Origin of the sequence: uncultured Phascolarctobacterium sp., assembly GCF_902463975.1 — a bacterium.
In the GTDB taxonomy this organism is placed as follows: Bacteria; Bacillota; Negativicutes; order Acidaminococcales; family Acidaminococcaceae; genus Phascolarctobacterium_A.
Map to the genome: position 1 here is coordinate 1 of NZ_CABQHJ010000029.1, position 41,327 is coordinate 41,327.

Here is a 41,327-nt window from a genome sequence, read left to right on the forward strand (position 1 = left end):
CTCACGATGGACACCCTTGCCTTCGGCTAACGCTTCCTGCTACCGAGCGCGTAGTTGACTTTCACCACCTAGTTATCGCCCATGCTGGGCGCACCGCAAAAAGTCCCGAGATGTTAAAATCCCGGGACTTTTATTATGTCGCTGTATTCTATGCTCAGCTTTCGCGCTTCGTAAAGCCGACAAACTTGGTGAACTGCTTCTGGAAGAACAGATTAACGGTATCTACCGGACCGTTACGATGCTTAGCAATAATCAGCTCGGTATGCTTGTTTTCCGTTTCCGGATTGTAGTAATCCTCGCGGTACAGGAATGCTACGATATCCGCATCCTGCTCCAGAGAACCGGATTCACGCAGGTCACTGAGCATGGGGCGCTTAACCTGACGCGATTCAACGCTACGGCTCAGCTGTGACAGCGCCAGCACCGGCACATCCAGCTCACGCGCCAAAGCCTTCAGCGAGCGGGAGATTTCCGAAACCTCCTGCTGACGGTCGCCAGAATAATTGCGCTTGCCGCTGCCCTGCATCAGCTGCAGGTAATCGACTACAATCAAATCCAGCCCATGCTCTGCCTTCAGGCGGCGCGCACGGCTGCGCATATCCATTGCCGTAATGCCCGCCGTATCATCAATATAGATTTTCGCACGGCTCATCGTATCGCAGGCGTCCCACAGATGCGTCCAGTCCTCGTCATGCATCTCGCCTACGCGCAAGCGCTGGCTGTCGATGCCTGCTTCGGCGCACAGCATACGGTTAACCAGCTGCTCCTTGCTCATTTCCAGGCTGAAGAAGGCTACACTGCGCGGTTCACCGCCGATGACTTTATGCGCACGCAGCGCTACGTTCTGCACAATGTTCAGCGCCAGCGCAGTTTTACCCATAGAAGGACGCGCTGCCAGAATAATAAAATCGGAAGGATGCAGACCGCTTGTCAGCTTATCCAAATCCGCAAAGCCTGCCGGCAGACCTGTAAGACCGCCCTTGTTCTGCAGCAGACTTTCGATGCTCTGCACGCTGTCCATCAATACATCGTTAATCGCTGTAAAATCCGTCTTTTTCTTGCGGTTGGAAATTTCCAGAATGCGGCTTTCCGCTGTATCCAGCAGCGTACCGACATCATCGTTGGCCTCATAGCCCATGGCCGCAATTTCGGTAGAAACGCGCACAAGCTGACGCAGAACCGATTTTTCGGCAACAATATCCGCATGATATTTAACGTTGGCCGCCGTCAGCACCACATTCGCCAAACTGGTGATGTAGGCAATGCCGCCGATGTCCTCCAGCTTATTGTCACGCTTGAGGATTTCCGTAACAGTAACCATATCTACTGCTTCATTTTTATTATAAAGCTCCAACATCGCACTAAAGATAACGCGATGCGCTTCGCGGTAAAAATCATCCGCCGACAGCACTTCGGTCGCCTTGGCAATAGCTTCTTTATCAATCAGCATCGCGCCAAGCACAGCCTGCTCCGCTTCTATATTTTGCGGTGGCACTCTTTCTTCAATCACTCGCTTCTACCTCCTGTCAGTAATCTTTTCATTCATATTATTATACATTATTTGCTACAAAGCTGAAAGCTTTTTATTTGAACAGTATCAATGCTAAAACAAAAACAACCTCCCGCAAGCAATAGCCTAAGGGAGATTGTTCGTATAGTTTTTCCTATTAAAAGCTACAGCGCCACCTCAGCGAACTCTGTGCCCTCCTGCTCCAGCTCTATCTGCTGATTCAGGTTTTCCGTCAGCCAGGCCTCGGCTTCCGCCTTTTGTTCAGTGCGCATTTTAAGGATAACCTTGGCGCGCAGGTCATACTGCACATCGGCAATCTCAAACAGCTGCTGCTGATAAAGCACGTTCAGAATGCGTCCGACACTGTTCACATCATATAAAAAGCTGTAATAGCCCAGCAAAATTTTCTGCGCCAGGCCAGCTTCCTTCACTGCGCCTGCCACGCTGCCGCTGTAAGCGCGCACAAGTCCGCCTGCGCCTAGCTTAATGCCTCCGAAGTAACGTGTCACCACGGCTGCTGTTTCCGTCAGTCCGTTCTTACGCAGCACCTCCAGCATCGGAATGCCGGCAGTACCGCTCGGCTCGCCATCGTCACTGGAGCGCTGTGCCAGGTCATCCACGATATAGGCGGAGCAGTTATGCGTTGCATCCCAGAACTCTTTTTTCACGGCCTTAATGAACTCCTGGGCCTCTGCTTCGCTGTGCACCTTTTTCAGCGAGCAGATAAAACGTGATTTTTCAATCACAATTTCTTTGCGGTAATCTCTGCTTATAGTATACAAGTAGCGTACCTCCGTCCGTATTTTTCGCAATTTATATTAACATTATAACACAATTCCACCATTTTTAAAATTTTTTACAGTTTTTTACAGCGAACTCTTTATTTCCTCTTCTGTCTTTGTTATAATAATGGACATTACAGACAAAGGAGAGAGCATTGATGCTACTCTCTAAAATTATTATTTTTTTATTAAGGGAAAGAGGTAATTTCATAATGAAACAATTTTGTGCTTTAATCGGCAAATTCTTTGGCATCATCGCCATCGTTTTTCTGGTTCTCGGCCTCACAATGCCGCAGAACTTTTTGTGGGTATTAGGCAAGGTGCACGGCATCAGCGTCCTGAGCTGCATGCTCGGTATCGTAATGTTCGGTATGGGCACCACGCTAAACCTGAAGGACTTCGCGTTGGTTCTGAAACGCCCGCTTGATATTCTCATCGGCTGCTGCGCTCAGTATTTCGTAATGCCTTTTCTGGCATACCTGCTGTCCGTTGCCTTTAATCTGGACCCGGCACTGACCACCGGCGTTGTACTGGTAGGCACCTGCCCCGGCGGTACCTCCTCCAACGTAATCACCTTTATGTCCAAGGGCGACGTTGCACTTTCCGTAACCATGACCAGTGTTTCCACTGTACTTTCTCCGATTCTGACTCCGTTCATCACCTACATGATTATCGGTGAAAAGATTAACTTCGATCCGGTCGGTATGTTCTGGAGCATCGTTCAAATCGTTATTCTGCCTATCTGCTTAGGTCTGGCTGTTAAATCCTTCCTGCCCAAGCTTGCTGAAGCAGCAACCGACTATCTGCCGGCTGTATCCTCCATTGCAATTTCTCTGATTATCGCAGGTGTTATCGGCGCCAGCCGCGACCTGATTCTGAAGGCTCCCGGCCTGATTCTGCTGGTAGTTATTCTGCATAACTGCTGCGGTTACGCTCTTGGCTTCGCCATCGCCCGCTTCACCGGCCTCAGCTGGAAAAAGGCTGTTGCTCTGTCCATCGAGGTTGGTATGCAGAACTCCGGTCTGGCAACCGGCCTGGCAAAAGCACATTTCGCTGCTCTGCCTGCCGCAACCGTTCCCGGCGCAGTCTTCTCCGCATGGCACAATATTTCCGGTGCTCTGCTGGCATGGGCTTACCAAAACTACCTGAATCCGAAATTTGACCCGGATTACGCTAAGGAAGAAGCTGTTGAAGCAGAGGCTGCAAAAGCTTAAAAATTAAATTTGGTTGAAAATACTAATCCCCTTGAGATTGAAACTCAAGGGGATTTTTGTATGCCAAAAACTTACATATTCACATACTGCTGAATATATTCAAAAAGCATGTCTGCGCCCCATTCGCCCATAAATGGCAAATGGTTAGCAATCGTCCTATGACTGAAGCAGGGATGGCTGACACAGATTTTAAAGTTTGTCGCATCAGCTTTTGCGATAGTATCCTCATCAGCCAAAACAAGGCAATGATGAATATCCTTCAGCAACTGCAGATATTCCTTCTCTTCCTTGAAGTACTCTATGTCTTCCGCAGCAGTACCGCTTATTTTATGTGCGCATACGCTGTGAGCTACATTAAATCTCAGCTCCTTGAAGAATGCACCCAGGCCTTTAACTGTATCATAATCTCCCTTTAAAAATACAGTACCGGGAGTTCTGCTCATCAGCGGAGAATTTAAAAGCATTTTCAGTCTGCGGTTCTTTTCCTCTAAACGCTGCAGCACAGCTTCCTTAACAGGCTTATTGATAACTGCGGCAACGCTCTTTAAAAATTCCGTTGTCTGACTGTAGCCATAGGGAGGCAGGTAAACAAAAGGAGTGCCGGTAACGCTTTGAAGATATTCGGCACAGGGAACAGCTTCGTTCGTCAGAACAATATTCAGCTCGGCACTGCCAAGCTCGGCAAGTGCCTCCGTAGTCGTATTCATGGCAAAACAATGCAGTAACTCGTAGTCAAAGCCCTCGCGCAGCAGCCTTGCTATTTCACAGATATCGGATTCTGCTCTGTAATGCAGCGGTGAGGCACCTAAAATATTATAGCGCTTGCTTTGCTTGGCTGCGTCAGGCTGCACAAACAGCTCTGCCAACTGCAGGTAGATTTTTCGCAACCCGGCGCTATAATCTGCGCCCAAACCGGAGGTATTTACAGGAATCAGCCTGCTCTGAACCTTGCTCTGCAGACTGTCGCAGATTCCCGCAATATCCGTACCGATGATAGAGGTTACCGAAGAAGTCAGCACAAAAATCGCCTTAGGCGAATATAAAGCATCCAGCTCCAAAATGCCTCTTTCCAGATGTTCGGTGCTGCCCATAATAATATCACTGTCATCTACACCGGTAGTAAAAAGTCTGTCAGGATATTCCTGCCCCAGCTTATTGAAAAAATTCATGCTGAAATGCGTAGTTCCTTCCGGTCCGTACTCCAACACAACAGCATCCTCAATATTCAGCAGCGTGCTGATTATTGCCATCCTGTCAGACGGCACCGGAAAATTTCTTATCAAAGCCATGATCACTTCTCCTCCATCTGAGTCTGTGCGAAATCCAGCAGGCGCTTCAGCAAGCTACGGCAGCCGGCAAAGCCCAGTACATCCTGACCGGGCATACTGTCTATACCGAAAATCCCTTTTCTTTCCAGGCTGTCGGTAAAGCTTCTGCCTATATACAGCTGAGGCTTTAATTTATCATAGACAAATTCCATCGCTGCCAGATTGGCACTCTTGCAGATATAAGGGTCCGCATATTGCAGCAGCTCTTTTTTTGCTTCCTTGTTTTTCAGAGTGCTCATCTGTATCATCAGCGGCTTCAATCCCAAAGCTGCCAGATAAGTGTTCAGCTCCCAGCAATTAAACGGACTGTTGCCGTAGATATAACCTGCACCCTGCAGCTTCTCTCGCACCTGCTGCTGTAAAGCAAGGCATTTCTCCCAAGCCTCCGTAACAGCAGGAGGCAATTCCACAGCCAAGGCCGCAGCAAGCTCCTTATAGGCCTGCAATATATTTTGCGGATTACACATCGGCGGAAAGTAAACATAAGGCACAGCCAGCCTTGCTTGCATCTGCTTTGCCAGCTCCAATCCCAGCTCATCAACAACGATATTCAGCTTAGCTCTGCCGGCAAGTGCCAAATCCTGCAGACTGCATTTGCCGGGAAGCTGCAGCCCCACCTGTACGCCGGCCTGTTCCAGCAGCTGCTGCAAAGCTGAGTTTTGCGGTAGCGGAGCGCCATTGCCAAGAATATTGACAACATTTTCCGTCGGCATTTTCCGCATCAGCTTTACAGTAGCAGTCAATGTTCTTTCAATACCGGGTAGATGATCCCGACACTGAAAATGCTCCGTACGCACAAGCAGAATCGGCACATGGTACTTTTCCTCCAGCTCATCAACGAGTGCATCATAATCATCACCGATGATTTCCAGAACGCAGGTTGTTACCAATACTATGCATTTAGGCGCTTCTGCCTCAAAAATTTCGGCAACAGCCTTTTTCGTTTTCTTAATCGTACCGAAGGTCACATCATAATCATCTATTACTACGGAAACACAGCTTTCCTTAAGACTGCCGAATATTTTCATATTCGCCAACAGCTTGGAATAATAGGTGCATTCATCTGTACCGATGATAACCGTAACAACCTCCGGCATCTGTCTTACGGTCATCAGAACACCCATCAGCGGGCAATGAGTTCCCGGGAAGGAGGTTGCCATCAGCGGTTTAATATCCCTTTGCTCATTTACTTCGCTCAAGCGTCTGATATTATGTAAAATATCGGCGCCATAGTTTTTCGTTTGCAGCATATTTCTTCTCCTCAAAAACCAAGGGGCAGCAGATAAAACCGCCACCCCCATAAAATGTTATTTAATATCACACAAAGACCTTTGTGTCTATTTGTCGTAAACAGCCTCATGCAGCAGCTCGACACTATCAGCAGCATGCTGCGACAGGCAGTTTACATAGCCTTGCGGAATTACAATCGCCTGCTTTTTCTTTACAGCAGTTACTGTAGCCAGAGCAGGATCGGAATACAATTCTTCTAGCTGTGCATTACCCGATTTATAAGCACCGCCCTGAGACCAGGTGCCGATAATTATGTAGTCGGGATTTGCCTGTACTACTTCTTCTTTACTCAAAATACGGCTCGTTCCCGGCTTATCCGCAATTGTATGACGTGCTGCTTCATAGCAATCCTCTACACCGGCAGCGGTCATAATATCATTAAAAATAATTCCCTTGCCGCCGATAGCACCAAAGCGCAGAAAGAGCAATCCTTTTTTCCTGTCCTCAGGTTGCATTTTCTTAACCTTAGCTTCAACCGCACTGATTTTTTTCTGCATCTCGGTAATCAGCTTTTCAGCCTGCTCCGGCTCGCCTACAGCACCGCCGATAGCCTTAATCGTCTTGGGAATATTGCTCAGTCTGGATGCGGCGGGATAAACAAAAACCTTAATTCCCACATTCTCCAAGCTGGAAATCTGCTCCGGCTTACTGCTGTCCGGCAGCAGCACCAGATCAGGCTTCAAGGCTAGAATCGCCTCCGGATTGCTTTCCGCAATTTGCGGAACATCCTTAGCTTCCTTTGCACCCATGGCCAAATCCTCATCATGCACCCATTTGGACAGGCCTGCTATACGCTTATGGTCAACAAGGCCTAAAAGCACCTCATCACCATAAACATACAGGCTGATTATTTTTTGAGGCTTAGACTCAAAGGACAGCTTCTTGCCGCGTACATCCTGCACAACATAGCTTTGCTTTTTAGCAGCATCATTCTGCTTGTCAACAGTACCGGCACAGCCGGAGCAATAGACAACAGCCAGCACGGTAAGAACAAGGAAAAATAATCTACGCATAATCAGCCAAGCCTTTCATCAGAAGCTGTGCTCATAAGACAGCATCCAGTTGCGTTCCTCCAGCATAGCACCGGTGCCGCTGGAAGAACCGGTTCTGATATCATCACGGTCCAGCAGATTATACACAGCAAATCTTAAAGCATCATTTTTGGTAATCTGCTGTTTTACATTCAAAGTAAGGTCTAACATCGGTTTAACGCCGTTAATTCTTTCTGCCATATAGTTAGCATAAATGTTGGCATTGGTCTTGCCTAAGTTATAACCTACTCCTGCATGCAGACCTAATTTAAAGTCAACTCTCTGCCAATCTCCCTTAGCAAGCTTTTGCTCGGGATTACCATAGGAAACGCCTACATTGTAGCTGAACTTTTCCGAAGCAGCTTTTTCGTAGCTTACCTCAACGCCGGTATTTCTGTACTTGTTGGCATTCAGGAACATGCTCTTGCCGCTGCCGTTATAATTGCGTTGGCTGTAGATACGGTCATTAATATCCATATGGTACAGGTTTACCTTGAAGAGTTCATCGGCAGCCAGTTTCTTTTTCCAGCCGAATTCATAGTTCCAGCCATTTTCTGCCTTCAAATCAGGGTTCATCAGCTGAGTAGAAGTACCCCATTGCTCGTTGACATGCGGTGCGCGCATAGAGCGGTTCACATTCAGGTAAATATTATCATCGGTACCTAAGGAATGCATTACCTGAAATTGCGGGCAGAACTTGCTACCGGATTTCTCAACATAGGCTTCACGAGCACCAAGGAAAATTTTGGTTTTATCGGATACCTCGGTTTCCGTCATAAAGAATACTGCGGCACTGTCGCGTTTTGCAGCCTCTATATTGTTACTGTTTTTGGTATTTTCATTTTCATAGTTGGCACCAACAGTCAGCATCGTATTGCCTAATTTGAATTTATCCTGCAAATCGGCACCATAGTTATGACCTTTTTGATGTGTAGATGTATTGAATTTCCAATCTCTGTTTCTGAAGAATACAGTAGCCTGTAAATCATCATTAACATATCTGAGCTGACCGAAGTTGTATTTAATATCACTGTGGAAGCCGGGCTTATAGGCGCCATCGACTAATCGGGAACAATCGGAAACCTTTTTGCTGTACATATATTGTAAAGACAGGTTATCGCTGATAGCATATTGCAGATTCAGGCTGTCCTTTTCCAGCTTGTCGCCGGTATAATAGTTGCTTGCACCGGAGTTTTTATAGACAAAGCCTCTGTCCTTAGACTGCTGTCTGGAATAGCTTAATTGCAGCTTATCGGTAGCTACATTAACAGCACCTTTAAATTTGTTTTTATCGCCAAAGCCAATCAATACTTTATTCTTGGCTGCCTTTTTATTAGTAATAATATTGATAACACCGGCACTTGCATTAGAACCGTAAAGAACAGTAGCGCCGCCCTTAACAACTTCAATGCGGTCGATAATATCGGCAGAAATGGATTCCAAGTCATAGTTTCCGTCTTGGTTCAAGGGAATTCCGTTTACTAAGATAGCAACATTATCCTTAGCAATGCCTCTGAAGCCGATGTAAGTATTACCGGTCGGAGAAGCGGTTAAGGTAAAGCCTGGAATATTTTTTACTACCTCCATAACGTTATTGGCACCCAGCTTTTCGATTTTCTGCTGATCATAAATTTCTGTTGCAGCAGGAATATCTACATCTCTTTTCTCATAACGGGCGGCAGTAACCATCATGGGATCCAGTACATACTCATTTAATGCTTCATGTGCCATTACCGGCGCAGCAAACAGCATGCAGCCCAAAGCTACAGCGCCGTTTACCATTTTCTTACTCATCAAACTCATCAGTCATACACTCCTTGAAAATTTTAATAATATGGCGTAAAATAATAATATTGGCTTTTGATAACTTATACCACGTTATCAATATTATCTTACAATATACAACGCTTATACAGTCAAGAGGTTTTTTATGAAGGATTCACGTTATTTCACTCCAGGTGAACTGGCGAAGCTGCTAGGCATATCCAAGCAGCTTCTGTTATATTATGATAAAAACGATATTTTTTCACCGGAATTCGTCGATGAAAACGGCTATAGATTTTACGTTCTGTCGCAGTATTTCACTCTGCAGATTATCATTTCTCTCAGGAAACTTGATGTTTCCTTAAAAGAAATTAAAGCTTACTTAAAGAGCAAAGACATAAACCTGCTAAAAAATATATATCGCAACAAGCAACAGGAATATAAAAAGCAGATTGAGGAATTGCTGTATTTAGAAAAAACTATGCAGCAGAAAATCGCCTTTTTAAACGATATTCAGAATCTGCCTCTTAACCAGATTCTGCTGGAACTTCAAGAGGAAGAACATCTTTATTTTAGTGAGGATATAAGTTTCCAAACACCTATTAAACATCGAATGAATATTTTGGCTAAGCATATGCTGCCAGTATTTTCTCATCCGTCCTTTCAGGAATATCTGATGGGCTTTCATTATGACAGCAATGAATTCTTCTACGAAGATCTTATAACGCAATACAACGTATTTATTAGCGCAAATAGCAAATTACATTATAATAATCCAATAAAGAAAACGAAAGAAAAAGGCTTATATCTGTGCGTTTACTGCAATGCTCATTATGGAGTAATTGATTCAAAAATAAAAGAACGCATATTAAAATTTGTCGAACAAAATAATTTGCATATGCATGGAGGCATATATCTTTTCCCGCTGCGCAACTTCTGGTCTACTTCTAAGCCTGAGGAAGAACTTGTTAAGCTCTGCTTAAGAGTAGAATATACTGATTAAGGTGTACAACTATTATACACCTTGTTTCCTAACCTAAAACACTGAAAAGAAGCTTGTAACAACTAGAAGCTGACGCATTTGCGCCGGCTTCTTTTTCTTCTGCGAAGTATATACATCTGTAAGGTTATTTTTGTGCTATAATATTAGTTACAAAAATTCGAAGAAAAGAGTTATATTTATGGACGATAAAGAACAAAAATTCAAAACCTACCGTTCGCTCAGCGACATGCACCGCTTCCGTCTGCGCCTGTTTGCGGAGGGTATCCTCACCGGTATCTTCGCCGGTATAGTCATCAGCTTCTTCCGCTTCGCCCTTTCGGAGATGGAATACCTGCGCGGAGCGCTCTACAACCGCCTATGGGTGAGCGACTGGAGCATCAACGCCTGCTGGTTCGCCGTGCTCATCGCCATCGCCTTTATCCTGCACAAGCTCAACTGCATCGAGCCTATGGCAGCAGGCAGCGGCATTCCGCAGGTTAAGGGAGCAATTTTAGGCCTAATGAAAATGCGTTGGCTGCACATTCTCTGGGTTAAGCTCACCGCCGGCATTATAGGCATCGGCGCCGGTCTTTCCCTGGGACGCGAAGGCCCCTCCATCCAGCTAGGCGCAGTAACTGCACAGGGCGTCAGCCGCCTCATGGGACGCACCCGCATGGAAGAACGCTATCTGCTGACCAGCGGTGCCAGTGCCGGTTTGGCAGCAGCCTTCAACGCTCCGCTCGCCGGTGTAATCTTTGCTTTGGAAGAGCTGCACCGCAACTTTTCCATCATGGTTCTGCTGCCCTCCATGGCAGCAGCCTTCACTGCGACGATTATTTCCCGCGCTATTTTCGGTCGAGCGACAATTTTTGATATCCCCGACTTACAACTGCTTCCTATAAGCTATTACGGCATCGTCATTCTGGTTGCTCTTGCCAGCGGTCTGGCAGGTGTCATTTTTAACTGGGGACTGCTGAACATCGGCCGCTTTTACAGCCTGCCCTGCTTCAAGCGTCCGGTAGAGAAAATTGCCTTTGCCCTTATCTGCGCCGGCATTTTAGGCTACTTTCTGCCCGAGGTTTTGGGCGGCGGCAACGATCTTATCAACCATCTGGCCAAAGCACCTGTATCCTTGCAGCTTTTGCTGCTTTTTCTTGCAGGCAAGCTGATTTTTACGCTCATCAGCTACGGTTGCGGCGTTCCCGGCGGTTTCTTTCTGCCGATGCTCGTTATCGGCGCTCTCTGCGGCAGCATTTGTGCTCAGATTCTGATTATGCTTGGCTGGATTGAGCCTGCTTACGCCACCAACATAATGGTTGTTGCTATGGCGGCGCTTTTTGCTTCCTCCGTCCGCGCGCCTATCACAGGCACCGTGCTGATAATGGAAATGACCGCCAGTTACCAGCAGCTGCTTTCGCTGGCAATTGCTGCCATGGTAGCCTTCGTCATTGCGGAGCTGTGCCACAGCAAGCCCATCTACGAGGAGCTGATGCAGCGCATGCTGCACAAAAAAGCGCCAGAACCGGCTGTACTGGAGCAGCGCAATGTTATCGAGCTGGCAGTTTGCAGCAGCAGCAGTGTCAGCGGCAAGCTTATCAAGGATATTCCCTGGCCTCCCAATACCCTATTAGTAGATGTCAAGCGCGGTGAATCTCAGCTCATCCCGGCAGGTGATACACGCCTGCTCAGCGGCGATTTCATTTATGTTCTCACAGCTACAGAGCATGTAGAAGAGCTGACGAAAATGGTAGAAGAATAATTATATACTGTACATAAAAACAGAGAGCCTGCGCTCAGCGCAGACTCTCTTATTTTTTGGCTTATTACAGGCCAAGCATTACATCAATAATTTCTTTATCGGTTTCTACCATGCCCTGGCTGGCAATTTTGCCAACTGCAGCAATGGTTTCATCGGCAGTATTTTGGACAATACCGTCACCGCCGGCAAAGTTTCGCTCTGCCACGGACATATCAACGCCCATCAGACCGCCTTCAACAGCCATAGCAATTTTAGCTGCGCAGGAGGATTTAGCACCGTCACAGATAATACCGCTGTTGATAGCCAAAGCATTTTCTACAGCATGCTCAATCTGGTCATCAGTGCAATCATACAGGAAAGCGATTGCCGCACCGGCACCGCAGCCTGCGCTGATAGCACCGCAGTAAGCAGACAGCTTGCCGATGCCCTGTTTCAGGTAGATGGTAACCAGGTCACTCAGCAGTACTGCACGCAGCATTTTTTCTTCGCCTGCAGCCAATGCATGAGCATAAACAACAACAGGAACGGAAGCAGTAATACCCTGGTTGCCACTGCCGGAAGTAATTACTACCGGAAGCTCGCAGCCGTTCATACGCGCGTCACTGCCTGCAGCAGCGCTGGCACGTGCGCGGATACGCAGGCTGTCGGGATCACGGCGCAGCAAAATCTTGCCGATGCTGGCACCGTAATCATTAGTCAGGCCTTCTTTGGAAATGGCCATATTGAAATCAATCTGGCGTTGCAGCAGATGCTTAACATTATCTAACGGCATATTGCGGGCCGCATCCAGAACGTCTTCGATTCTCCACAGGCTCTTTGCCTCTTCTTCGGCAGGCACAATCGGTTTTTCCAAAATAGTAACGCCGTTTTTCTTGATGCAAGTAACATTAGTGTGGTCTGTGCGGATAGTTACCTCGGCATTATTGCCGCCTGCTGCCAGGAAAATGCGGATATAGAAAATATCCGGTTCCTCGGAAACGTGAATATTAATCTTGCCGGATTCAGCCAAAGCCTTAATTTCAGCCTTTTCCTCTTGGTTAATATAAGCCAGAACCTCCAGCTGACGCTCGGAATGAGCGGCAACAACACCGGCAGCGCAGGCAACCTCGATGCCCTTCATCTTGTTGGTGTTCGGTACAACAACGCTTTTAACGTTTTTGATAATATTACGGCTAACCCAGATTTCAATTTGCTCCGGGAAAGCTCCTAATTGCTCGCGGCATACAGCAGCACAGTAAGCAATGGCGATAGGCTCGGTACAGCCCATGGCGGGAATAAGCTCCTCCGCCAACGCCTCCTCATAAACAGCATATTTATTTTGCATAAGCACATCCTCCAAAATTCAGCTGCATTCCCTCACAGCCTGATAATTTTTTCGGAAGCATTATTGCCTAAAGCTTCCGACAATTCACTATATATTTTAAATCAAAAGCAGCTTTCAGGCAAGTGCTTATATCACACAATAACAAAGGACTGAAGCGCTCAGGCCTCAGTCCTCGTGAAACAACGTCACTAAGCGTTGTTTTTTACATTTTAATTTTTGCTTCTTCTGCCAGCTTCGGTCCGTACTCGCCGAAATCGAAGGTAGCAAAATAATCTGCCGGGGTTTCCGCACGACGAATCATTTTAACACTGCCGTCCTCCTGCAGCAGCAGCTCAGCACTGCGCAGCTTGCCGTTATAGTTATAGCCCATGGAGAAGCCATGTGCGCCGGCATCATGAATAAAGAGCAAGTCACCGATATTAATTTCCGGCAGCATTCTGTCTACGGCAAATTTATCGTTGTTCTCGCACAGGCCGCCGGTTACATCATACTTATGGTCGCAGGGAGCGTTTTCCTTGCCCATAACGGTAATATGATGATAGGAACCATAAATAGCGGGACGCATCAGGTTAGCAGCGCAGGCATCACAACCGATATATTCTTTGTAGATATGCTTTTGGTGGATAGCGGTAGTTACCAGAGCGCCATTCGGTGCCAGCATGTAACGGCCAAGCTCGGTGAACAGCTTAACATCGCCCATGCCTGCAGGTACAAGCACCTCTTCAAACACCTTGCGCACGCCTTCGCCGATTGCCAGTACATCGTTATCCTGCTGCTCAGGCTTATAGGCAATGCCGATACCACCGCTGAGGTTGATAAAGGAGATATGCGCGCCGGTTTTTTCCTTCAGCTCAACTGCCAGCTCAAACAGAATACGTGCCAGCTCCGGATAGTATTCGTTGGTAACGGTATTAGAAGCCAGGAAGGCATGAATACCGAAATTCTTTACGCCCTTGCTCTTGAGGATTTTATAAGCCTCAATAATCTGCTCATGAGTCATACCGTATTTTGCATCGCCGGGGTTATCCATAATGTTGTTGGCAATGGCAAAATGTCCGCCGGGATTGTAACGGCAGCAGACGGTTTCTGGAATATCGGCAACCTTCTCCAAAAAGTCAATATGAGTAATATCATCCAGATTGATGGTTACATTCAATTTACGAGCCAGCTTAAAATCCTCTGCCGGAGTTGCATTGGAGGAGAACATAATCTCGCTCTCCTTAAAGCCTACGGCATCGCTCATCTGCAGCTCGGTATAGGAGGAACAGTCGGCACCGCAGCCCTCTTCGCGCAAAATCTGCAGCAGATAGGGGTTAGGAGTAGCCTTTACTGCGAAATATTCTTTAAAACCCTTATTCCAGGAAAAGGCCTTGTTCACCAGACGCGCGGTGCGACGGATGCCGGCCTCATCATACAGATGGAACGGAGTAGGATATTGGGAAACGATTTTTTCTAATTGTTCTTTAGTAACAAACGGAATTTTCTTAGACATTTATATCACCTTTCTGTAATTTAATCAGCGCAATTTCATTCTGCAGCGCTTCCTTAAATAAATCAACTAAATTGCGTTTGCAGGAATACAAACAGGTTGAATCCTCATCATCCTGTAAATCTCCTGTCAAAACGGTGTGTGAATCGGCAATCAGACGAATCTGCTCGCTTTGCTTATTTGTTCCGTAGCAGATTGCTCCCGGCAAAGAAAAGCTTTTATCGCCGATAACTACTACCTTCAAGCCTCGCTGTAAAGCAACCTGCAGCTCCGGCAGCAGCAACTCCAGCATTCTGCTGTTAGCCGACAGATAAATTCTTGCCTGTGCCTGACGCACGGTATTGCGCAGTTTATTTATAATCTCTTGCGCACCCTTAATGGTGATATACCCCTCAGGATCATTATTCAGCACCGGCAGCTGCTGGAGTATATCTTTTTTTATCTCCTCCAGGCAACTGATTTTGTTGCTGCAAAACTCGGCAGCAGGCACCGGAGTATAGCGCGTTACCTTGCCCTCCTCCAGCACATACGCTGCTCCCTTATCCACCAGTCCTGCCAGCGCAGTGTAGGTGTTAGAGCGCGAAATGCCGGTCTGCTTAGCTGCTTCGTAGCCGGTCATCTGACCGGACTTCAGCAGCAGCACATACAGCGTTGCTTCCTGCTTTGTTAAGTTAAAATTAGTAAGACCTTCAATTAAATTCATAAAACCCTCATTTAGCTCTTCGGCTTTTGCGACGGAACTTTTTGCGTTTTGGACGCATATTTATATTATTGTTCCTGTTTAAGACCACTATACTACGATTCAGGCGAGTTGTCAATAGCTAACTGCCGTTTTTTTATGTTTTTTACACAAAAAAAGACGGAGATAACAGTAATTTAATCCGTTATCTCCGTCTTGTATTTTCAGCTTAGTTTCTGTCAAAAACCATTACTCTGTCAAAGTCCAGGTATACCTTGGAACCGTCAGGAATCGCATCAATGTCTGCGCCCTTAACGATAACGCGGATGTCATGGCCGTGAACATTTACACGATAGTCAACTGCATCGCCCAGGTAGAAGCGGTGAGTTACCTGACCTTCAACCAAGCCGCCGCTGAGGGACATGGTAATATTCTCAGGACGTACGGCAATTGTTGCATCGCCGCTAACCTTAGCGGTATTCGGGAAGGAAACGCTGCTGCCCTTAATGAATACTCTGTCACCCTTAACCTCGCCATCAATAAAGTTAACCAGACCGATGAAGTCCGCAACCATTTTGTTGGCAGGCTTGGTATAAATTTCGTGCGGTGCGCCGATTTGCTGTACAACGCCGGCACTCATAACAACTACGCGGTCGCTCATTGCCATTGCTTCGCCCTGATCATGAGTTACGTATACAACAGTAATGCCCAGTTCTTTTTGAATAGCAAGGATTTCAAAGCGCATGGATTCACGCAGCTTAGCATCCAGGTTAGACAAAGGCTCGTCCAAAAGCAGCAGGCCTGGCTGTGCTACTAGGGCACGCGCCAAGGCTACACGCTGTTGCTGACCGCCGGACAGCTGATGCGGATAACGCTTGCTGTATTCACCCAGATGAACCAGCTCCAGCATCTTCTGTACGCGTTCTTCGCGTTCCTTTTTATCTACCTTTTGAATTTTCAGCGGATAGCCTACGTTTTCGGCAACAGTCATATGCGGCCAAACTGCATAGGACTGGAATACCATGCCGATATCACGTTTTTCCGGCGGAGCGAAGCTGCCCTTAACAGAAGAGCTTACGCAGTGGTCGCCGATATAAATTTCACCTTCAGTAGCACGCTCAAAGCCTGCAATCATGCGCAGGGTAGTGGTTTTACCGCAACCGGAAGGACCGAGGATGGAAACAAATTCGCCATCCTTTACAACTAAATCGAAATCGTTTACGGCAGTTACAGCGCCGAAACGTTTAAATACATGCTCAATTCTTACCTCAGCCATTTATTACACTCCTTTAATTAAATACCTACGTTACCCTTGGAAACCTTATTCAGAATCAGGTTACCAATCAAAACAATCAGCAGAATGATTACAGAAAGCACAGAAGCGTTCTGCGTATCTGCATAGGTCTGCAGTTCATACAGCAATACGCCGATGGTCTTAGTATCACTGCCGTACAGGAGCAAGGACATAGTCAGCTCGTAGAAGGACGGCATGAAAATCAGGAACCAGCCGGCAACTATAGACGGTGCAATAAGCGGCATGATGATATCCTTGCAGCAGCGCAGCCAGCTGGCGCCGGAATTCAGTGCAGCCTCCTCCAGAGAGATGTGCACCTGGCTCAGCGAAGCGGCGATGGTACGCACAGACATCGTCATGTATTTTACCAGATAAGCAACTACCATAATCCACATCGTGGAATACAGGTTCAAGCCAAAATTACCGCTGAAGGTAATAATCAAAGCCAGCGCAATAACGATGGACGGGGTACTGCCACCGATAACTACCAGCAGATCCGGCAGGCTGCGGCCTTTGATTCTGGTTTTAACTGCAAGATATGCAATAAAGATGGAAATAAGTGTGCCGATGCAGGCAGCAATAACAGCGTAAACAACAGAATTCCAAACGCTTTCCATGTACTGGGAGCTGGTGATAACAGGAATCCAGGCATCAAAGCCCAGGTTGTCCAGACCAATCGGCTTAGACAGGGTGATAATCAAGCTGGTAAGCACGATAGATCCCAGCGGAATGATAATGGAAATCATGCTGTAAGCGCCAACCAGGCAGAAGCAGGGCCATTTCCATTTGCCCAGCTCAACAATGTTCGGACGGGTGCTCTTACCGCTGATAGTGGTGTAATCCTTTTTGCCAACCATCCAGGTCATACCGAACAGCAGGATGTTAGCAAGGAACATCAGGGAAGCAGCCAAAGCAGTAGCATCACGTACGCCCGCAGTATCGCCCATGTAAATATAGGTTACGATACGCGTGGTCATTACTTCAATGTTGCCCGGCATACCTACGATAGCAGGAATACCGAAGCAGCTGCCGGCAGCAATAAATACCAGCAGGCCGCCTGCCAGAATGGACGGAGCCATCAGCGGCAGGGTTACATCAAAAACGGTACGCATTGGAGAAGCGCCGCTGACACGCGCAGCCTCCTCCAGAGTCGGATCCATTTTCTCCATAGCACGGGAAATGGTGATGAAAGCAAAGGGAGAGTAGAACAGAGTCAGTACCCAGCCTAAGCCGGCCATAGTATAAATGTCAAAGGGTGCTGTTTCCAGACCAAAGACAAATTTAAGAATCTCGTTCAGATAACCTACACTGGGGTTCAGCAGCTGTACCCAGGCAATAGCGCCTACATACGGCGGAATCATGTAGCTGGATACCAGCAGAGTACGGTAGATTTTTTTGCCGGGCATATCAGTACGGCCAACCAGCCAAGCCAGCGGGAAGGTAATCAGCACACTGACAATCATAACGCCCAAAGACAGCTCGATTGTATTCGTCAACGCACGCCAGTTGACATCCTGACTATATACATTGCGATAGTTTTCCAAGTTAATTGCGCCATCCAGCATGATGCTGTCATACAGCAGAATTCCCATCGGGAAGATAACAAAGTATAAAAGCAACAGCACGGAGATAGCGATAACAATAAATTTACTGTTTATTCTTGACATAGAACGCTTCTTTCTCCTTTTTTGATACCTCAGAGTAATACCAAAAGCAGTCTTTCGGCCCCTCTTTATTGAGCAGAAAACAGGGATGGCCTGAAAGGTCTCCCTGTTTCCGCTATAATTTAACTTAGCAACGCATTATTTATCCATAACTCTCTTACGGAATTCTTCTTTGATTTGAGCATTGTTGTTAGCCAGCTTCTGCCAATCAACTTTAATTCTGCCTTCAACCAGTTTCTTAGTATCTTCAGCACCGGTAGGAGCTTTTACGTCGCCACGAACGGAGTGCATCCAGCCCTTAACAACTGCCTGCTGACCTTCTTTGGACAGCCACCAGTCAACCAAAGCCTTTGCACCATCAGGATTCTTGGTATCCTTGAAGATTGCAATCGGGGAAGGAATGTTGATAACGCCATCAGTCGGATAAATAACTTTCAGCGGCTCTTTCTTGGTGTTAGCCAGTTTCAGGATGTTTTCTTCCAGAATCATAGCTGCAGCATATTCGCCGGTCAGCAGCTTGTTCTGAATAGCGGAGTTGCCTTCTTCAACGCGCAGGCCGTTAGCTTTCAGCTTGTCGAAGTATTCCCAGCCATATTTGTCAGCCAGAGCGCCAACTGCTACATAAGCAGTACCGGACAGCATCGGGTTAGGCATAGCGATTTTGCCTTTCCATTTCGGATCTGTCAGATCAGTCCAGTTTTTCGGAGCTTCTTCCGGTTTCAGCTTGTTGCCATTGTAAGCAATAATCATGTTGCAAACACGAACTGCATACCAAGAGCCGTCAGCAGCTTTATCGCTGATAACATTAGCATCTTCTTTGGATTTATAAGGTAACAGCAAGCCTTGCTCATTGAGCTTCAGATAGTAGGACGGATCCGCAACCATCAGAACGTCTGCAGCAATTTTTTTAGCTTTGATTTCGCCGGTAATCTTGGTGATAACTTTTTCGGTACCGCCCTGGAACCAGTTAACCTTCATATCCGGAAAAGCCTTTGCAACGCTAGGTTTGCACATATTGTCGATAATATCAGGATAAATAGATGTATAAACCATCAGACTGCCTTTTACGCCTGCAGCCTTGTCGTCTGCTTTTTTGTCACCGCCGCAGCCTGCCAGAGCTACAGATAAAGCCAACATTGCTGCTGCACCAAGCATCCATTTAGATTTTTTCATTCACATACACTCCTTTTTTGCATCGTCGTTGAAAATTATATTTTAGCGTGTTCCATTCTACACCCATATTTGATAAATTCGCTGCAGGCCGTTTTTTACCTGCTTACACTTTACACTAATTTTATAAATATTTGACTTTTTGTGTCACTTTGACATTTATAAAGTGGACATTCCACCACCATATTACATTTGACGTTTTTTGTCCTATATGGACTTTTATTGTCCCGCTATTTCCCGATACAAATAAAATTCAATTCCCATGCAGGGACATAAGGATGCTTACGCAAATAAATCTTATACTCCGACACCAGCTCCCACAAAAGCAGCGGCAGACGGAATAAATCAACATCATAATGATAGGCCGCGACAAACAGCTTCGGCTTACATTCGCCGATGGTCTGCCTGCCGCCGGCAATAGCCTGCACCTCAGCCCCCTCGACATCCATTTTGATCATTGTCATCAGGCGTCCCGCCGCTACATCATCAATCGTCGTCACCGGCACTGTTTTCTTCTCCGCACCGATAAACGTTGACTGCCTGCCGCCGCTGTCGCTGAAGCCCAGCTCTCCCTGCTCGCTCCAGATGCCTGCCTCGTGTACCTCGACAGTAAGCCCCTTCTCCGCCAGCTCGTCAGCCAGCAGACGCAGCTTTCGGCAGTTACGGCGGTCCGGCTCTACCGCCAGCACCTCGCGCCATTGCCAGTCAGTCAGGCGTCCCAGCTCCTGGATGGTGTCACCGTTATAGGCACCAAGATCCATATATACTTCTTCGGCTGTCGGCGCAAGCAACGTTCTGATATCCTCCTCCCGCTGCGTTTCGCAGTCAAAAAGATAACTTATCTTACCGCTGAGCTTATAGTTAAGCGTATCTGCAAAAACTCTGCGCGACTGTTCATCCGCAAGTCTGTCGTAAACATACGCCAACTGCTCTTCGTAACGCTGTAGCCAGGCTGCGCTTACAGTTTCTTCCTCGTCAAAAAGCGGCAGATGCGGTGCCACAACCTCCTGCTCGGCAGCCAACTGCGCAAAGCGCTCCAGCACCTCCGGTCTTTCGCTGGCAAAGGCGATAACAACCAAAAGGTCATTGCCCAGACGTGCGCGCAGCGCATCATAGCGTTCCACCGTAAAGCCGCGGAACTGCTGTCTGCGAACGAACTCGTCACTGGCAAACACGCCCTGCACCTGCACTCCGTTTGCTTCGCACCAGTCAATAATTTTATCGGCTCCGTTGCCCATTCCGTAAAGCACTATCGGTTTTTTTGTCCGTCGCAGAAGCTCCCATACACTAAGTGTTTCCTGCATAAATTTTAACATATCACTACCTCTTTCCGTTTCTGATTATCTATTTAAGATAGCCACAGCTTACTCATCTGACTATTTTGTTTGTTTTTTATTATACACTATCTCTGCTAGTGACGTTAAGAATTAAATGTGTTAAAATAGTAGTAATCGAAATATTACATCTGATACTGATGGAGGTTATAAAAATGTCACTGCTGGAATCCGGAGAAAATTACTTGGAAACTATCTTAGTTCTGACCAAACGCAATGGCAGCGTACGTTCTATCGACATTGCGGAAGAAATGAATTTTACAAAAGCCAGCGTCAGCCGCGCTATGAGCATTCTTAAACGTGATAACTATATTATCATGGAGCCGGACGGACGCATCCTGCTTACCAAAGACGGTCAGAAAAAAGCTGCTGCCGTCTACGACCGTCACGTAACCCTCACCCGTTTCATCAACGAGATTTTAGGCGTGGACGAGGAAATTGCGGAAAAGGATGCCTGCCGCATCGAGCATATTATCAGCCCGGAAACCTTTGCAGGCATTAAGGGCATGCTGAAGGATTAATTGACTGTAAACTTTCGAGAGGTCTGCTATGAAAAAAACAGTTTTGTTTCTGCTTACATTCATTATGCTGCTCTGCGTCAGCGTTTCCTGCTTCGCAAATCAGCCATATAAGCATCCTGATTACAATCTGCGTACAGTCAAAGAAATTCATATTACCAGAATTGATAATCTTGAAGGCGAACCCTCACGCAGCTTCAAATCTGACGAAAACGTCGAAACCAAAGTACTTGCCGCTGTTTTACAGGCTGTAGGCAAACAAAAGCTGATTGCTACAGATGAAACGCAAAATCCGCTGCCTGAGTATCACAATGATAATAATACCGGCCGTAAAGCCTTTGCGCCCCGAGATTTAGAAATGCGCATTACTGTTAATCATTGCGGCTACAGTGTAGTTGCCGTTCCCGGTCATTTTGAAGATTACACTACTCAGGAAACACATTACTATTATGACAAAGACGGCAAGCGCCACTACTGGACGGAGGATGTTATCCGGCAGCGCTGGGTACCGGAAAGCTTTCATCCGTATGCGCAGCTAAGCCTGATTTATAACTTCTATGATATGGAAGACGGCACGCTTGTGGCCTCCTTCAGCGACAGCCGCAACCGCGAATACGAAAACGACCCGGCGAACGGTATGCTCAATCGTTCCCTAAAGGACTGCTTTAAAAAAATCTTCAGGAAATAATCCTGCAACAGACTGCTGATAACAGCAGTCTGTTTTTTTATTATAACTTCATAATAGCAATTCTTATTATTTTTGTTGACATCTCAACTATAAGTGATATAATACAGAGAAGTAAGGTTTATAAAATAACCTTCTACTATTTTTGATGATTATGAATTTCAAAGGAGTGCTTTCAAAATGAAAAGTCTGAAAAAATTTGCTGTTGCATCTATGACTTGCGCTGCCCTCTTAGGCTTTGCTGCTACCAGCCATGCCGCATACCAACTGAACGACGAAGTTAAAGACGCTACCCCGGCTCTGCTTATGGCATCCCAAATCGGCGTTAAAACCAATGTAAATCCTGCTCTGGCAAACCTGCCTGACAAAGACGCTATCGTTGTTATGAGCTTCGGTACCACCTTTAAAGACAGCCGTGCTAAAACTATTGAAGCAACTGTAGACGCTATTAAAGCTGCTCATCCCGGTGTAAAAGTAGTTACCGCTTTCACCTCTCATATTATTATTGACCGTATCAAAGCTCATGAAGGTCTCACCATCCCGACACCTGAACAAGCTCTGGCTCAACTGAAAGCTGAAGGTTACACCCGTGTTGCTCTGACCTCTCTGGATATTATTCCGGGCATGGAATATGCATACAAAGATGCAGTTTATAACCTGCACAAAAACGACTTCAAGAAAATGACCTTCGGTACTCCGCTGATGTACTGGCAAGGTCAGGAAGGCCAAGCTGACGATATTACCGAAACCATGAAAGCAGTTTCTACTCAATTCCCGAAACTCGGCAAAAAAGATGCTGTTCTGATCATGGCTCATGGTACTCCGCATCCGTCCAATGCTTACTATGCAGTAATGCAAGACCGTCTGAATGAGCTTGGCTACACCAACGCTTACATCTTCTCCGTAGAAGGCTGGCCGCATCTGGACACCGTTACTCCGCAACTGAAAGCTAAAGGCATTAAGAACGTAACTCTGATGCCGCTGATGATGGTTGCAGGCGACCATGCTAATAACGATATGGCCGGTGACGAGCCCGATTCCTTTAAATCTCAACTTGAAGCTGAAGGCTTCAAGGTTTCCACCTACATCCATGGTTTGGGCGAAAACGCAGCAGTACAAAAACTGTTCGTTGAAAGAGCAAACGATTCTTGGGATGCTCTGGAAGCTAAATAATTTACTGACCAAGTAATTCATTTCTTTCACACCTTTTTACTCTCCGTCCGCTTGTCTGGGCGGAGAGTATTTTTATAATATAAATTAATTCAGGAAGAAGAGGTGCTATAAATGGATAGCAAAAAAGCTCTGGTGGTTATCAGCTTCGGCTCCACCTTCGACGAAACCAGAACCCACGATATCGGCGGCATTGAGCAGGCACTCGCCGCAGCCTTCCCTGCCTATGACCAGTACCGTGCCTTTACCTCCGTAATTATCCGCAAACGTCTGGCTGAACGCGGTATTAAAATCGACGATACGGAAACAGTGCTGCAAAAGTTGGCAGACGCAGGCTACGAAGAGGTAGTATTGCAGCCGACACATCTGCTGCACGGCGAAGAATTCGAACAGAAGATTCTCAGCCTCAAGGATAAATTTACCGCTAAATTTCAAAAGATTATTATCAGCCAGCCTCTCATTGTTAACGAGGAGGACTATAAGCTGGCAGCGGCAGCTATTGCCGTTCAGGTTCCTCCCTTAGCGCCGGGCGAAGGCGTAGTCCTGATGGGCCACGGTACTCCGCGCAACAATAACAAAGCACATGGCTATACCTATGTTAAGCTGCAGGAAATCTTTGATTCTATGAAATTCCCTGTTATTGTAGGAACCGTAGAAGAAGAGGATACTCCTAATTTTGAAGCGGTTCTCGAAAAGCTGCAGGAGCGCAAATACAAGCATGTACATATGTATCCCCTGATGGTTGTTGCCGGTGATCACGCCAACAACGATATGTACAGCGATGAGGAAGACAGCTGGAAGACTCAGATTGAAGCTTTAGGCATCAAAACAACCGGTCATCTGTGCGGTCTTGGCCGTTCCAAAGCTATTCAGGCTATTTATATCCAACATGTTTTACGCGTTTTGTCTTTAGAAGATTGACATTTATTAATAATTAACTAAAAAAACCTGCATTCTGTCCCCTTCGCGGGGAATATTGCAGGTTTTTTTATTGCTTAATGCAACAAAGTTATGCTATAATGGAATTGCCTAAATTTTTGTAAAATAAATTTATAAGAGAAAGGGATGATGAAAATTGGGTATTGTTATTTCTGCAATTATAACGTTTTGGGTTGGCTATTTGATTTACAAAAAGTACAAACCACAGCCTGTGCTCTTCATGGGCGGTATTATCATGATGTATATCGCTGCTATGCTGGGTTACAGCCAGATTTTAGGAGCTAAGGCTACAACAGGCTCCGTAATTTTCGATGCCTTTGAATTTATCCGCGCAACCTTCAGCTCTAATGTCGGCAAGCTCGGTCTGAACATTATGTCTGTAGGCGCTTTTGCTAAATATATGGATAAAATCGGCGCTTCCCGCTCTTTAGTACGTTTAACCATCAAACCGTTGATAGCTTTAAAATCCCCCTATCTGGTTATGAGCGGCACCTGGATTATCGGTATGCTCATTGGACTGTGCATCAACAGTGCCTCCGGTCTGGCAATGCTGCTGATGGTAACTATGTTCCCCATTCTGTTAGGCTTGGGCGTAAGCCGTCTGTCCGCAACCGCTGCTGTAGCAACCACTCTCTGCTTCGACTGGAGCCCCAGTGATACCGGTACCATCCTCTCCGCCGAAACCGCAGGCGTTGACCCTGTAGTTTACTGGAGCCATTATCAGGTTCCTATCGTTGCTGTAGCCTTTGTAGTTGTAGGCGTTCTGCATTACCTGACTCAAAAATATATGGATAAACGCGACGGCCATATCGTGCAGCCGATGCAGGTTGAAAAAATTGAAGAAGAAGCAGATAATGCACCGATGTGGTACGCTATCCTGCCGGTAATTCCTCTGGCATTGATTCTTTCCTTCAGCTCTCTCTGGATTACCACTATTAAGATGAATATCGTTATGGCTATGTTTATCGGCCTGACTATCGGTGTTATTTGCGAATACGCCCGTTGGCGTGACGGCCATAAGGTTCTGGGCGATATTCAGACCTTCTTCGATGGCTTAGGCATGCAGATGGCTAACGTTATTACCCTGGTTGTTGCAGGTCAGACCTTTGCTAAGGGCCTCGTATCCATGGGTGCTATCACCACTCTTATCGACGGCAGTAAAAACTTAGGCTTCGGCCCGATGGCTATGATGCTGGTTATGGTAGCAATTATCGCTGTATCCGCAATTGTTATGGGCAGCGGCAATGCTCCCTTCTTCGCATTCGCCGCACTTACTCCGGCAGTTGCAGCGCACAGCGGCCTACACCCGGTACTGATGCTGCTGCCGATGCACTTTGCAGCTTCTATCATGCGTAACTGCTCCCCGATTACCGCAGTTATCGTAGTATCCTCCGGTATGGGTGGCGTTTCCTCCTTTGATCTGGTAAAACGTACTGCAATCCCCATGGCCGGCGCTATGATCGTTACCATCGGTATGACCTTCTTCTACTACTACACCGGTTGGTAAGAAGCAAGTACCTTTAACTGTTAAGTAAAAATTTACAGTATTATAACCCCCGCTGTTCCACGTTCGGGAAACGCGGGGGTTTAATAAATTCTGAAAGGAGTTTTCTCTATGTTTATCTGTGATTGTCACTGCGATACCCTTACCGAATTATATAAGAAAGGCACCAGCCTTTATGCAAATGACCAGCATTTTGACATTCAGCGTCAAATCGCTCTCGGCGGCGGTCTGCAATTCTGTGCTATCTTCGTACCCACACACGAATTCCGTTATTACGGCGGCCTGCGCTACACCCTGCAGCTGCTTGACAAATACCTGCAGGAAGTAAAGAAGCTTCACGCAGACGGTATCGACGTGCTGCAGGTGCTCACGAAAGAGGATGCTGCCGATGTGCTCAACCACAAGGCTGCAACTCTGCTCGCCATTGAAGAGGGCGGCGCTATCGACGGCAGTCTGGAAGCACTGCGTTGCCTCTACGCCTTAGGCGTGCGCGCTATGACACTCACCTGGAGCAACCGCAACGATATAGCTGACGGTGTCAACGAAGAAAGCAGCGGCGGCGGTCTCACCGTCTTCGGCCGCCAAGTAGTTGCCGAAATGAACAAGCTCGGTATGCTGGTTGACGTTTCCCACATCGCACCCGCAGGCTTCTGGGATGTTATCGAGACCAGCAGCAAGCCCATTATTGCAACTCATTCCAATGCCAAGGCTCTTTGCCCGCATCCGCGTAACCTGGATGACAAGCAGATTCTGGCAATTAAAGAAAATGACGGCCTGATTGGTGTTACCTTTGCCGGCCAGTTCCTGGAACATGATTACAACGATGCCTGCATCGAAAGTATTTACCGCCATATCGATTACATGCTGAACCTCATGGGTAATGATGACCATATCGGCTTCGGCAGTGACTTTGACGGCATCAGCCATCCGCCCTACAACCTCCACGGCGTGCAGGATTACAGTGCAGTTTATGAATATCTTTCTAAAAAATACAGCGCCAGCACCGTTGAAAAAATTACCCATAAAAACGTGCTGAATCTGCTGCAAAAGGTACTGTAAAAAACACCTCCCATGCATTAACGCACACTAAAAAGCCATACCTCGCTAAGCAAATTGCTTAGCAGGGTATGGCTTTATTTGTTGCCCGAATCTGCTTATTTCTTTTTGGTGCTGCTCTTAGCTTTAGCATCATTAGCATTAGCTATCTGTGCCCAATCACGCAGCATATCAGCACAGGCTGCTGCATAAGCGCCGGCACTGCCAAAAGCACCTGCATCCTGAGTATACAGACGGAAAACCTGGATATCGTCATAATAGATATCTGCCGTACTGCCGTTGTCATAAACCACAAAATGGTTGGAGTTTACAGGTCCGCGCTGACGCACGTTCCACAAGCCGCCTGCGAGCATATAGGCACGATATTTACCCTTGGTATTACCAATACTCTGACTTACGTTAAAGCTCCAGTTACCCTCGGTAACAGTCGCATGGTCATCGTCTTTAACAACAACATCGGGATGAATGTTATATTCCTTAAGCTGCTTCATAACGCGTTTTACACGCTCCTCCGGCTCGGGATGGCTGCTGAACAGACCGTAATTGGCGCCGCCGCCCTGCTTGGACAAATCATCCAGCTTCCACACGGTAATCAGCATGCTGTAAGGATTATAGCCTGCTGCAATGCTGTTCTTTACGCCTTCCTTATCGGCACCGCGTTCGTCTGTACGGCTGTAACCGGCAAACAACGCCTGCTGTGCTGCCTGCACAAGGCCCATGCCCTGTCCGCGGGTGGCAGCTAGCAGAATCAGCGAGGTCCACATCTGCTTTTCAATCGCATTTACCGTATGCTTTTTGGCTACGTGTCCCACCTCATGGCCAAGAACACCGGCCAACTCCATGTCTGTCGGCATGTAGTCAATCAGTCCCTTATACACATAAACAAAGCCGCCGGGGCAGGCTAAGGCATTGACCTCATTGTTATTGAGCACCTTAAAGGAAAAGGTGATGTCATCACGTCCGCAAACCTTAGCCAGCCTTTGCCCGATGCGGTTAACTCTTTCCTGCAGCGCATAATCCTGCGAAACACCATATTGAGCCTCCAGCTGTTGCGCTGTCTGCTGTCCCATTTCAATTTCCTGCTCTCTGCTGATTAAGCCCGCCTCTGCAGGGTTAACGCCTACAAACAGGCAGCAGGCAAAAACAAATGTCATAAAAAGCTTTACTATCTTCCTCATATTGGCCTCCTGCTTCATAAACACACTACAATCAAAAAATTCTAGATTGCGCCCTCTTCATGCAAAGCGCTGATTTCATTATCATTATATCCCAGTTTCTGCAAAATATCCAGCGTATGTTCGCCGAGCTTAGGTGCTCTCATGCGGATGCTGCTTGCAGCCTCACTGAACTTCACCGGACCGCCGATATACTGCAAATTCCCCAAGTCACTGTCTGCTTCCTGCAGGATATGCTCCTGCGCCGTCAGCTCACTGTCCAACGCTTCCTCCAGACTGCATACGGGCGTTACGCAAAATTCTGCGCCACCGATTAAATTCAACCATTGCTGTTGGGTTTTAGCAGCAATTTTAGCAGCCACCAGCTGCTGCAGCTCCTCCTCATGAGCAAAATCATATTGGCGTTTTTCCAGCTCCGGACATTCAATTAAATCGCAAAAGCGTTGCCAAAACTTAGGCTCGATAGTACCGACTGTCAGATATCTGCCATCTGCGGTACGATAAATATTATAGTAATGCGCTATACGACCAAAGGGCTTTTCACCTGTTTCCCTGCAGCCCCACAAAGCACTGAGGCCCGTCACCTGCATTGACAGTGCCGTAGCATACAAATTGACATCAAGCCACTGTCCTTTGCCGGTACGTTCGCGTGCCAGCAACGCCATCGAAATCGCACTTAAAGCATTTAAACCACTGCCAATCGCGCTCACCTGCACCTCAGATACGCAGGCTCTGCCAATATCATCAAGATTATTGAGGCCAGCCAGACCGACAACGTTCAGGTCGTGTGCCGGCTTATGCGATTCTTGGCCGAAGCCGGTAATTGAGCAGTACACCAGACGCGGATTAATTTTATGCACACTGTCATAATCAAGGCCATAGCGCGCCAGATATCCCGGACGGAAGCCTTCCAGAAAAACATCGGCCTCCTGCAGCAGCTTCAGCAGCAAATCACGTCCGCCGTCCTTTTTAAGATTCAGGGCAACGCCTCGCTTATTGCGGTTCAGCATCAGATGCCAGTAGCTCATGCCTTTAGTTTTTTCAGGCCAAAAGCGACGTGTCGCATCACCCTGCAAATCCTCAATCTTGATAACATCCGCACCGTAATCACCCAACAACATACCACAATATTGTCCCGGCAGCCACTTGGAAAAATCAATAACCTTAATACCTTCTAACAAAGCCAACTTTATCACTCCTGTTCTGCTTTATAGCTTTTATATTCCACAAAAATTTTCTTATGAATTTATTCAGATATGTTCACAAAGCACCTATTTAAATGCTATAATATAGTTATATCATTGTTAGCCATACACAACTTTCATATGGAGGTTTTTATATGCAAACTCGTAAGCTGACATCCGCAGCGCTTTTAATTGCCATCGGCACACTGAGCGCACATTTAATATATATCCCGGCAGGTGTCTCCAAATGCTTCCCTGTGCAACACGCCATCAATGTTATGGGTGCAGTCCTTTTAGGACCAGATTACGCCGTTGCAATCGGCTTTATCATTGCCTGTCTGCGCAACATGCTGGGCACAGGCTCACTTTTAGCCTTTCCCGGTAGTATGATTGGTGCAGCCCTCGCCGGACTGGCCTACAGCCGTTACAAAACACTGACAGCGGCTATGGCTGGCGAAATATTCGGTACCGGCATCATCGGTGGTTTCGTCGCCTGGATTATGACCACACTGCTTTTAGGCAGCAATGCTGTAGCCTGGTTCTTCATCCCGCCGTTTTTAGTAAGCACCATCGGCGGCAGTATTATTGCCTGTCTGTTGCTCAAGACCGGTTTTTTCAAACAACTCAGTAGTAAAGAGGATAAGTAACATGAACTTCGGTGAAATTGTCAACTTCCTTCTCTATGCCTTCAGCGGCATCTGCTTCGGCGTTTTTGCCTCACGCTACAGCGTCTTCAGTGCGTTGCACATCAAAAGCAAATGGCAGGAGGAGGGTATCAGCTGTCTTTTCAGCTGCTTACCGCAGCTGCTTTTCCTCAGCGTAAGCTTTTTCCTTTTCCCGACCTGGTTTATCAGCAAGACTCCAACCGGAGGCTTCTTTTATTACGCAGTACTCGCATTCTTTTTCAACAAAGGACTGCGTCTAAACAATAAAAAGTAAAGTAGGTGATAAAATGACACACGTCCACACTCATAACTTGCCGCTTCCTGGCAATGATGACGAAAAATATATCCAGCCCATGGCTGATATTTTTAAAGTCCTCAGCGACCCCACTCGTATCCGCATTCTCTCCCTGTTAGCACACCAGGAGATGTGCGTTACCTGCATTGCCGATGCACTTGGCATGACACATTCCGCTATTTCGCATCAGCTGCGTCTGTTGCGTGCCACCAACCTGGTAAAATTTACCAAGGACGGTAAAGAGGTTATTTATTCTCTGGATGACAGCCACGTGCTCAGTCTTTTCGACCAGGCACTGGACCATGTAAAACATAAGGTTTTATAAAATTTATTGGCGCTGTAAGAGCGCCAATTTTTTTATGCCGTTAAAGAGCACTGCGCCACTGACGGATAATCTCACTCTTATAAACCGAGGTCCAGCTTAAATCATCTACTGGGACACGGACATTACCTATAAGCTCCTTACGTCCGTCATTATAGGGATATTTTTTTACATGCCAGATATAATGATAACCGTTTGCAGGTAACAGCTCTACACCTGCATCACTCATCAGATAATCCAAAAAAGCGCGTGCCTGCTCTGGATGCTCTGCGCTGCGCATAATCGCTGCACCGGTAAGCATTGTACGGTTGGCATCCTTCACCACTGTTGCAAACAGGTGACGATGACGTGCTTCCATCTGCAAAGCATAATCCAGCGGCACTATGGCAACCGTCTTTTTGCCTATATAGACAAGGTCCACAGCCTCACCGAACCCCTTAGTATAAACAGGCTGCTGTGCATTGAACTTGGCTGCATAAGCCATAGCCTGCTCCTTGCCGCGCAGCTGCACGATACTTGTAATCATACCGTAGCTGGCTCCACCCAATTCAAAATCGGCAATCGCCAGCTCATCCTTAAGCTGCGGTACTAAAAGCTCATCCCATGTTTCCGGTGCATATAAGCCGTAAGCATGAAGATTATTTTTGTTGCTCAGCAAAGCAATGTAGCTCAGATAAAGACTCGTCCATTGTCCTGTACGATTGCGCAGCTCTGCCGGTACCTTATAAGCTTCCTTGGCAATATACGGCTGCAGGATGTGCTGCTCATCTGCCATGAAATACTCTTCGCTTGTGCCGCCCAGCCAGACATCGAATTTGTGCTTGCGCAGGTAATCCAAGCGTTCCTGCTGCGTACCTCCGGGCAGATAGCTTATATTTACTTTTACACCTGCAGCCTTGCTGTAGCTGTCGGCAATAACCTCCGTCAGCTTGGTGCCCATACTGCTGCAGAGCTGCAGCTCCTTAGGCTGCGGCTGCTCACTGCCACAGCCCGCTGCCAGCAAAGCCAGCAGCGTCAAAATATATATTATAACTTTTCGCATCATCTTTTCCGCCTTTCGCTTTGCTATTATTATAGCATGAACGCCAAGCTTTCTCCATATTTTAGGCAGCCTGCAACTTGCCGTAAATCCTTAGTTGACTTATAATAAAATGCATCGATACAAAACATTATTGCAAGGAGATTCTCTATGAGTTTCGCCAAGAATGACATCTATGATTTGCTAAACGCTAAAAACATACAGTTTACCTGTACGGAACACCGGCCTGTTTATTCTATGGAAGAACTTGATGCACTGGAGATGCCTGCTGATGCCGTTATCTGCAAAAATTTATTTTTACGCAACAGCAACGGTAAGCAGCACTTTCTTCTGACCGTTCCCGCAGCTACGCCTGTTGACTTAAAACAGCTTGCTGCTTCATTAGGCAGCTCCCGCCTCAGCTTCGCTTCGGCAGAGCGTCTGGAAAAATATCTCAAACTGCAGTCAGGCTTAGTTTCACCCTTCGGCCTATTGAACGATACAAGCAAAAGCGTTATCTTCGTCAGCAGCAAAAACTTACCGCCATCCGCCATCATCGGTATTCATCCGAACGATAATACCGCCACCGTCTGGCTCACTTTCGGCGATTTACTGGCATTGTTGTCTGAACTGCAGGTAGAAGTGAAGTTGGGAGAAATGTAAGAAAAAGCATACTTGCGTAAAATGAGCGTTAAGACTGCCCTCGCTGTGTCTAAAAAATCCTGATCTTGTCACGTTTTTCCGTATTTTATCATTGCTTTCTGTAACGTTTTTCCACATTTTTTATACCTCATCTGTCACGTTTTTCCTAAAATATAAAAACCGCACCAACGCTAAACGCTGATGCGGTAACAACTATATTTTCATTTTACAGCCTGCGCCACAGACTGATTCATCTCAACACGTCCGACAGCGACAACAGGCTCAACCTCAGCCTTTACGCGCTCCCAGATAACGAACTTAGCCTTGCTAAAGCCGTTAAAGGTAGTTGCGCTGGCAGAGGTATAGGCACCGCAGCTGGGAACCAGCAGTAAATCGCCAACCTGCAGCGGCACCGTCATGCGGCCGCGGAACATAATATCCAGGGAATCACAGCTCGGTCCGGCGAACGTTGCTGCCACCTTTTCATCACCCTCACGGAAACTGATGAGCTTGAAATCCCACTGGTCAAAGAGTACGCCAGAGAATGTTCCGTACAGGCCTTCATCGAGGAAGTACCATGGCTGACCGCCGCGCTCGGTAACACCGATGACGCTGGTAATCAGATTTACCGCCGTACCGCAGATATAACGGCCCGGTTCGGCCCAGATTTCAGCGTCGGCGAAATCCTCATCCAGACGCGCATTAATCTGGCGCAGCATTTCCGGCAGATTGAATTTAACCTTCGGCTCAGGAATAGGGAAGCCGCCGCCGATATCCAACACACGCAGCTTCAGACCGGCTGCCTCAGCCTCCTCAAACAGTTCACGCGCAATATCCAGCGCATGCAGATAGGGGTCAGCGCTGACAGTCTGGCTGCCTACATGAAAGGCAATGCCGGCCATATCCAAACCTGCTTCCTTAGCCTGCTGCATCAAAGCCAACGCATTTTCACGTGCAGCACCGAATTTTTTATTCAAATCAACATGTGCCGAGGAATTGTCGATACGCAGTCTGAGCAGTACAGTCGCATCCGGGCACTGGTTTTTTATTTTATCTATTTCACTGGCGCTGTCAAAGGTCATATTGCGTACACCACAGCTGCGGCAGGCCTCCAGCCCTACGCTTGTCTTTACAGGATTAGCGTAAATCAGACGACCGCCATCCACACCCATATCATGCAGGGTGCGGATTTCTCCGTCGCTTGCTACGTCAAAGCAGGAGCCCATATCTGCCATCACCCGCAAAATTTCCGGATGCGGATTAGCCTTAATCGCGTAATGAATTTTGACACGCGGCATATATTTTTTCAAAACCTTGTAGTTCTTTTTGATTTCATCAAGAGAAAGTACTAACAGCGGCGTACCGAAACGTACCGCTAATTTTTCTACAGCCTGTTGGCTTATTTGGAAATGTTTTTTATTACTCATAACACTCTCCCCTTGCTATTGCATTTATTTTTTCTTCTATGATTGTACCACAATAATTTGAAAGTACAATAGGAAAACGGCAAAAAATTGAATTTTTTCGAGGAGAACAGGAAAATTTTCCAATAATCACGGATTGGCACATTTTTAACTGTAAAATACAGAGAATTTCGCCATAAAATATTTTAAACTAGCAAAAAGTTACTGAAAGTTACTGAATACAGCAGACAAAACAAAAAGCGTTGAAATGCCAATAAAGTAGCATTTCAACGCTTAATTTTTATTCAGCTGAATCTGCGCAGCTTATTTTTTCGGAGCGGTAATTACATCGCAGCCCATGTAAGGACGCAGAGCCTCAGGAACAACTACGCTGCCATCAGCCTGCTGATAGTTTTCCAGAATAGCGGCAACGGTACGGCCAACAGCTACACCACTGCCGTTAAGGGTATGTACAAATTCCGGTTTGGATTTTGCATCACGACGGAAGCGGATGTTAGCACGGCGTGCCTGGAAGTCCAGGAAGTTGGAGCAGGAAGAAATTTCACGGTAGCAGTTTGCTGCCGGCAGCCATACTTCGAGGTCATAGGTGGTAGCAGAGCTGAAGCCCAGGTCACCGGTGCACAAACGTACAACATGGTACGGCAGGCCCAATAATTGCAGAACTTCTTCAGCATCATTAGTCAGCTTATCCAGCTCAGCCCAGGATTCTTCCGGTTTGGTGAATTTAACCAGCTCAACCTTGTTGAACTGATGCATACGGATCAGGCCACGGGTATCACGGCCTGCAGCACCGGCTTCTGCACGGAAGCAAGCGCTGTATGCGGTATATTTCAGCGGCAGTTCATCGCCGGTCAGAATATCATCACGATGATAGTTGGTTACAGGAACCTCTGCGGTCGGAATCAGGTACATATCGCCGTTTTCCAGCTTGTACATATCCTCGGCAAATTTCGGCAATTGGCCGGTGCCCTGCATGCTTGCACCGTTAACGATGAACGGCGGGAAGAATTCGGTATAACCATGCTTTCTGGTGTGTACATCCAGGAAGAAGTTAATAACGGCACGCTCCAGACGGGAGCCCATGCCACGATAGAATACATAACGTGCACCGCTGACCTTAACGCCACGTTCGAAATCCAGAATGCCCAGGTTTTCACCGATATCCCAGTGAGCCTTAGGTTCAAAATCAAATTTGGTCGGTTCGCCCCAGGTGCGGATAACCGGATTGCAGCTATCATCCTTGCCTACGGGAACATCTTCAGCAGGAACGTTAGGAATAGTCAGCAGAATGCTTTTGATTTTTTCTTCAATCTCTTTCAGTTCCTTGTCATCTGCAGCAATTTTATCGCCGAGAGCACGAACCGCAGCCATCTGCTCAGTAGCATCCTGACCAGCCTTTTTCAGCTTGCCAATCTCTTGAGATGCAGTGTTGCGTTCTTTCTTCAGTGCTTCTACCTGTTGGGTAATTTCACGACGTTGTTTATCCAATTCCAGGAATTCAGTCAAATCAAGGCTGCCATTACGGCTTTTTACAGCCTCTTCGACCAGCTTCGGATTTTCGCGGACGAATTTTAAATCTAACATAATATAGCCTCCAAATAATTTATCATAACTTATATTGTAGCATAAATCCCGTCGGGATAAAAGATTTTACTGCAATTTTTAATAGTCAATTCCCTCATCACGGCGAGCAAGATAACGGATTGCCGAAAGCGCAGCCTTCTGTCCCTGACCTGCAGCACGATTTACCTGCCACGGCTGGCCTGTGCAGTCACCACCGGCAAATACACCTTCAATATTGGTTTGCGCCTGATCATCAACATAAATACTGCGGCCACGGATTTCAAGGCCAGGCAAAAAGCTGTTGAGCGGATCGCTGGCACGGAAGACAAAGGCAGCCTTAACGCTGTAAAAATCATCGCCTGCACGCAGACCGGTAACCTTATCAGTGCCGGTAATTTCTGTCGGCTTATCCAGCACTACAGTAATATTCTTCTTTTTCGGCGGAATGAAGCCGGAATACAGCGGGAAGAAGAAGACATGCTCGCATTGCTCTGCCAGATATTCCACTTCTTCCAAAGCATCAGGAACAGTAGCAATAGCGGCCACAGACTTGCCCTTATATTTATCAGCATCAACAATAGCGCAGTAGCTTACGCCCTTGCCCAAAAATTCCTTTTCTCCCGGGAAAAGCGTAGAACGGGAAATCCCAGTCGCCAATACTACGGAATCCGCAGAATATTCGCCGTGCGGTGTACCCAGCATAAAGCCTTCGCCTACCTCACGCAAAGAAATAATTTTAGATTCAATAATATCTACTTCCATCTGCTTGAGATGATTTACAAAAATATCCATAAGCGCAGTACCGGAAATATCGGGTATACCCATATAATCTGTTATCTGCGCTACACTACGCAGACGGGGGCTGAAGCCATGGGCTTCAAACAGAACAACCTTACGTCCCTTGCTGGCAGCAGTAATCGCTGCAGATACACCAGCAGGACCACCACCAATAACGGCAATATCGTAATCCATAAGTCTATCCTCCGTACAAAAAAATTTAGAACCTACTATAACACTTTAATTGTATGCTTTTCTCCATGCATAGTCAATTGTTTTTATGTCCCCAAAGATTTTTTAAGTTTTTTCGAAAAAAGTGCTTGACATTTTCTAGCAGATAGGGTATTATAATCAAGTAACGTGACCACGGCCCATTAGCTCAGTTGGTAGAGCACCTGACTCTTAATCAGGGTGTCGTAGGTTCGAGGCCTACATGGGTCACCACATTTGGCCGGTTGGTCAAGCGGTTAAGACACCGCCCTTTCACGGCGGTATCGGGGGTTCGATTCCCCCACCGGTCACCAAATACGGGCGCTTAGCTCAGCTGGGAGAGCGTCTGCCTTACAAGCAGAATGTCAGCGGTTCGATCCCGTTAGCGCCCACCATTTTTTTGCCCATTTGCCTCAATATTGTAATGGCCCGGTGGTTCAGTTGGTTAGAATGCCGCCCTGTCACGGCGGAGGTCGTGGGTTCGAGTCCCATCCGGGTCGCCAATCATGCCTCGGTAGCTCAGTTGGTAGAGCAAAGGACTGAAAATCCTTGTGTCCACAGTTCGATTCTGTGCTGAGGCACCAATCCAAAAACAGCACCTGCTATTGCGGGTGTTTTTTTATTATCTGTATATCTATATCTGCTTAAACACATTTTTCAGCCAGCAAGGAGTGTTATCATGTTTGAAAAATTTTTCCATGAAGTAACCGGTCCCTATATCTGGGGTCTGATTCTGCTTTTATCCCTGCGTGCCATCTTTTCTTCCGTACGTAAAAAGGATTATCCGCACGCTGCTGCCTTTATCGTTGTAGCCATTGCTGCCGCATTTATGACAGCAAGCGCACTTGATATGCTTCCGCCTGCTATAGCAGAAATATTTGCATAAGAAAAAGGCCGCTGCACAGCGACCTTTTTACAAGCAAAAACGCCGCTTTACGCGGCGTTTTTTTGCTTATTATCAGTTGATGCCAGTTACGTCAAAGCCGGTATCCTCAACAGCAGCCTTCAAAACTGCGTCATCCAGGCCTGCGCCCTCAACAACGGCATTATTGTTTTCAAGAGAAACGGCAACACTTGTTACACCTGCTACAGCAGCGAGTGCTTCTTTAACGGCGCCAACACAATGTTGGCAATGCATACCTTCAATAGCAATAGTTTTAGTCATAATAAAATCTCCTTTGCAATTACAATTTTATAAAACGCAGTCTTAATGCGTTAGTAACAACAGAAACGCTGCTGCAGCTCATCGCCGCTGCAGCAATCAGCGGATTCAGCAGCCAGCCGAAGGTTGTATAGAACACGCCTGCAGCAAACGGAATACCGACGGCATTATAAATAAAGGCCCAGAAAAGATTTTCCTTGATATTGGTCATCACACTGCGGCTTAAGCAAATCGCTTTCGCCACATCCAACAAGTCGCTTTTAATCAAAACCATATCAGCAGCTTCAATCGCAATATCCGTGCCGGCACCGATAGCGATACCTACATCGGCACGCGCCAACGCCGGCGCATCGTTGATGCCGTCGCCTACCATAGCGACAATATGGCCTTCCTGCTGCAGCTTGCGTACCACCGCTTCCTTATCCTGCGGCAGCACCTGAGCAACAGCCTCATCAACGCCTACCTGTGTGCGAATCGCCTCCGCCGTCGACCGGTTATCACCGGTCACCATCAGCACATGCAAGCCCATCGCCTGCAGCTTGCCGATTGCCTCCTTACTCGTAGCCTTTACGGTATCGGCAACAGCAATGCAGCCTAAAAGCTCGCCTGCACGCACAAAATATAACGGTGTTTTTCCCTGAGCCGCCAGCTTGTCATACTGGTCCATCAAAGTACTGACATCAACATTCAACGCCTCCAGCAGCTTGAAATTACCTGCTGCACATTCAGATCCTGCAATCTCTGCCTTAACGCCCTGACCGGGAATTTGCTTATAATTGCCGGCTGAAGGCAAAGCAAGCTGCTTTGCTTCGGCAGCAGCAACAATCGCTTCACCTAACGGATGCTCTGAAAGCTTTTCCAAGCCTGCGGCAAAGGCCAGCAATTCATTTTCCGTAACCTTTACAGGCAAAATATCCGTCACCACCGGCTTGCCCGCTGTAATCGTACCTGTTTTGTCTAAGATAACGGTATCAACCTTATGCGCTGTTTCCAACGCTGTTGCCGATTTAATCAAAATGCCGCTCTTAGCGCCGCGCCCCGTTCCTACCATAATTGCTGTCGGCGTTGCCAGTCCCAAAGCACAGGGACAGGAAATGACGAGCACAGAAATGGCAATCGTCAGCGCAAAATGCCAGCTTGCGCCCAGCGCCAGCCAGACAACCGCCGCAAGCACGGCAATGCCTATAACTGCAGGCACAAAATACCCGCTCACCTTATCAGCCAGTTTAGCAATCGGCGCTTTAGACGAAGTTGCTTCGTCCACCAGTGCAATAATCTTCGCCAAAGCTGTATCTGCACCAATCGCAGTTGCTTCCATCTTAAAGTAACCGCTTCTGTTAATAGTGCCGCCGATAACCTTGTCACCGATTGTTTTATCTACCGGCAGGCTTTCACCTGTCAGCGCGCTTTCGTCCAAGGCAGCGCTGCCCTCAATAATTTTACCGTCCACAGGCACGGAGGCACCGCTTTTTACAATCAGCACATCGCCTGTTACAACCTCCTCTACAGGTATTTCTCCCTGCAGACCGTGACGCTCGACAAGCGCCGTCTTCGGCGTAAGGTTCATCAGCGCCTTGATTGCATCAGAGGTGTGGCTCTTCGCCCGCGCCTCCATAAACTTACCGACGGTTACAAGTGCCAAAATTACGGCACTAGCTTCAAAATATAAGGCATCAGCAAAGCCTGGCAACAAATCAAGACGATTGTGTCCAAAGGCATACGCCATGCCAAATACGGAATACAAACCATAAATAAACGATGCACCGCTGCCTACGGCAATCAGGGAATCCATATTAGGCGCACCGCTTAAAAGATTACGCACGCCGTGGATAAAATACTTGCGGTCGATAAAAAGCACCGGAATGCACCACAGCATCTGCAGCAAAGCGTTAATCAGCTCGTTTTCCTGCCCCAGAATAAAGCTTGGCAACGGCCAGCCCCACATGCGCCCCATGTGCTGATAAAAAACAAGACCGGCAAAAATCAGCGAGCCGATAAGGCGCTGCTTCATCTCCGCCATCTCCTGCGCCGCCGTATCCTGCTGCGGCACAGGCGCAGCGGCAGCTCCTGCGGCATGCACACTTGCACCGAAGCCCAGCTTTTCAATGCGGGCAATAATCTCCTTTTCATCTACAACGTTTTCATCAAAGGTAACGTGCGCATTATTTTTCAGCAGATTAACACTCATCTGCTCCACGCCCTGCATCCTGTTGACAACCTTTTCTATGCGTGACGAGCAGGCACTGCAGCTCATGCCCGTTATATCAAGTAACTGTTTTTTCATCGTGACTCCTTTCGCTTGCTATCTGTTTGACATAAAATTTTTTGTCTGCTATTATTATAGCAAACGCTACCTTTATTTCAAGAATGCACTATTTAGGTAGATAGTATGCAAAAAGATACTGTAAGGATATATAATTTTTGATACACAAGGCAGGCATATGATTTTTTCCTAGCATAATAATATCTTAATCGCCTTGCTCTTTGCAGAAAGGAAACTCCAAATGAAAGATACTATTAACGTCAACTGTCCCGTTGCTGCCACGCTGCAGCTTATCGGCGGCAAATATAAAGCACTGCTCCTATGGCACCTGTCCGGAAAAATTTTACGCTTCAACGAGCTGCGCCGCCTCGTCCCCGAGGCAACACCAAAAATGCTCACCCAGCAATTACGCGAGCTGGAAGGTGACGGCTTAATTGCGCGCAAGGTGTACGCCGTCGTGCCGCCTAAGGTTGAGTACAGCCTGACGCCGCGGGGTGAAAGCCTCTTCCCCATCCTGCAGGCCATGTATGCCTGGGGCAGCAAGCTTTTAGAGGGTGAAGGCATCTGCCCGGAATGCTCCATGAAGCCTGTGGAAGCAGAGCATTGCTGCTGCCACGATAAAAACAAATAGAAACGAAAAACTTCGGTAGAACGATTATATTTAGCGTTCTACCGAAGTTTTTTATTTGCTATTCTTTTCGAAAAATATGCAACTTCTTATTACTATCCGGAATCGCTTGATACTTCATAAATTCAGCAAACCGCCAACACAAAAAGCACGCTGCAGCCTGCGCCAAGCGCAACCCACAGCGTGCTCTTATAATGCTTAAAATCAGCCGATTTCTGCTTCCTTTTCAGTACCGCGAACGTTAATCGGATGGTTGTTTTCGTCAACCATTACAACCTTCGGTACATAAGTTTTAGCTTCTTCCTCGGTCATAAGGCTGTAAGCGATGATGATAACAGTATCACCAACCAGAACCTTACGTGCAGCAGCACCGTTCAGGCAGATAACACCGCTACCACGCTCACCGGCGATAACATAGGTTTCCAGACGGTTACCGTTGTTGTTGTCAACGATTTGTACACGCTCGCCCGGAAGAATACCGGACAGCTCCAGCAGCTCGCTGTCGATAGTAATGCTGCCCATATATTCCAGGTTAGCCTGGGTTACGGTAGCGCGATGAATTTTGCCATGGTGCATAGTATAAAGCATATTATTTCTCCTCCAAAACTACATTATCAATCAGACGGGTGGTGCCGAATTTAACAGCTACAGCCAGCAGGTTGCTGCCTGCCATCGGAGCTGCTACAGGTTTCAATTCCGGCAGTGCATAAATTTCAACATAATCAATATCAGACATAGGCTCTTCTTTAATGGAAGCGGTAACAGCCGCAGTAATCTTAGCAGCGTCACGCTCACCTGCTTCGTACTGCTCCTTAGCAGCCTTCAGGCTACGGCTCAGTACCAGCGCTGCCTTGCGCTCTGCTTCATTCAGATAGGTATTGCGGGAGCTCTTTGCCAAACCGTCAGCTTCGCGGACAATCGGCATAATGCGCAGCTGGATATTGAAGAACAGGTCTTTTACCATGCGTTTCAGAACCTCAACCTGTTGTGCGTCCTTCTGGCCGAAGTAAGCACGGTCCGGTTGTGCCAGGTTGAACAGCTTGGTAACAACGGTAGTTACACCGCGGAAGTGAATCGGACGGGTACGGCCGCACAGAACCTTAGTAATATCACCGGTTACTTCAACCCAGGTTGCATCCTCGCTCGGATACATTTCCTTCGGAGCCGGAGCGAAAACTACGTTAGCGCCCATGCTTTCTGCCAGCTTGCAGTCTGCCTCCAAAGTACGCGGATAAGCGTCCAGATCTTCGTTAGGACCGAATTGAGTCGGATTTACGAAAACGCTGACTACAACAAAGTCATTTTCCATGTTAGCTGCTTTAATCAGGGATGCATGGCCTTCATGCAATGCGCCCATAGTAGGCACCAGACCGATGGTCAAACCCTGAGCTTTAGCTGCTGCAACCTCTTCGCGCAGCTCTGCAACTGTATGTACTAATTTCATTTTGAATTACCTCACTCGTATAATATAGTCATAGCTTAGGTTGCTTTTAATAAAAATTTAAGCTATGCT

The 41,327-nt window shown here is 47.1% G+C and carries 38 protein-coding genes and 5 tRNA genes; 20 read left to right on the forward strand and 23 right to left on the reverse strand.

Annotated elements, in window-relative coordinates:
- Positions 1-154 precede the first annotated feature (154 nt).
- On the reverse strand, positions 155-1,507 hold the full coding sequence (dnaB, locus tag RDW05_RS08895; protein WP_307978756.1) for a replicative DNA helicase: 1,353 nt from the start codon (positions 1,505-1,507) through the stop codon (positions 155-157).
- A gap of 167 nt (positions 1,508-1,674) precedes the next feature.
- On the reverse strand, positions 1,675-2,292 hold the full coding sequence (locus RDW05_RS08900; RefSeq protein ID WP_303712544.1) for a YigZ family protein: 618 nt from the start codon (positions 2,290-2,292) through the stop codon (positions 1,675-1,677).
- 212 nt (positions 2,293-2,504) lie between these two features.
- On the opposite strand from RDW05_RS08900, the gene RDW05_RS08905 reads away from it, so the two are divergent.
- Positions 2,505-3,506 (forward strand): bile acid:sodium symporter family protein, encoded by a 1,002-nt coding sequence (locus RDW05_RS08905; protein ID WP_021719761.1) that lies wholly within the window; start codon positions 2,505-2,507, stop codon positions 3,504-3,506.
- Between the two features lie 71 nt (positions 3,507-3,577).
- Here RDW05_RS08905 and RDW05_RS08910 read toward each other — a convergent pair whose 3' ends face one another.
- The 4 genes from RDW05_RS08910 to RDW05_RS08925 all read right to left on the reverse strand — a co-directional run bounded on the left by RDW05_RS08910 (position 3,578) and on the right by RDW05_RS08925 (position 8,958).
- The gene (locus RDW05_RS08910) at positions 3,578-4,795 is read right to left on the reverse strand and encodes a nitrogenase component 1 (RefSeq protein WP_307978726.1); all 1,218 of its coding nucleotides are present in this window, start codon (positions 4,793-4,795) and stop codon (positions 3,578-3,580) included.
- 2 nt (positions 4,796-4,797) lie between these two features.
- On the reverse strand, positions 4,798-6,084 hold the full coding sequence (locus RDW05_RS08915; RefSeq protein ID WP_307978728.1) for a nitrogenase component 1: 1,287 nt from the start codon (positions 6,082-6,084) through the stop codon (positions 4,798-4,800).
- An 87-nt stretch (positions 6,085-6,171) separates the two neighbouring features.
- Entirely contained in the window at positions 6,172-7,137 is a 966-nt protein-coding gene (locus tag RDW05_RS08920; protein WP_307978730.1) for an ABC transporter substrate-binding protein, read from the reverse strand.
- An 18-nt stretch (positions 7,138-7,155) separates the two neighbouring features.
- Positions 7,156-8,958: a TonB-dependent receptor gene (locus RDW05_RS08925; RefSeq protein ID WP_307978731.1), complete on the reverse strand. Its 1,803-nt coding sequence runs from the start codon at positions 8,956-8,958 to the stop codon at positions 7,156-7,158.
- Between the two features lie 127 nt (positions 8,959-9,085).
- On the opposite strand from RDW05_RS08925, the gene RDW05_RS08930 reads away from it, so the two are divergent.
- Together RDW05_RS08930 and RDW05_RS08935 are read left to right on the forward strand one after the other, a co-directional pair.
- Positions 9,086-9,922 (forward strand): MerR family transcriptional regulator, encoded by an 837-nt coding sequence (locus RDW05_RS08930; protein ID WP_307978732.1) that lies wholly within the window; start codon positions 9,086-9,088, stop codon positions 9,920-9,922.
- 178 nt (positions 9,923-10,100) lie between these two features.
- A complete protein-coding gene (locus RDW05_RS08935; protein ID WP_307978733.1) occupies positions 10,101-11,660 on the forward strand; it encodes a ClC family H(+)/Cl(-) exchange transporter in 1,560 nt (519 codons plus the stop codon).
- A 64-nt stretch (positions 11,661-11,724) separates the two neighbouring features.
- On the opposite strand, the gene RDW05_RS08940 is transcribed toward RDW05_RS08935, so the two are convergent.
- The 7 genes from RDW05_RS08940 to RDW05_RS08970 form a co-directional block, all read right to left on the reverse strand.
- Entirely contained in the window at positions 11,725-12,984 is a 1,260-nt protein-coding gene (locus RDW05_RS08940; RefSeq protein WP_307978734.1) for an L-serine ammonia-lyase, iron-sulfur-dependent, subunit alpha, read from the reverse strand.
- A 202-nt stretch (positions 12,985-13,186) separates the two neighbouring features.
- On the reverse strand, positions 13,187-14,476 hold the full coding sequence (locus tag RDW05_RS08945) for a diaminopimelate decarboxylase (RefSeq protein ID WP_210685345.1): 1,290 nt from the start codon (positions 14,474-14,476) through the stop codon (positions 13,187-13,189).
- Positions 14,469-15,176, reverse strand: a complete 708-nt coding sequence (locus RDW05_RS08950) for a helix-turn-helix domain-containing protein (protein ID WP_307978736.1) — start codon at positions 15,174-15,176, stop codon at positions 14,469-14,471. The genes RDW05_RS08945 and RDW05_RS08950 overlap by 8 nt, the downstream gene beginning before the upstream one ends.
- A gap of 205 nt (positions 15,177-15,381) precedes the next feature.
- Positions 15,382-16,428 carry an ABC transporter ATP-binding protein gene (locus tag RDW05_RS08955; protein WP_307978737.1) on the reverse strand — a complete coding sequence of 349 codons (1,047 nt, stop codon included), beginning with the start codon at positions 16,426-16,428 and terminating at the stop codon, positions 15,382-15,384.
- A gap of 17 nt (positions 16,429-16,445) precedes the next feature.
- Positions 16,446-18,113 carry an iron ABC transporter permease gene (locus RDW05_RS08960; protein ID WP_210685342.1) on the reverse strand — a complete coding sequence of 556 codons (1,668 nt, stop codon included), beginning with the start codon at positions 18,111-18,113 and terminating at the stop codon, positions 16,446-16,448.
- 135 nt (positions 18,114-18,248) lie between these two features.
- A complete protein-coding gene (locus tag RDW05_RS08965; protein ID WP_307978738.1) occupies positions 18,249-19,283 on the reverse strand; it encodes an ABC transporter substrate-binding protein in 1,035 nt (344 codons plus the stop codon).
- Between the two features lie 227 nt (positions 19,284-19,510).
- The gene (locus RDW05_RS08970; protein ID WP_307978739.1) at positions 19,511-20,596 is read right to left on the reverse strand and encodes an FkbM family methyltransferase; all 1,086 of its coding nucleotides are present in this window, start codon (positions 20,594-20,596) and stop codon (positions 19,511-19,513) included.
- Positions 20,597-20,775: 179 nt separating this feature from the next.
- Here RDW05_RS08970 and RDW05_RS08975 point away from each other — a divergent pair, with 179 nt between their 5' ends.
- The 6 genes from RDW05_RS08975 (at position 20,776) to RDW05_RS09000 (ending at position 26,489) form a co-directional block, all read left to right on the forward strand.
- Entirely contained in the window at positions 20,776-21,135 is a 360-nt protein-coding gene (locus RDW05_RS08975; protein WP_366914991.1) for a metal-dependent transcriptional regulator, read from the forward strand.
- 28 nt (positions 21,136-21,163) lie between these two features.
- On the forward strand, positions 21,164-21,820 hold the full coding sequence (locus tag RDW05_RS08980) for a hypothetical protein (RefSeq protein ID WP_307978741.1): 657 nt from the start codon (positions 21,164-21,166) through the stop codon (positions 21,818-21,820).
- A 177-nt stretch (positions 21,821-21,997) separates the two neighbouring features.
- Entirely contained in the window at positions 21,998-22,990 is a 993-nt protein-coding gene (locus RDW05_RS08985; RefSeq protein ID WP_210685337.1) for a sirohydrochlorin cobaltochelatase, read from the forward strand.
- A gap of 111 nt (positions 22,991-23,101) precedes the next feature.
- On the forward strand, positions 23,102-23,908 hold the full coding sequence (locus tag RDW05_RS08990) for a sirohydrochlorin cobaltochelatase (RefSeq protein WP_293722526.1): 807 nt from the start codon (positions 23,102-23,104) through the stop codon (positions 23,906-23,908).
- Positions 23,909-24,062: 154 nt separating this feature from the next.
- A complete protein-coding gene (dcuC, locus tag RDW05_RS08995; RefSeq protein ID WP_307978742.1) occupies positions 24,063-25,433 on the forward strand; it encodes a C4-dicarboxylate transporter DcuC in 1,371 nt (456 codons plus the stop codon).
- Positions 25,434-25,541: 108 nt separating this feature from the next.
- Positions 25,542-26,489, forward strand: a complete 948-nt coding sequence (locus tag RDW05_RS09000; protein ID WP_298884586.1) for a dipeptidase — start codon at positions 25,542-25,544, stop codon at positions 26,487-26,489.
- A 95-nt stretch (positions 26,490-26,584) separates the two neighbouring features.
- On the opposite strand, the gene RDW05_RS09005 is transcribed toward RDW05_RS09000, so the two are convergent.
- Entirely contained in the window at positions 26,585-27,664 is a 1,080-nt protein-coding gene (locus RDW05_RS09005) for a M48 family metallopeptidase (protein ID WP_293722535.1), read from the reverse strand.
- Between the two features lie 41 nt (positions 27,665-27,705).
- Entirely contained in the window at positions 27,706-28,848 is a 1,143-nt protein-coding gene (locus tag RDW05_RS09010; RefSeq protein WP_307978743.1) for a CoA transferase, read from the reverse strand.
- A 152-nt stretch (positions 28,849-29,000) separates the two neighbouring features.
- Here RDW05_RS09010 and thiW point away from each other — a divergent pair, with 152 nt between their 5' ends.
- Genes thiW through RDW05_RS09025 form a run of 3 tightly spaced genes read left to right on the forward strand, consistent with a single transcriptional unit; the run spans position 29,001 to position 30,130 of the window.
- Positions 29,001-29,492, forward strand: coding sequence for an energy coupling factor transporter S component ThiW (gene thiW, locus RDW05_RS09015; RefSeq protein WP_307978744.1), 492 nt, complete (start codon positions 29,001-29,003; stop codon positions 29,490-29,492).
- A 1-nt stretch (position 29,493) separates the two neighbouring features.
- Entirely contained in the window at positions 29,494-29,784 is a 291-nt protein-coding gene (locus RDW05_RS09020; protein ID WP_304239133.1) for a hypothetical protein, read from the forward strand.
- A gap of 13 nt (positions 29,785-29,797) precedes the next feature.
- Positions 29,798-30,130 (forward strand): helix-turn-helix transcriptional regulator, encoded by a 333-nt coding sequence (locus tag RDW05_RS09025; RefSeq protein ID WP_021719194.1) that lies wholly within the window; start codon positions 29,798-29,800, stop codon positions 30,128-30,130.
- Between the two features lie 40 nt (positions 30,131-30,170).
- Here the strand turns inward: RDW05_RS09025 and RDW05_RS09030 are convergent, their stop codons facing one another.
- Positions 30,171-31,172: an extracellular solute-binding protein gene (locus RDW05_RS09030; RefSeq protein WP_307978745.1), complete on the reverse strand. Its 1,002-nt coding sequence runs from the start codon at positions 31,170-31,172 to the stop codon at positions 30,171-30,173.
- Positions 31,173-31,316: 144 nt separating this feature from the next.
- On the opposite strand from RDW05_RS09030, the gene RDW05_RS09035 reads away from it, so the two are divergent.
- Positions 31,317-31,808: a prolyl-tRNA synthetase associated domain-containing protein gene (locus RDW05_RS09035; RefSeq protein ID WP_307978746.1), complete on the forward strand. Its 492-nt coding sequence runs from the start codon at positions 31,317-31,319 to the stop codon at positions 31,806-31,808.
- A 200-nt stretch (positions 31,809-32,008) separates the two neighbouring features.
- Here the strand turns inward: RDW05_RS09035 and RDW05_RS09040 are convergent, their stop codons facing one another.
- From RDW05_RS09040 to RDW05_RS09050, 3 genes are all read right to left on the reverse strand, one after another.
- Positions 32,009-33,214 carry a type III PLP-dependent enzyme gene (locus RDW05_RS09040; RefSeq protein WP_307978747.1) on the reverse strand — a complete coding sequence of 402 codons (1,206 nt, stop codon included), beginning with the start codon at positions 33,212-33,214 and terminating at the stop codon, positions 32,009-32,011.
- A gap of 300 nt (positions 33,215-33,514) precedes the next feature.
- Positions 33,515-34,795 carry a serine--tRNA ligase gene (gene serS, locus RDW05_RS09045; protein ID WP_304258218.1) on the reverse strand — a complete coding sequence of 427 codons (1,281 nt, stop codon included), beginning with the start codon at positions 34,793-34,795 and terminating at the stop codon, positions 33,515-33,517.
- A 78-nt stretch (positions 34,796-34,873) separates the two neighbouring features.
- Complete coding sequence (locus tag RDW05_RS09050; RefSeq protein WP_021719199.1) at positions 34,874-35,746, reverse strand: NAD(P)/FAD-dependent oxidoreductase; 873 nt, start codon at positions 35,744-35,746, stop codon at positions 34,874-34,876.
- Between the two features lie 173 nt (positions 35,747-35,919).
- Between RDW05_RS09050 and RDW05_RS09055 the strand changes: the two genes are divergently transcribed.
- The 6 genes from RDW05_RS09055 to RDW05_RS09080 all read left to right on the forward strand — a co-directional run bounded on the left by RDW05_RS09055 (position 35,920) and on the right by RDW05_RS09080 (position 36,647).
- Positions 35,920-35,995, forward strand: a tRNA-Lys gene (locus tag RDW05_RS09055).
- A gap of 5 nt (positions 35,996-36,000) precedes the next feature.
- Positions 36,001-36,075 (forward strand) — tRNA-Glu (locus RDW05_RS09060).
- Between the two features lie 5 nt (positions 36,076-36,080).
- Positions 36,081-36,156, forward strand: a tRNA-Val gene (locus tag RDW05_RS09065).
- 31 nt (positions 36,157-36,187) lie between these two features.
- Positions 36,188-36,264, forward strand: a tRNA-Asp gene (locus RDW05_RS09070).
- A 5-nt stretch (positions 36,265-36,269) separates the two neighbouring features.
- Positions 36,270-36,345 (forward strand) — tRNA-Phe (locus RDW05_RS09075).
- Positions 36,346-36,440: 95 nt separating this feature from the next.
- Positions 36,441-36,647 carry a hypothetical protein gene (locus RDW05_RS09080; protein ID WP_009145849.1) on the forward strand — a complete coding sequence of 69 codons (207 nt, stop codon included), beginning with the start codon at positions 36,441-36,443 and terminating at the stop codon, positions 36,645-36,647.
- 72 nt (positions 36,648-36,719) lie between these two features.
- Here RDW05_RS09080 and RDW05_RS09085 read toward each other — a convergent pair whose 3' ends face one another.
- Positions 36,720-36,926 carry a heavy metal-associated domain-containing protein gene (locus RDW05_RS09085; protein ID WP_307978750.1) on the reverse strand — a complete coding sequence of 69 codons (207 nt, stop codon included), beginning with the start codon at positions 36,924-36,926 and terminating at the stop codon, positions 36,720-36,722.
- Between the two features lie 19 nt (positions 36,927-36,945).
- Positions 36,946-39,207, reverse strand: coding sequence for a heavy metal translocating P-type ATPase (locus RDW05_RS09090; RefSeq protein ID WP_307978752.1), 2,262 nt, complete (start codon positions 39,205-39,207; stop codon positions 36,946-36,948).
- Positions 39,208-39,427: 220 nt separating this feature from the next.
- Here RDW05_RS09090 and RDW05_RS09095 point away from each other — a divergent pair, with 220 nt between their 5' ends.
- Positions 39,428-39,817 carry a helix-turn-helix domain-containing protein gene (locus RDW05_RS09095; protein WP_249747497.1) on the forward strand — a complete coding sequence of 130 codons (390 nt, stop codon included), beginning with the start codon at positions 39,428-39,430 and terminating at the stop codon, positions 39,815-39,817.
- Positions 39,818-40,018: 201 nt separating this feature from the next.
- Here RDW05_RS09095 and panD read toward each other — a convergent pair whose 3' ends face one another.
- Together panD and panC are read right to left on the reverse strand one after the other, a co-directional pair.
- Positions 40,019-40,402, reverse strand: a complete 384-nt coding sequence (gene panD, locus RDW05_RS09100; protein ID WP_009145844.1) for an aspartate 1-decarboxylase — start codon at positions 40,400-40,402, stop codon at positions 40,019-40,021.
- A gap of 1 nt (position 40,403) precedes the next feature.
- A complete protein-coding gene (panC, locus tag RDW05_RS09105) occupies positions 40,404-41,258 on the reverse strand; it encodes a pantoate--beta-alanine ligase (RefSeq protein ID WP_276634532.1) in 855 nt (284 codons plus the stop codon).
- Positions 41,259-41,327 lie beyond the last annotated feature (69 nt).

What these genes read in the sequence shown, in the direction of transcription:
- RDW05_RS09040 (WP_307978747.1), bottom strand. Translation starts at nt 33,214, where the DNA reads ATGAGTAATAAAAAACATTTCCAAATAAGCCAACAGGCTGTAGAAAAA.
- RDW05_RS09080 (WP_009145849.1), top strand. Translation starts at nt 36,441, where the DNA reads ATGTTTGAAAAATTTTTCCATGAAGTAACCGGTCCCTATATCTGGGGT.
- RDW05_RS08940 (WP_307978734.1), bottom strand. Translation starts at nt 12,984, where the DNA reads ATGCAAAATAAATATGCTGTTTATGAGGAGGCGTTGGCGGAGGAGCTT.
- RDW05_RS08990 (WP_293722526.1), top strand. Translation starts at nt 23,102, where the DNA reads ATGGATAGCAAAAAAGCTCTGGTGGTTATCAGCTTCGGCTCCACCTTC.
- RDW05_RS08960 (WP_210685342.1), bottom strand. Translation starts at nt 18,113, where the DNA reads ATGTCAAGAATAAACAGTAAATTTATTGTTATCGCTATCTCCGTGCTG.
- RDW05_RS08950 (WP_307978736.1), bottom strand. Translation starts at nt 15,176, where the DNA reads ATGAATTTAATTGAAGGTCTTACTAATTTTAACTTAACAAAGCAGGAA.
- thiW (WP_307978744.1), top strand. Translation starts at nt 29,001, where the DNA reads ATGCAAACTCGTAAGCTGACATCCGCAGCGCTTTTAATTGCCATCGGC.
- RDW05_RS08935 (WP_307978733.1), top strand. Translation starts at nt 10,101, where the DNA reads ATGGACGATAAAGAACAAAAATTCAAAACCTACCGTTCGCTCAGCGAC.
- RDW05_RS09090 (WP_307978752.1), bottom strand. Translation starts at nt 39,207, where the DNA reads ATGAAAAAACAGTTACTTGATATAACGGGCATGAGCTGCAGTGCCTGC.
- RDW05_RS09085 (WP_307978750.1), bottom strand. Translation starts at nt 36,926, where the DNA reads ATGACTAAAACTATTGCTATTGAAGGTATGCATTGCCAACATTGTGTT.
- RDW05_RS08930 (WP_307978732.1), top strand. Translation starts at nt 9,086, where the DNA reads ATGAAGGATTCACGTTATTTCACTCCAGGTGAACTGGCGAAGCTGCTA.
- RDW05_RS08920 (WP_307978730.1), bottom strand. Translation starts at nt 7,137, where the DNA reads ATGCGTAGATTATTTTTCCTTGTTCTTACCGTGCTGGCTGTTGTCTAT.
- RDW05_RS09025 (WP_021719194.1), top strand. Translation starts at nt 29,798, where the DNA reads ATGACACACGTCCACACTCATAACTTGCCGCTTCCTGGCAATGATGAC.
- RDW05_RS09030 (WP_307978745.1), bottom strand. Translation starts at nt 31,172, where the DNA reads ATGATGCGAAAAGTTATAATATATATTTTGACGCTGCTGGCTTTGCTG.
- RDW05_RS08945 (WP_210685345.1), bottom strand. Translation starts at nt 14,476, where the DNA reads ATGTCTAAGAAAATTCCGTTTGTTACTAAAGAACAATTAGAAAAAATC.
- RDW05_RS09000 (WP_298884586.1), top strand. Translation starts at nt 25,542, where the DNA reads ATGTTTATCTGTGATTGTCACTGCGATACCCTTACCGAATTATATAAG.
- RDW05_RS08905 (WP_021719761.1), top strand. Translation starts at nt 2,505, where the DNA reads ATGAAACAATTTTGTGCTTTAATCGGCAAATTCTTTGGCATCATCGCC.
- RDW05_RS08970 (WP_307978739.1), bottom strand. Translation starts at nt 20,596, where the DNA reads ATGTTAAAATTTATGCAGGAAACACTTAGTGTATGGGAGCTTCTGCGA.
- RDW05_RS09035 (WP_307978746.1), top strand. Translation starts at nt 31,317, where the DNA reads ATGAGTTTCGCCAAGAATGACATCTATGATTTGCTAAACGCTAAAAAC.
- RDW05_RS08965 (WP_307978738.1), bottom strand. Translation starts at nt 19,283, where the DNA reads ATGAAAAAATCTAAATGGATGCTTGGTGCAGCAGCAATGTTGGCTTTA.
- RDW05_RS09095 (WP_249747497.1), top strand. Translation starts at nt 39,428, where the DNA reads ATGAAAGATACTATTAACGTCAACTGTCCCGTTGCTGCCACGCTGCAG.
- serS (WP_304258218.1), bottom strand. Translation starts at nt 34,795, where the DNA reads ATGTTAGATTTAAAATTCGTCCGCGAAAATCCGAAGCTGGTCGAAGAG.
- RDW05_RS09005 (WP_293722535.1), bottom strand. Translation starts at nt 27,664, where the DNA reads ATGAGGAAGATAGTAAAGCTTTTTATGACATTTGTTTTTGCCTGCTGC.
- RDW05_RS09020 (WP_304239133.1), top strand. Translation starts at nt 29,494, where the DNA reads ATGAACTTCGGTGAAATTGTCAACTTCCTTCTCTATGCCTTCAGCGGC.
- RDW05_RS08955 (WP_307978737.1), bottom strand. Translation starts at nt 16,428, where the DNA reads ATGGCTGAGGTAAGAATTGAGCATGTATTTAAACGTTTCGGCGCTGTA.
- RDW05_RS08985 (WP_210685337.1), top strand. Translation starts at nt 21,998, where the DNA reads ATGAAAAGTCTGAAAAAATTTGCTGTTGCATCTATGACTTGCGCTGCC.
- RDW05_RS08910 (WP_307978726.1), bottom strand. Translation starts at nt 4,795, where the DNA reads ATGGCTTTGATAAGAAATTTTCCGGTGCCGTCTGACAGGATGGCAATA.
- panC (WP_276634532.1), bottom strand. Translation starts at nt 41,258, where the DNA reads ATGAAATTAGTACATACAGTTGCAGAGCTGCGCGAAGAGGTTGCAGCA.
- panD (WP_009145844.1), bottom strand. Translation starts at nt 40,402, where the DNA reads ATGCTTTATACTATGCACCATGGCAAAATTCATCGCGCTACCGTAACC.
- RDW05_RS08925 (WP_307978731.1), bottom strand. Translation starts at nt 8,958, where the DNA reads ATGAGTTTGATGAGTAAGAAAATGGTAAACGGCGCTGTAGCTTTGGGC.
- RDW05_RS09050 (WP_021719199.1), bottom strand. Translation starts at nt 35,746, where the DNA reads ATGGATTACGATATTGCCGTTATTGGTGGTGGTCCTGCTGGTGTATCT.
- RDW05_RS08980 (WP_307978741.1), top strand. Translation starts at nt 21,164, where the DNA reads ATGAAAAAAACAGTTTTGTTTCTGCTTACATTCATTATGCTGCTCTGC.
- RDW05_RS08915 (WP_307978728.1), bottom strand. Translation starts at nt 6,084, where the DNA reads ATGCTGCAAACGAAAAACTATGGCGCCGATATTTTACATAATATCAGA.